This window comes from Nocardia stercoris (assembly GCF_003696265.1).
GTDB classification, from domain to species: Bacteria; Actinomycetota; Actinomycetes; order Mycobacteriales; family Mycobacteriaceae; genus Nocardia; species Nocardia stercoris.
In genome coordinates this window covers 1-57,671 of sequence record NZ_RFFH01000025.1, presented here as the reverse complement: position 1 = coordinate 57,671, position 57,671 = coordinate 1, and the positions used below count along the sequence as shown (strand labels likewise).

The following is a 57,671-nucleotide window of genomic DNA, read 5'->3' as shown; positions in this document are numbered from 1 at the left end:
GGGCATCACTTTGTGTGGGACCACGGCGGGGTCGGTGCCTTCGGCGCGGATCTCGTCGGCGGTCTTGCCGAAGGCAAGCACCTCGGACTGGGCCAGCAGGTTGCTGATCAGCAGGTCGTGCATGCTGCCTGTGCCGTCGATGGTGGGCAGATCCCCGGTGGGACGGGCGAATCCGATGAAGTCGGCCGGGATCAGGCGCGTGCCCTGGTGCAGCAGTTGGTAGAACGCGTGCTGGCCGTTGGTTCCGGGTTCGCCCCAGAAGATCTCGCCGGTCGACGTGGTGACCGGGGTGCCGTCGGCGCGCACCGACTTGCCGTTCGATTCCATGGTGAGCTGCTGCAGATAGGCCGGAAAACGGGCCAGGTCATTGGAATACGGCAGTACCGCGCGGGACTGGGCGCCGAAGAAGTTCGAATACCACACGCCCAGCAGGCCGAGCAGCACCGGCGCGTTCTCCGCCAGCGGTGCGGTCGCGAAATGCCGGTCCATGCTGTGCATTCCGGCCAGGAACTCGTCGAACCGGGTGCGGCCGATCACGGCCATCACCGACAGCCCGATCGCCGAGTCGACCGAATACCGGCCGCCGACCCAGTCCCAGAAGCCGAACATGTGGTTGGTGTCGATACCGAAGGCCTCGACCCGTTCGGCGTTCGTGGACACCGCGACGAAGTGCTTGGCCACCGCGTCCTCGCCCAGCGCGGCCACCAGCCAGCGCCGGGCGGCGGTGGCGTTGGTCAGCGTCTCCAGGGTCGAAAAGGTCTTGGACGCAACGATGAACAGCGTCCTGGCCGGGTCCAGTCCGGTGAGCTTCGCGATCAGATCCGCCGGATCGATATTGGACACGAAGCGCGCGGAGATGCCGGCGTCGGCGTAGTGGCGCAGGGCGCGGGTCACCATGTCGGGGCCCAGATCCGAACCGCCGATACCGATGTTCACCACGGTGGTGATCCGCTCGCCGGTCGCGCCGCGCCATTCCCCGGAACGGAGCTTGTCGGTGAAATCGCCCATCCGGTCGAGGACTTCGTGCACCTCGGCGACCGCGTCCGCGCCGTCGATCGTGGCGGCGGCGTCGCGGGGGAGCCGCAACGCGACATGGCCGACCGCCCGGTTCTCGGACGTATTGATGTGCGCGCCTTCGAACATGGCGTCGCGCCGCTGCGGCACACCGGCGGCTTCCGCCAATTCAACCAGCAGATCGAGAGTTTCGGCGGTGACCCGGTGCTTGCTGTAGTCGATGTACAGCTCGGCCGCGGTCAGGGTCAGCTCCCGCCCACGGGCCGGATCCGCCGCGAACAGTTCGCGCAACGTCCGGCCGGCGATCGCCGCATGATGATCCTGCAGTTTCCGCCAGGCCGTCGTCGCGGTGATGTCGCTGCTCACGTGCCGAAGATTCCCTTCCAGTCGACGGCCCCGCGGGTGTGCCGGGCGGTGCGGCGGCGGCCGAACCCGGTGAATCGGCGCCCGGCCGAAGACTACCCGCGCGCACTGCCGCTACTCCGCAATCGGCGCAGATGTCATCTGCTCGTAAGAGAATCGCCGGATTGCCCGGTGCGACTGTGCGTGCGCGCGGCCCCGACGCTCGGGCCCGCGATTCGTGGCCGCGCCGATGCTCAGACCCTACGCTGGGCTCATGGCGCGCGAAACCGAACTTCTGCAATCCATTCCCACCGGTCTGTGGATCGGCGGCCAGGTCGACGCGACCGGCGGTGGCACGTTCCCGGTCGAGAACCCGGCCACCGGCGCCACGATCGCGCAGGTCGCGGACGGTACCCCGGAGGACGCGCTGCGCGCGCTCGACCTGGCCGCCGCCGCGCAGGCCGGCTGGGCTGCCACGTCGGCGCGCGAACGCGCCGAGGTGCTGCGCGCGGTGTACGAGGCGATCCTCGCGCGAAGCGAGGACCTCGCCCTGCTCATGACCTTGGAGATGGGCAAGGCGCTGCCGGAGAGCCGCAACGAGGTCCGCTACGGCGCCGAGTTCTTCCGCTGGTTCGGTGAGGAGGCGGTGCGGGTGCACGGCCGGTACCAGACCGCGCCCGGCGGAACCGGCCGGATCCTGGTCCACCGGCAGCCGGTCGGGCCCTGCCTGGCGATCACGCCGTGGAACTTCCCGCTCGCGATGGGCACCCGCAAGATCGGCCCGGCGCTGGCGGCCGGCTGCACCATGATCGTCAAGCCGGCGTCGGCGACCCCGCTCACCATGCTGTTGCTCGCGCAGCTGTGCCACGAGGCCGGACTGCCCGCCGGCGTGCTGTCGGTGATCACGTCCAGTCACTCGGGGGCGGTCACCGCGCCGCTGCTGAGCGACCCGCGGCTGCGGAAACTGACCTTCACCGGGTCCACCGCGGTCGGAAAGAAGCTGGTCGGCGAGTCGGCGCACGGGCTGCTGCGCACCTCGATGGAACTCGGCGGCAACGCGCCGTTCGTGGTGTTCGACGACGCCGACATCGATGCCGCGGTGGCGGGTGCGGTGCTGGCCAAGCTGCGCAACGGCGGTGAGGCGTGCACGGCGGCCAACCGCTTCCACGTGCACAACAGCGTGCGCGCGGAGTTCACCGACAAGCTGGTCGCCGCGATGGCCGAATACCGGGTCGGGCCGGGCACCGACCCGGAGACCACGCTCGGGCCGCTGATCAACCAGGACCAGCTCGACACCGTCGCGAGCCTGGTCGACGACGCGGTCGCCCTGGGCGCCGAGGTGCGTCTCGGCGGGAAGGCCCTGCCCGGACCGGGGTACTACTACCCGGCGACGGTCCTGGCCGACGTGCCCGCACAGGCGCGCATCCTGCGTGAGGAGGTGTTCGGCCCGGTCGCGCCGATCGTCGGCTTCGACACCGAGGCCGAGGGGCTGGCCGCCGCCAACAACACCGAGTACGGGCTGATCGCCTACATCTACACCCGGGACCTGGACCGGGCGCTGCGCGTGTCGGAGGCGCTGGAGACCGGCATGGTCGGGGTGAACCGGGGTGTGATCTCCGACCCGGCCGCGCCCTTCGGTGGCGTCAAGGAGTCGGGCTTCGGCCGCGAGGGCGGGTTCGAGGGCATCGAAGAGTACTTGAACACCAAGTACATCGGCCTGGCTTGACGGCCACGAAGGCTGCTGGAAACGAGACAACTGATTTCGTGCGGGCCGGGTAACTCACCGGGTACGCCCGAAATCGCCGTGCCTTCGGGCGGCCGCCGAGCGTGCTCACTCCGACGGCACCCGAGCCGCGCCAAAAAACTCGGGGAGGCGGCTAATGCCCGAGGCGGCCGCGGCCGAGGCGCAGCAGCAGCATGGCGAGGGTGTGGCCTTCCTGGCCGAGTTCGCTGAAGCGTTCCAGCACCTTCATCTCGCGCGAGTGCACGAGCTTGGTGCCACCGTTGGCCATGCGGGTGCGGCCGATGATCCGGGAGACCTCGGTGCGGCGCTTGATGGCGGCCAGGATCTCGGCATCCAGGCGGTCGATCTCCTTGCGGAGTTCGTCGATCTCGGCCGCGCTGCTGGGCGCGCCGGGATCGGAGCCGGGTGCTGTCATAGAGGTGCTCATAACTGTTTCTCCTGGTACCGGCGGTTGCCGCTCGTACAAGTCTGCCATCCGCGCGGGAGCCGAGCAAAATGCTCCCCCGGGCCCCGGGCCTTGACACAAACCTTGTCGGTGCCCAGCGGTAGCGTGGGTGGGCGATGGAGACGACCTTGGCTGACACGATGCGTACGCCCGACCGATCGGCCGGGGAAGGATCTGCCTCAGGTGACCGGATCGCACCGGTCGACCGCAGTGCCGAGCGCGCGGCCCGGGCCGCGGAACGCGCGGCCGAGCGGGCCGAGCAGGTGGCCCGGCTGCTCGAGGGGCTGAACCCGCAGCAGCGTGCGGCGGTCGAGCACAGCGGTACCCCGCTGCTGATCGTGGCCGGGGCCGGCTCCGGCAAGACGGCCGTGTTGACCAGGCGCATCGCCTACCTGCTGGCCGAGCGCGGGGTCACGCCCGGGCAGATCCTCGCCATCACGTTCACCAACAAGGCCGCCGCCGAGATGCGGGAGCGGGTCGCCGGTCTGGTCGGTCCGCGGGCTGCCGTCATGTGGGTGTCGACCTTCCACTCCAGCTGTGTGCGCATCCTGCGGGCCCAGGCCGACCTGCTGGCGCAGGCCAACGTCCGCTACACCGGTTCGGCGCGGATGATGAACTCGAACTTCTCCATCTACGACGCCGACGATCAGCGTCGCCTGCTCGGCATGATCGTGCGCGACTTCGACATCGATCCGAAGAAGTACACGTCGCGGCTGCTCGCCACCGCCATCTCCAATCTGAAGAACGAGCTGATCGACCCCGAGCAGGCCGCGGCCGACGCGGCCGACGCCGCCGACGGTGAGCTGCCCCGGCTGGTGGCGCGGGTGTACGACGAATATCAGCGCCGGTTGCGCGCGGCCAATGCCCTCGACTTCGACGACCTGATCGGCGAGACGGTCGGTCTGTTGCAACGCTTCCCGCAGGTGGGTGAGTACTACCGGCGCCGGTTCCGGCACATCCTGGTCGACGAGTACCAGGACACCAATCACGCGCAGTACGTGCTGGTCCGGGAGCTGGTCGGGCACGCCGGTGACGAGGTCGAGCCCAGCGAACTGTGTGTGGTGGGTGACGCCGACCAGTCGATCTACGCCTTCCGTGGCGCCACCATCCGCAATATCGAGGAGTTCGAGCGCGACTTCCCGGATGCGGAAACCATTCTGCTGGAACAGAATTACCGTTCCACCCAGCGCATCCTGTCCGCGGCGAACGCGGTCATCTCGCGGAACGAGAACCGGCGCGACAAGAAACTGTGGACCGACTCCGGCGAGGGTGATCTGATCGTCGGCTACGTGGCCGACAACGAGCACGACGAGGCGCAGTTCGTGGCCCGCGAGATCGACCGGCTGGTCGACACGGGCGAGTACAACTACTCCGACGTCGCCGTCTTCTACCGCACCAACAACAACTCGCGGGCGCTGGAAGAGATCTTCATCCGAATGGGCTTGCCGTACAAGGTGGTCGGCGGGGTCCGCTTCTACGAGCGCAAGGAAGTCCGCGACATCGTCGCCTACCTGCGCGTGCTGGAGAACCCGGACGACGCGGTCAGCTTGCGGCGCATCCTGAACACGCCGCGGCGCGGCATCGGTGACCGTGCCGAGGCGTGCGTGGCGGTGCACGCCGAGCAGCGTGGCATCGGTTTCGCGGCCGCGCTCGAGGACGCGGCGGCCGGCGAGGTGGCGCTGCTGAACACACGCTCACAGCGCGCGATCGCCGGATTCCTGGAGTTGATGGCCGAGATCCGGGCCGCGGGTGTGCAGGAGGACCTGGACTTCCCCGACGTCGGCAATGTCGTCGAAGCGGTGCTGGATCGGACCGGCTACCGCGCCGAACTGGCCGCCTCCGACGATCCGCAGGACGGCGCCCGGCTCGACAACCTCAACGAATTGGTCAGCGTGGCACGGGAATTCAGTTCCGAGGCGCGAAACAACCTGGAGGCCGCGCGCGCCGAGGGCCTGGTGCCGGAAGCCGCTGAGGGCGAACCGGATCCGGGCTCGCTGGCGGCGTTCCTGGAGCGTGTGTCGCTGGTCGCCGACACCGACCAGATCCCGGACGAGGGTTCCGGCGTGGTCACCATGATGACGCTGCACACCGCGAAGGGCCTGGAGTTCCCGGTCGTGTTCGTCACCGGCTGGGAGGACGGCCAGTTCCCGCACATGCGGTCGCTGGGCGATCCCACTCAGCTGTCGGAGGAACGCCGCCTCGCGTACGTGGGCATCACCCGCGCCCGACGCAAGCTGTACCTGACCCGCGCGGTGGTCCGCTCCGGCTGGGGCCAGCCCACCTCCAACCCGGAATCCCGCTTCCTACAGGAGATCCCGGGCCACCTCATGGACTGGCAGCGCCTGGAACCGGCGGTCCGCCCGGTGACCCGGCGCGGCGGTGAGAGCTTCGGCGAACGCGACTGGACCCGCGGCTGGGACAACCACTCCGGCCCTCGCCCCGGCCTGTCCGACCGCCCGGCCCCCGGCCGCTCCGCCCCGAAGCGCAACAACACGGGTCTCGTTCTGGCCGTGGGTGATCGAGTCAGCGACGACAAGTACGGGCTGGGGCGCGTGATCGCCGCCGAAGGGTCGGGGCCGACCGCCTCGGTGCTCATCGACTTCGGTTCCGCGGGCAAGATCCGGTTGATTCCGTCCTTCAGCCGGACACTGACAAAGCTGTAGGCGCCGTGTACGGCCCGCGCCGCGGACCACGGCAACCGTCAGTCTGCCGGACCGGAGCGGCCGTGATACCGGCGTGTGACGGCCTTGCGGAGCGGGGAGTAGTCGACGGCGAACAGTCCCCAGACACCGGCCAGCGGGACGATCGTGGTGACGATGTGCAGGGAGGAGAAGCCGACCTGAGCGAGCGCGGGCACCAAGGCCGCGACGCTCGCCGCCGCGGAAACGGCGAACAATCCTTGGAATCGGCGTAATTCGATCTCGCCGCGATAATCGCCGAGTTGGCGGGAATAGCTTTCCAGGGCGCGAAGCCGTGCCTGTGCGGTTTCGTGATGCTTGCTGACCTCGAAGTGAGCTTCGAGATTCACGGCCACCCGGAGCATTGCCGGATCCTTGAGCATCACGTTGAGGTTGCGTGTTTCCGCCAGATACGCTGCGGCCAGCGCCAATTGGCTGGCCGACAGGATGTGCCGGTCCGGGTGCCGCCATCCGGCGCGCAGTTGCGGGTCGGTCACCTCGTGCGCGTTGATCCACATTTGGCAGGCATACCAGTGGGTGTGGACGAGATTCAGCAAGCCGAGCACGGACGCGGTGTCGTAGTCGGAGTCGAGTTCCAGCGCGCGGATCACGGTCGACCAGCCGGAGCTGGCCACCTCGACGGTGCCGGCGCGGAAGAACTCGGCAACGGCGTCTTCGCTCGCGTCGCCACTGTCGGACAGCCAGAGTAGTTGCTGTGCGGTCGTATCCGTGATGTTCGGCCGGTCGACGATCCAGCAGATGCGGAAGTCGTGGAATGCGTAGAGGAAGTGGCGTGGCTCGACGAATCGGGCGACCGCGGCGCGCAGTTCGGTGATGATGCCCGTGTGCAAGTCGAGTTCGGTACCGGGTTCGATCGCGACGTGACCGGCCAGGCTGGTGCCGAGGGCACCCATCTCGGTCAGATAGGGGATGTAGTCCCGATTCTTCCAGTCGATGATGTCGTCGTAGGCGGGCAGCGGGTCGATCACCGGCTCGTCCGGCGACAGCCGGTAATCGATCGACGCGATGCCCAGCCACGGGAACAGCTGCAGCTGGCGGGTGTAGTGCCAGCCGATTCCACCGAGGTCGACCTCGCCACCGGGCAGCGTGTGCCGGATGATCGGCGCGTGGCCGGCGAGATAGGAGAGGTTCCAGCTGCGTAGCAGGGCCGGATCAGGCGTCGGTGGACCGTGCAGCCGGGTGAGTACCCCCTCCAGCGCCTCCGCGTCGCGAATCTGTCCGCCCAGATCGTATTTGAACGTCAGAAACAGCGAAAACCCCACCTGCCCAACGGTACTCGGATGGTACCCGGTCGACAGTCGGCCGTGGGCTCACCGGATCGGTTCGAGCTTCACCGGTGATTGTGGGTGAGCCACTCCGGAGTCGCGGCGCTCGCGTGGACGGCGTCGCGGTCGGTGAGATCGATGTCCACGTCGCAGTGCGGGCAGCGGGGGACTACCGCGATGTCGTGGCCGCAGGTGTGGGTGAAGGCGACCGGTGGTTCGTCGACCACCCAGCGGTCGCCCCAGGCGCGGACCGCGTTGAGCAGCGGGAGCAGGTCGCGGCCGGCTTCGGTGAGGCGGTATTCGTAGCGCGGGGGGTGCTCGGAGTAGGGCTCGCGGTAGACGATGCCGTTGGCTTCCATGCTGCGCAGGCGGGCGGTGAGTACGTCGCGGGGGGCTCCGGTGGCGGACGCGATCCGGCCGAAGCGGGTGTTGCCCAGGCTGATCTCGCGGACCGCCAGCAGGGTCCAGCGTTCGCCGATCAGGGTCAGCGCGCTCGCGATCGAGCAGGGGCGGCCCGGTACCTCGGCGGCAGCGCGGCGCGTGGGGGACGCGGTGGTCGGCGATTCTGCGGCCATACCTATAGGTTGCCATATCCAACTCACTACCCCTACCATCCGAAGCGAGTTTGAACTTCAAACTCACTTCGACGTATCAGGGAGAACACATGAGCAGGGCTCGGAGCGCGGCGCTATCGACCGCGAATTGTGATGCGCGGGAAAGGGATCCGAGATGACCAGCGGAACCGCGGCGCAGCGGGCCGCCACCACGACGCCCACTCGGTTCGGCGTCGTCTTCGCCCTCGTCGCGGCCGGGGTGGCCATGGCCAATCTCGACCTCTTCGTGGTCAACGTGGCCGTCCCCGACATCGCGCGACACGTGCCCGGGGCGAACCTTTCGAACACCTCCTGGGTGCTGAACGGCTACACCGTCGTCTTCGCCGGGATGCTGGTCCCGATGGGCACGCTGGCCGACCGCATCGGCGCCCGGCGGGCGTACCTGGCGGGCGTCGCGGTATTCACCCTCGCGTCCCTGGCCTGCGCGATGGCACCGAACCTGTGGCTGCTCGTCGCGGCCCGGGTCGTCCAGGCCGTCGGATCGGCACTGCTGACGCCCTCGTCGCTGGGGCTGTTGCTCGCGGCCGCGGCACCGCAGCAGCGGCCCGCCGCGATCCGGAACTGGGCGGCCCTGAGCGCCCTGGCCGCGGCCGTCGGACCGGCGATCGGCGGTGCGCTCACCGAAATCGACTGGCGCTGGATCTTCGTGATCAACATTCCGGTCGGCATCTGCGTGGTCGGATTCGGGCTCCTCGCCCTGCGGCCGAGTCCGCGTGGTGCCGCCGGTGGGCGCATCGACCTGCTCGGGTCGGCCCTGCTGATCGCGGGCTGCGTCGGTGTCGTACTTGCGTTGGTGCGCGGAAACCCTTGGGGCTGGCTGTCTTTCCCGGTGCTCGCCCTGCTGATCACGTCGGCCGCCCTGCTGAGCCTCGCCGTGGTCCGCGCGGACCGGCACGACCACCCGGCGCTGCCGATCGAGCTGTTCCGGCTGCCGGGCATGCCGGGCGCCTTGGTCGCCAACGCCCTGTTCGCGGTGGCCTTCGGGGCCATGCTGCTGGCAATTCCGCTGTGGTGTCAGCAGAGTTGGGGCTGGTCCGCGATGCGGACCGGGTTCGCGTTCGCGCCCGGCCCGCTGATGGTTCCGGTGCTGACCCGTCCGGCGGGCGCCCTGGTGCAACGGCTCGGACCTGGCCGGACGGCGGCACTGGGCGCGACGATCTTCGCCGCCGGCGCGCTCTGGTGGATCGTCGCCGTCGATCAGCGGCCCGACTACACCACCCTGCTGCCGGGCTTGCTCCTCACCGGAGTCGGTGTCTGCCTGGTACTTCCGACACTCATCGGCTACGGCCTGCACGCGGTCCCGCCGCAGAATTTCTCGGCCGGTTCGGCCTTGATCACCATGGTCCGCCAGGCCGGCCTGGTGATCGGGGTCGCGGGCCTGATCGCGGTCACCGACGGCGACCTGCACACCTTCACCCGCAGTGGGGAATTCGTGCTCGGCGCCGCACTCGTCAGCCTGGCCGGCTGCCTACCGATCGCGCTGAAGCGCGGCCCCCGCACGTAATCGGGCGGGTCGCGGTTTCCGCTAGTCGCCCTGGGGCCCCAGGGCGATGCCGCGGGAGGCCAGCCACGGCTGCGGGTCGATGCGGTCGGTGCCGTTCAACCACACCTCGAAGTGGCAGTGCGGCCCGGTGGAGAAGCCACGGTTACCGACGGTGGCGATCTGGTCGCCGGCCATGACGTGGTCACCGACCGAGACGGTCGTGGTGTCGACGTGGCCGTACACGGTGACCGTGCCGTCGGCGTGCTTCAACCGGACCCACATGCCGAAGCCGTCGGCCGGACCGGCGTCGATCACGGTGCCGTCCTCGACGGCGTAGATCGGGGTGCCGATCGGGGCGGCGATGTCCACGCCGGGATGCATTGCGCCCCAGCGGCTTCCGTAGCCCGACGTGTAGGTGCCGTTGGCGAACTTGGAGTACAGCGGCCGGAACTTGGCGTCGACGGCGGCCTGCAGGTCGTTGGCGAACTTCTCGCCGTGCTGCAGGATGTCCTGGAACTGGCTGAGGTCGCCGACCGGCGCGGCGTTGAGGATCTGCGGCGCCGCGGGGCTGCTGGCGCCCGGTTCGGGCGCGGGATCGCCGACCACGCTGCTGGCGCCGGTGAGGCTCACCGTCTGCGCGGCGAGCTGCTGGTGCATGGCGGCGTCGGCCTCGGCGGTGTTGTGCTTGGCCCCGGCGACCTGGCTGCCGGCCTGGCCGGCGGCGACGACCGCACCAGCGGCCATGGCGACGACGGCGGCACGGCCCTTCAGCGCGGCGGGCGGTGCGGGCAGGCGGTGCGCGCCGCCCGAGCGGCGTTCGGTGTCCGGCTCGCCGGCGGGTTCGGCGCTGCGTTCGACGGGCAGCCGGGCGATGGTGAGCGCGGAAGCGGCTGCGGCGGAACGGGATCCACGGCGCGCCGGGCGGTCGGCCGCGGGGGTCTCGCCCTCGGCGGCGGAACTCGCGAATCCGGCCGCCTTGCCGCGGGATTCGCGGCGGGACCGGCGGGTTTCCAAGCGGGCCAGGTTGACCGGTTCCTCGACCGGGGCGGCGTACTCGTCGTACATGGGCTCGGTGTAGGCGACCTGTTCGGGCGCGGACCAGTCGAGATTCGGCTGCTGCCAACCGGATCCGGGCGCGGGTGGGGTGGCCTGGAACGCACCGGAGTCGAACGCGGATCCCGCCGCCCAGGGCTCGGCGGCCTGCCAGGCCGCGGCGGTCTGCTGCCACCGCCCGGTATCGAACTCGGGCTGCGGCTGTGCGAGGGTGGAGCGGTAGCGCGGCTGGTGCGATCCGCGCTGGGTGAAACCGTCGTTCATCGGAGGTCTTCCGCCTGGTGGAACAGAGTTGACCGGCGGAACGCGGGACGGCTCGAAACCTGTGGAGCGCTGTGCTGCCTCAAGCGTGCCGTCCTCCTCCGTCGTCGTGCGTGCCCTGGATCATGGTGGTCGGGTGTAACCGCGCTGTGACATTCGACTGCACCGACGGTAACGAACCGATTGCAACGCGGCAAGCGATCCCGGAGATCTCGAGCACATGTGAGCTTGATCACGGTAACAGATCGGAATACCTCACCGTGGAGTGGGGTCTTTGGTGCGATTTTCCAACGACAACTTGTAGTACTCGAGGCGGCGTGCGGCCCTACCTGGCCGGAATCTCGCAGCTACTCGTCAGTAGCCTTGGCCAGGCGTTTTACCGCCCCCGGAAGAACCTTCGTGACCTGCGCCACTTAGTCTGGATGCGGCTGATTTCGTCCCTCCGCGACTGTTTAGAGTCCGATCGACCCGCCCCGAACGACGGGCCGCCCACAAAGACGTTGTTACAGCAACGCAGACGAGACGGTGAGTACATGGATCTCTTCGAATATCAGGCGAAGGAGCTCTTCGTGAAGCACGGAGTGCCCTCGTCGGAAGGTCGGGTCACCGACTCGGCCGAGGAAGCCCGGGCGATCGCTACCGAAATCGGTAAGCCCGTGATGATCAAGTCGCAGGTCAAGGTCGGAGGCCGTGGTAAGGCCGGTGGCGTGAAGTACGCCGCCACCCCCGACGACGCCTACGAGCACGCGAAGAACATCCTGGGCCTCGACATCAAGGGCCACATCACCAAGAAGATCCTGGTCGCCGAGGCCAAGGACATCGCGGCCGAGTACTACATCTCGTTCCTGCTCGACCGCTCCAACCGCACCTACATGGCCATGTGCTCGGTCGAGGGCGGCATGGAGATCGAAGAGGTCGCGGTCCAGAAGCCCGAGATGCTCGCCAAGATCCCGGTCGACGCCGTCAAGGGCGTGGACCTCGCGTTCGCCCGCTCGATCGCCGAGCAGGGCCACCTCCCGGCCGACATCCTCGACGCCGCCGCGGTCACCATCCAGAAGCTGTGGGAGACCTTCATCGGCGAGGACGCCACGCTGGTCGAGGTCAACCCGCTGGTCCGCACCCCGGACAACGAGATCCTCGCCCTCGACGGCAAGGTGACCCTGGACGAGAACGCCGAGTTCCGCCACCCGCAGCACCTCGAGTTCGCCGACATCGACGCGACCGACCCGCTCGAGCTCAAGGCCAAGGAGCACGACCTCAACTACGTCAAGCTCGACGGTGAGGTCGGCATCATCGGTAACGGTGCCGGTCTGGTCATGTCGACCCTGGACGTCGTCGCCTACGCGGGCGAGAACCACGGCGGCGTGAAGCCGGCCAACTTCCTCGACATCGGCGGTGGCGCCTCGGCCACCGTGATGGCCAACGGCCTCAACGTCATTCTGGGCGACGCCCAGGTCAAGAGCGTGTTCGTCAACGTCTTCGGTGGCATCACCTCCTGCGACGCCGTCGCGAACGGCATCGTGAAGGCCCTGGAGATCCTGGGCGACGGGGCGACCAAGCCCCTGGTGGTCCGCCTCGACGGCAACAACGTCGAGCTCGGCCGCAAGATCCTCGCCGATGCCAACCACCCGCTGGTGACCATCGCGCAGACCATGGACGAAGGCGCCGACAAGGCTGCCGAACTGGCTGCGGCCAAGTAAGGAACGCGAAGAACATGTCCATCTTCCTGAACAAGGACAACAAGGTCATCGTCCAGGGCATCACCGGCGGCGAGGGCACCAAGCACACCGCGCTGATGCTGAAGGCCGGCACCAACGTCGTCGGTGGTGTCAACGCCCGCAAGGCCGGCACCACCGTGTCGCACGTCGACAAGGACGGCAACCCGGTCGAGCTGCCCGTGTTCGCGTCCGTGGCCGAGGCCATGGAGAAGACCGGCGCCGACACCTCGATCGCCTTTGTGCCCCCGGCCTTCTCGAAGGACGCCATCATCGAGGCCATCGACGCGGAGATCCCGCTGCTCGTGGTCATCACCGAGGGCATCCCGGTGCAGGACTCCGCGTACGCGTGGGCCTACAACGTCGAGAAGGGTGAGAAGACCCGGATCATCGGCCCGAACTGTCCCGGCATCATCACCCCGGGTGAGGCGCTGGTCGGCATCACGCCGAACAACATCACCGGCAAGGGCCCGGTCGGCCTGGTGTCGAAGTCGGGCACCCTGACCTACCAGATGATGTACGAGCTGCGGGACTTCGGCTTCTCCACCGCGATCGGCATCGGTGGTGACCCGATCATCGGCACCACCCACATCGACGCCATCGAGGCGTTCGAGAAGGACCCGGAGACCAAGATCATCGTCATGATCGGCGAGATCGGTGGCGACGCCGAGGAGCGGGCCGCGGCCTACATCAAGGCCAACGTCACCAAGCCGGTCGTCGGCTACGTCGCCGGTTTCACCGCGCCCGAGGGCAAGACCATGGGCCACGCCGGTGCCATCGTCTCCAGCGGCGCGGGCACCGCGCAGGGCAAGAAGGAGGCCCTCGAGGCCGCCGGCGTGAAGGTCGGCAAGACGCCGTCCGAGACCGCCGCCCTGGCGCGCGAGATCCTGGAGAAGGCTTCCATCACCGCCTGATCGGTCAGGGTCCGCAGGCGGCAGCGCAGTGTAACCACGGAGGACCTCCGAGCAGGCGCTGTGTTGCAGTCTGATCGGACTCCTGAAGGCCGCCTTTCCGATTCGGGAAGGCGGCCTTCGTGTGTCATGGCGTCAGTCGGCCGCTGTCACTGCGGGGTCATCCGCGGTGGCGGCGGGAGCAGATCGCACCAGCCCATCGCGCGTACCCAATCGCAGAACATCTGTACCGGATCCATCGTGTACCTCCCTGTTCGCCGACCGGTCGCACGGCCGGTCGCGGCTCGGAAGCGGCGGCTGCCCGGCGGTCCCGGAATTTCCGCCTCCGCTCACATCACGGTGCGGTGCGTTTACCGGTTCACGCGGGGGTGAATGTGGTAGTGCGACTTCTGCGCTGGCCGTGACCGCGAATGCCGGGTGCAGTAGCGTCGAAGACGAGACGACGAAGGACTCGAGAAGGAGACGACATGTCCTACCCGACCGGGGGCTCCGGGTACGGTGCGCCTGCCCAGACACCCGCTGCCGCGTCCGGCTACGGCCAGTCCGGCCCCGCGTCCGCGGCTCCGGCCGCCGCGAAGGGCCTGCCGTACTTCCTGACCATCGGCGTGGCCGCACTGGGCGTGCTGAACTTTCTGCTCGGGTTCACGCCCTACCACCAGTTCAGTGCGGGCGGCCTGAAGGCCACCGAAACCACGTTCAACTTCTTCGAATCCGGTTCGGGTGACCTGCTCGCGCTGCTGCTGGCCGGTGGCGTGCTGGCCGGTCTGAGCCTGCTACCCAAGCAGAACTGGATCCCGGTCGCGTTCGCCGTCTCCGTCGTGTCGTTCCTGGCCCTGCTGTTCCAGGCCTTCGACACCGGCAGCGGTGTCGAACTCGCCTGGGGTGCCTGGGTGGTGCTGTTCCTGTCGCTGATGCAGGCCGCGGCGGCCGCCGGCGCGACCCTGTTCGAGGTGGGCCTGATCGGTGGTTCGGCCGGTGGCGCGTCCACCGCGTTCGCGGGCTTCGGTCAGAGCGCGCCGCAGCAGCCCTCCCCGGCCGGGTACCAGCAGGCCGCCGCGCCGGCGCAGCCCGCGGCCGGTTACGGCCAGTACGGCCAGCAGGGCTACGGCCAGCCCCCGGCCCAGCCGCAGTACGGCCAGCAGCCCGCGCAGCCGTCCGCCTACGGCCAGTACGGTCAGCAGCAGCCGGGCTACGGCCAGCAGCCGGGCCAGCCCCAGTACGGCCAGCCGGGCTACGGTCAGGCGTCCTACGGCCAGCCGGCCGCCCCGACCACCGTCCAGCCGGGCAGCGCGCCGTCGGGCGCCGCGAGCAGCGCTTCCCCCTACGCCGCCACCCAGATGGCCCGCCCGGCGACGCCCGCGCAGCCGTCCGAGACGGAGGCCACCCAGCACATCGGCGGTTCGAACTCCGGCCAGCAGTACGGCTCGCTGAACTTCGGCTCCAACCCGTTCGGCACCGAGGCCACCGCCGACCCGGCCGCCGAGTCGACCACCCAGTTCCGCCCGGGCGTCGACGACGCGAAGTAAGCACCGATCGGCTTCCACTGCCGACCGATCGCAGCCACCCTGCGACCGGTCGGCAGTGTCGTATCCGGCGAACGTAACCCGGCCGCTCGCTCGTACGGCCTGTTGTCGAGATCCGGGCAGTCTCAGGCGGGCGACGGCGGCAGTATCCGGTCGACCAGCTGCTGTGCCGCCGCGGCGACCCGCTCGCTGTCGCCGGTGATCAGCTGATCCTGGATGAGGCCGCGGACACCCGAAATGAGCAGCGTGGCAGTCGCTTCCGGATCGGAGATCGGTGGTTCCAGGCGCTGCAGGACGCCGGTCATCGCGTCGACGAGGACCCGCACCGCGCGGTAGGCGTACGGCCGGAACGGGCTGTCGGTCACGGTTGCCGCGCCGATGACCTGCATCAGCACCCGGGTGCTCGTGACGACGGGAACGCCGGTCTGATCGGAGCCGACCGCCAGCAGCCGGGCGCGCAGTTCGGCCACGGTCGTCACTTCGGCGAACATCGCCGCCACGTCGGGCCGTTGCGTTTCCAGCGCCGCGATCAGCATCTGTTCCTTGGTGCCGAAGTAGTGGATCAGCATCCGGGAGCTGGTGCCCAGGTACGCGGCGAGCGGCCGAAGCGACAGTTCGGCGAGACCGTAGGTGGCGATGTAGTCGACGACTCCGGCCAGTAGTTCGACGCGCCGCTGTTCGTCGGGTGGGCGAGGCATTCCTTGACTGTAACGGATGGTACAGGTATCCATGGGAGCCATGACTGTAGCGACCGATACACAAATGCGGGATGTCGTCGTCACCGCAACCGCGGCGACCACCGCGCTCGCACCCGACCTGGACGGCACCTGGTCCGCCCTCGTCGCCGGAGAGAGCGGGATCCGTGCCCTCGACGACGATTTCGTGGTCCGCTACAACCTCCCGGTCCGGATCGGCGGCAAGTTGCGGGAACATCCCGCTGCGCACCTGAGCCGGATCGAGCAGCGTCGGCACTCGTATGTCCAGCAGCTCGCGCTGGTTCTGGCGCGGCAGGTCTGGCAGTCGGCCGGTGCGCCCGAGGTGGATCCGCAGCGGCTGGCGGTGAGTATCGGCACCGGCCTCGGCGGCGGCGACGCGCTCGTCTCGGCGCTGGAAGCGCTGAACACCGGTGGGTATCGCACGGTCTCGCCGCTCACGGTCCCGATGGTGATGCCCAACGGCCCCGCTGCCCGGGTGGGACTCGAAATCGGCGCCAAGGCGGGAGTTTTCGCGCCGACCTCGGCCTGCGCCTCGGGCGCCGAGGCAATCGCGCACGCCTGGCGGCTGATTGCCACCGGCGCGGCCGACATCGTGGTCGCCGGCGGCGTCGAAGGCTACATCGAGGCACTGCCGATCGCGGGGTTCGCCATGATGCGCGCGCTGAGTACCCGCAACGACGATCCCCGCGGTGCGTGCCGCCCGTTCGACCGCAACCGGGACGGATTCGTCTTCGGTGAAGCGGGAGCTCTGCTCGTGCTGGAATCGGCCGAATTCGCCGCTGCCCGCGGCGCCCGCGTCCACGGCCGGGTCCTCGGCGCGGGCATCACCTCCGACGGCTACCACATCACCGGAACCGACCCGGACGGTGACGGGTCGGCCCGGGCCATGCGCGCGGCGATCGCCGCCGCGGGACTGACACCGGCCGACATCCAGCACGTGAACGCGCACGCCACCGGCACGCCGGTCGGCGACAGCTCCGAAGCGCGCGCCATCGCGGAGGTGACCCCGCACGCCGCGGTCTATGCCCCGAAGGGCGCGTTGGGCCACTCGGTCGGCGCGGTCGGCGCACTGGAGGCACTGCTCGCGCTGAACGCTCTCCGGGACGGAATCATCCCGCCCACATTGAATTTCGAGCAGCACGACGGTGCCGTGGACATCGACGTGGTGCACGGGACCGCGCGCCGGGAGCCACTGACATACGGCCTGAGCAACTCCTTCGGATTCGGCGGACACAACGTCTCGTTGGCTCTGGGCCGGCCGTGAGCCGTGCATAGATCCCCGCCCGTCGGGGGTGACCGCCGAAACAGGTGATGTTCGCATCGGCGTGGACGTGGTTGACTCGGTCCATGATTCATACGGTCGAGGGCGACGTGTTCGAGGCGGCGCGGCCTCGGCTGGAGGCGATCGCGTACCGGATGCTCGGGTCGGCCAGTGATGCCGAGGACGCGGTGCAGGACACCTACCTGCGGTGGCAGGCGGCGGATCGGGAATATGTCGAGACGCCGGAGGCGTGGCTGACGACCGTGCTCACCAACCTGTGCCGCAATCAGCTCGGTTCGGCGCGGGCGCGGCGCGAGACCTACGTGGGGTATTGGCTGCCCGAGCCGGTGTTCGCGGGCGACTCGATGCTGGGTCCGGCCGATACCGCCGAGCAGCGGGAGTCGGTGTCGCTGGCGATGTTGACGCTGATGGAACGGCTTTCGCCGAACGAGCGGGTGGTGTACGTGCTGCGGGAGGCGTTCGGGTATCAGCACGCCGAGATCGCCGACATGCTCGAACTCACCGAGGCGAACTGTCAGCAGATCTACCGGCGGGCCAAACAGCATGTGGCGTCGGCGCGGACGCGGCAGCAGGTCGACGACGCCGCGGCCCGCCGGATCGTCGAGGAGTTCCTGGCGGCGGCCATGAGCGGGAAGACCGACGATCTCGTCCGGCTGCTCACCGACGACGCGTTCACCGTCGGCGACGGCGGCGGGTACGTGTACACGCGCAAGGAGCCGCTGGTCGGGGCGCTCGTGGTGGCCCGGTTCCTGCGCGGGCTGTTCAAGCCGAGCCAAGCCAAGCGGGACCAGTTCGGTGGTACGCCGGTGCTGTTCGCGTCGATCGTCAACGGTGCGCCGGCGGTGGTGGTGGAGGTGAACGGTCAGCTGGCCGGGGTGATCGTGCTCGACGTGACCACCGACGGTCTCGCCGCGGTGTTCTCGCCGGTCAACCCCGACAAACTGGGACGCGCGGCCCGCGGCTGGGCGGCGCTCGACCACGGGAAACCCGTGCTCGACGCCTGGTGACCCAGATCACACTCGAGATCTGTCAGGGTTTCGTGCCCTGTCCGGTTCAGGTAGCGAACCACACCCGGACAGGAGTGAAACCATGGAGCAGCACAACACTTCCGCACACCGCGTCGTCGTCCTCGGCGCCGGGTACGCCGGTGCCAACGCCGCCGGCCGGCTGGCCCGCCGGGTCCGCCGCGACGAGGTCGAGATCACGGTGGTGAACGCCGACTCGGAGTTCGTGGAGCGGGTGCGCATGCACCAGCTGGCCACCGGGCAGCAGCTGAAGGCCCGCCCGCTGACCGCCGCGTTCGCCGGCACCGGCGTGGTCCTGCGCGCGGCCCGCGTCACCGCGGTCGACGTGGACCGTCGGACCGTGGCGGTCACCGACGACCTAGGCGACCACGAAATCGGTTACGACACACTGATCTACGCACTCGGCAGCACGGTCGCCGACCACGGTGTCCCGGGTGTGCGCGAGTACGCCCAGGAGCTGACCGGCAAGGCGTCCGCCCAGCGACTCGGTGAGCGGCTGCGCGCGCTGCCGGCCGGCGCGACCGTGCTGGTCGCCGGCGGCGGACTGACCGGGATCGAGGCGGCCACCGAAATCGCCGAGGCGCGAACCGATCTCGTGGTCGCGCTCGCGGTGCGGTCGGAACTCGGCGACTGGCTGGGGGAGAAAGCACGCACCCACCTGCGCAAGACCTTCACCCGCCTCGGCATCACCGTCCACGAGCACACCGACATCACCCGGGTCGAATCCGACGGTGTGGTGACCGCGGCCGGCGCCCGGATCGCGGCGGACACCACGGTGTGGACGGCGGGCTTCGCCGTGCACCCGATCGCCGCCGCGACCACGCTCGCGGTCGCCGCGGACGGCCGCATCGAGGTGGACGGCTCGATGCGCTCGGTCTCGCACCCGGACGTGTACGCGGTCGGCGACGCCGCGCTCGCGGAAGGCGCGGGCGGCCGCCCGCTGCGCATGTCCTGCGCCTCGGGCATCCCGATGGCGTGGGCCGCCGCCGACGCTGTCGCCGCCCGCCTCACCGGCCGCGAACCGGAGGTGAAGCCGATCGGCTACACCGTCCAGTGCGTCAGCCTCGGCCGCCACGACGCGATCATCCAGACCGTCACCCCCGACGACCGGGCCAAGCCGGCCGCCCTCATCGGCCGCTCGGCTGCGCGAGTCAAGGAGATGATCTGCTCGGGCGCCGCCTGGTCGGTGAGCCACCCGACCGTGCTGATGCCGACCCGTCGGCGGCGAATCGTGCGGGCGGACAACATGATCGACACCGCAACCGTGTGATCGGAGGCCGACGACCGACCGACGTCCCGTAATCGGTTGCATCTGGTGCGATCCCACTCGCCGACTCCGCCGCCCGACGGGCGGCGGAGTCCTGCCGTGCCTCGAGGACGTCTGTGTCGGCCCGAGCATCCTCCGAACTTCGCCGCCGATCAATATTCGAGCACAACGTATTTCGGCGTGCGTGCCAGGCGATCTGCCGGACCGGGCAACAATTCCGCATTACCGGATTGTGCAATGGCGGTTTGGATCGAGACGCACCGGCGACACGTCGATGTCCAGTGTCGATGGACGTGTGTCCGTTGAAAATCGCCGATTGTGAATGGCAAAGTGACTGGGCTGCAAATATTTTGAGCACATGCCTGGCTACCTACACGAGGGACTGCTGGAGTTGTTCCGAACCGATGTGACGCTCGCCGCATCGCTACTCACCGAGATCTGCGGGCTGACGCTGCCGCCATACGTCGAAGCCGCCACTGAATCATGCGATTTCACCGACAATCGGGCCGAAGGAGTTTCGCGGCGACTTGGCCCTGTGCCTGCGTGATGCCGACGGTAATCCGGTACTCGGTATCTGTCTCGAGGTGCAACTGACGCCAGATGAAAGCAAGCGGTGGAGTTGGCCGGTCTACGCGACGACTTTCCGGGCCCGGCTGCGGTGCCCGGTGGTCCTGCTGGTGGTCGTCCCGGACGACACAACGGCAGCGTGGGCGGCGCAGCCGATCGAAATTGCCACGCCCGGATGCTTCTTGCGGCCGGTGGTCATCGCACCGGCGCAGTTGCCGATGATCTCCGACCGCGCCGAAGCACAGGCAGCCCCGGAACGCGCTGTCTTGTCGGCGATGGCGCACGGCGGCGGGCCGGACCGCAAGCCGGTCCTCGAAGCCCTGCTCGCGGGGCTGATGAAGGCCGACGAAGACCACTCCCGAATGTACTATGACCTGGTCAACGAAGTGTTGCCAAAGGATGCACGCGAACTCTTGGAGGCGTTGATGACTATGACGTACGAGTACCGGAGCCGCATCGCAGGCAAGTACGTAGCCGAGGGCCGGCGGGAAGGCATTCAGGAAGGCATTCGACAGGGCGAGGACTCGGCGCTCGCGAAGTTTTGCGCCGACCTGTCCGAGCGTCTGCTCGCCCTGCTGAATGACCACCGAGTGCCGGTAACTGCCGCGGACCGCGAACGAATCATGCAGTGCCGCGACCATTCCCAGCTCTCGGACTGGCTGATTCGCGCAGTCACCGCGGGATCCTGCGCCGAGATCTTCGAATGACGGCGGTGTCGACTCCCGAGACCGACGAGACCGGCTTCTGGATGACCCGCGAGGCCATCCGGCGCAACGCATGCCGCTGCAGGCCGCGGAACTGCGTCGAATCGTGGAATGCCACGACCTCGCTGAGCTGAGCGAGTGGGTGATTCGTGCCGGGACCGCGGAGTCGGCCGCGGAGCTCTTCGCCGCCTGTCGCTGAGGCGACACCCGACCGCCAGTGGCTCATCCGGCCCGGTCGGCGCGCCTGAAGTGCAAGACTGTCGAGACCTGGCAGGCTGGGGGCGGCCGGTGCTCGGGTGTGTTTCGCACGATTGTCCTGGGGGACCGGTCAATCCATGCACTGGCCGTTCGGGGCGGGCACCGACCGCGGCGGACGAGGCACGAAATCCGTTCGCGGCCATGGTCGCGTACGTGGTGAGGCGGCGATGAGACCAACACGTTCGGAGCGAGCGGACGGGCGACGGAACCGGCCGGCGGGCGGGCGGCCGCCCACCGGGACGACCCTGACCCGCGAGGCGCGGGAGGCGGCGGCCCGGCGCACCGGAGAACCCGACGCGGGACCGGCCGTCGCGGCGCTCGACGCCTTGTTCGCGGCCCTGACGCCCGAACGGGCGAAGGTACTGCTCATCGTGGCCGCGCGGACCTCCAGTTTCACCATGGTCACGGTGGTCACGGTGGTGATCGGCGCGCTGCTCTGCGCGCACAGCCCGATGACCGGCGCGTCGGGCGCGATCGCGGCGGGCTGGCTTGCCGTGCACCAGGTTCCGGTCACCATCGGCACCACCACGATCAGCATGCTGCCGCTGGTACCGACCGCGCTGGTCGTCTGGTTGACCGGCCGCGACTGTGCCCGGGCGGTGACACCGGACGCGATGCGCAGCGATCTGGCCTGGATCGTGGGCGCCGCGCTGTTCGGCCCGCTGCTCATCACCTCGGTGTGCTTGGCCGTGGCGCAGGACGCCGCAACCGTGCTGCCGTTGCAGCCGCCGACCACGCTGCTCGCTTTCGCCTGGGTCGGTGGCCTGCATTTCGCGGGTGCTGCGGTCGGGATCGCGGCCCGGCTGGCGGCGATCGGACGCCGGCCCCCGGCCTGGCGGCAGCTGACGGCGGGTGTGCCACCGTGGGTGGAATCCGGTGCGCGGATCGGGGTTACCGCGGTCGGACGGCTGCTGCTGGCCGGTGTGGTGGTGACGATCGGTTCGCTGGTGTGGCACTGCACCCGGCTCGGCGACGCCTACGCGGCGGCCGGGAACGTCGGCGGTGTGATCGGCCTGACCCTGCTGTCGATCGGCTATCTGCCGAACCTGATGATCGCCGCGACCGGCGTGCTGGTCGGTTCCGAGGTCCGCATCGGTGACGGTGGATTGAGCCTGTTCGCGGTGACGGACGCGCGGCTGCCGGCGGTACCGGTGACGGTGGCCGTGCCGTCGGGCCCGGCGCCGACCTGGTGGGCGGTGCTGCTGCTGATTCCGGTCCTGGTGGCCGGTGCGGCGGGCGTCGAGTGCGCCCGCGCGGGTGACGACATCCGTTCCCCGCGCACCCTGCTCACCGCGACCGCGGTGGCCTCGGTGGTGTTGCTGGTGCTCGGCTCGCTCGCCGGCGGCGAACTGGGTGCCTTCGGCTCGAACGGACCCGAGATCCCGCTGTTCCCGGTCGTCACCGTCGCGTGGCTGCTGATCGGCGGCGGGGTGGGCCTGTTCGCGGCCCGCCGGCTCGCACCGCGATTCGGCCGCCGGGCGCCGGGATCGGCGGACGGCTACGACGACGAGGACTACGCCGACTACGACGACGAGCGGTACGAGGACTACGACGAGTACGACGCCGCCGGCGAGTACGAGACCGCCGGCGAACCCTTCGGTGACGACGAATACGAGGTCGAACGTGACGGTTACCGGGCGCCCCGCTATCGCGACTACGCGGACCCGGCGACCCGGCCCGCCGGCGAGGGTGTGATGGACGGCGAACTCCTCGACGACGAGTCCGCGGCAACCGGCCGGTCCCGCGACGGATATCCCGATGCCGACGGCGGCGATATCGTCGATGCCGAGGTCGTGGAAGCGGACCTGCCGGACAGAGGCGAACGGGACGGTCGTTAGGCTTGACGTCAGCGGTCGTTCGGCCGCTGTTCGCTCGCCCCGCCGCACAGGAGTAGACCGGTGACCGCTCCGTCCGCCCAGTTGTTGCCGCCGACCGCACCCGCGACGGTCGTGGTGCTCGCGTCGGGTACCGGTTCGCTGTTGCAGTCGCTGATCGCGGCCACCCGTGCTCCCGGCTATCCCGCGCAGGTCGTGGCCGTCGGTGTCGACCGCCCGTGCGCGGCCACCGATCACGCGCAGGCCGCGGGGATCCCGTCGGTGCTGGTGCAGCTCGGTGACCATCGCGACCGCGCGACCTGGGACCGGGCGCTGACCGACGCGGTCGCCGCGTACACCCCGGATCTGGTGGTGTCGGCGGGCTTCATGAAGCTCCTCGGTCCGGTTTTCCTGGACCGCTTCGGCGGCCGGATCATCAACACCCATCCCGCGCTGCTGCCGGCCTTCCCGGGCGCGCACGGGGTACGCGACGCCCTGGCGTACGGGGCGAAGGTGACCGGCTCCACCGTGCACCTCGTCGACGGTGGTATCGACACCGGGCCGATCCTCGCGCAGGAAGCGGTCACGGTGCTCCCCGATGACGACGAGGCCACGTTGCACGAGCGGATCAAGGTGGTCGAGCGGCGGTTGCTGGCCGATACGGTCGCCGCGGTCGCGTTGCGCGGCATTGTCTCCGACGGACGAAAGGCAGAAATTCCCAATGAGCGAGTACGCCAGTGAGTGAGGTAACGATGGACGCCGTGGCCCGCAAACCGATTCAGCGGGCGCTGGTCAGCGTCTACGACAAGACCGGTCTGATCGAGCTGGCCACCGGCCTGCACGCGGCCGGTGTCGAGCTGGTGTCGACCGGGTCCACCGCGGCCCGGATCGCCGACGCCGGCATCCCGGTCACCCCCGTGGAGGACCTGACCGGTTTCCCCGAGACGCTGGACGGCCGGGTCAAGACCCTGCACCCGCGGGTGCACGCCGGCATCCTGGCCGATCTGCGCAAGCCCGAGCACGCCGACCAGCTGGTCGAGCTGGGTGTGGCGGCGTTCGAGCTGGTGGTGGTGAACCTGTACCCGTTCAGCGAGACCGTCGCGAGCGGCGCCACCCCGGACGAGTGCGTGGAGCAGATCGACATCGGCGGGCCGTCGATGGTGCGGGCCGCGGCGAAGAACCATCCGTCGGTGGCCGTGGTCGTCGACACCGGTGACTACGACGAGGTGCTGGCCGCGGTGAAGTCCGGCGGGTTCACTCTCGCCGAGCGGACCACGTTGGCGGCCAAGGCTTTCCAGCACACCGCGAGCTACGATGTCGCGGTCGCGAGCTGGATGACCAATGTGCTGGTCCCGGGAGCGCCTGCGGCGCAGGAGTTCCCGGCCTGGCTGGGTGGCACCTGGACCCGGTCGGCGGTGCTGCGTTACGGCGAGAACCCGCATCAGTCCGCGGCGCTGTACACCGCGGTGGGCGCGAATCCCGGTCTGGCGCAGGCGGAGCAGTTGCACGGCAAGGAGATGTCGTACAACAACTACACCGATGCCGACGCCGCCTGGCGGGCCGCCTGGGACCACGAGGCTCCCGCGGTCGCGGTCATCAAGCACGCCAACCCCTGCGGCATCGCGGTGGGCGCGGACATCGCCGAGGCGCACCGCAAGGCGCACGCCTGCGACCCGGTCAGCGCCTACGGTGGCGTGATCGCGGCCAACCGTGAGGTGTCGGTCGAGATGGCCGAGCAGGTCGCCGAGATCTTCACCGAGGTGATCGTGGCCCCCGGCTACGCCGACGGCGCGGTGGAGGTGCTGCAGCGCAAGAAGAACGTGCGAATTCTGGTCGCGCAGAACCCGGTTCGCCCGGGCGGCGAGCTGCGCCCGATCAGCGGCGGTGCGCTGCTGCAGGAGCGCGACATCATCGACGCGCCCGGTGACGACCCGGCGAACTGGACGCTGGCCGCGGGTGAGCCGGCCGACGCCGCGACCCTGGCCGACCTCGAGTTCGCTTGGCGCGCTTGCCGTGCCGTGAAATCGAACGCGATCCTGCTGGCGCACGACGGCGCTTCGGTGGGGGTCGGTATGGGCCAGGTGAACCGGGTGGATTCGGCGCGGCTGGCGGTGGACCGGGCCGGTGACCGGGCGGCGGGTTCGGTGGCCGCCTCGGACGCGTTCTTCCCGTTCTCCGACGGCCCGCAGCAGCTGATCGCGGCGGGTGTGAAGGCGATCGTGCAGCCGGGTGGTTCGGTGCGGGACCAGGACACCGTGGACGCGTGCAAGGCGGCTGGGGTGACCATGTACTTCACCGGTGCCCGGCACTTCGCCCACTGACCTGTCACATCGTTTTATCGGAGCCCTGTGCGAGCTGCGGATCTCGCACAGGGCTTCGATCATCCGATCCCCGGGCCCACAAACATCCCGGATCTCGGGTTCCGCATCCGCGCCTCTCGACGCGAATGCAAGCTGATTCGGTTGCGTCGCAAGATCTTTCGTAACCCCTGCTCGATCTCGCGGTCCGCATCCCCTGGACCCGGTGAACGTACCACCGCACTCTGGCCAGAGTGTCATGGGTGATGCCTATAACACCTGAACGGAAGAATCGTGTGACCGAGATCACTCACCGATTCGGGGTCTGTTCGGTGAATTCCATACTGCACGTATGAATTCCGGCCGCGGCAGGTGTATCGGTCACTGCACCTTGCGGCTGCCCAGCGGGTGTTGCAGGTCGATCTCCATGCTGCCGAATACCGCGATCATGCTGCACATGCGGCCCACCGCCTGGGGCAGCGTCCCGGTGCGCAGCGCGACCGTCACCGCGGAATCGGTTTCCGTGGTCTCGACGTCGACTCCGTAACAATCCGGCGAACCCAGCTGGAAGTTCACCGCGATCTTGTCGTCCGCGATCTTGTACCAACTGTCGAAGCGCAGCGGCCGCGGGTTCACGATCGCCGGATCGGCGGTGAACGTCCGGCCCGGCCGCGGCTGCGCCAGCGAGCTCGGCGGCGCCGGCGTCGTGGTCGTCGAATTCTTTTGTGGTGCAGCGTTGCCGGTGTGACCGCAGGCGGCGACGGTCAGGACGGCGAGAGCGGTCGCGGCTGCGGCGGCCAGGCGGCGCGCTCCCCGGAGGGCGTTCATGCGCACGACCCTACTGTGGTGGGTGCCACCGCCGGATCCGGCCCCGGACCTCGCCACGGTGACGATTCGACCGCCGGTCCGGGTAACTGCTGCGCCGCGCAGGGCACCACACTAGAGTTGGCAAACGATTGGCGAATCTAGTTCTGTGGCACGGATCGACTCCCGGTAGTAGCAGCCTCTACGAAAGGACTTCCAGTGGGCGACACACTGAACCTCGGTCAAGAGCTCGGCCTCGGACAGAGCCTGCAGGGTGGGGCGTACGCCCTGACGCTGCAGGAAGACGGCAACCTGGTCCTCACCGAGCCCGGTGGCAACGTGGTCTGGGCGGCCATGACCCACGGCCAGAACGTGAACCGCGCCGTACTGCAGGACGACGGCAACTTCGTGGTGTACCGCTCCGACGGCACCAGCGCCTGGTCCACCGACACCGACGGCCGCGCAGTGGACCGCCTGGTCGTGCAGTCCGACCGTAACGTGGTGCTCTACGACCGCGACGGCAATCCGATCTGGGCCACCGACACCGTCACCGACAACCCGATGCCCGCCCCCGACGACATCGCCCAGGAGATGGCTGCCACGGCCGCCGCCGACCAGGCCGGTGCCCGCACCTACACCGTCGAGCCCGGCGACACACTGTGGGCGATCGCGGAGCGTTTCTACGGTGACGGCAACCGCTACGAGGAGATCGCCGTGGCGAGCGGGATCGACAACCCCGACCTGGTGAATGTCGGTCAGGTGCTGACCATCCCCTGATCCCCGACAGACCACTACGGGCGAAGCGGCTGCGGCTCCGATCATCGGGGCCGCAGCCTCGTACGGCTACCGGTTGGTGAACGGCAGCAACGCCATCTCGCGGGCGTTCTTGATCGCGGTGGCGACCTGCCGCTGTTGCTGCGGGGTGAGGCCGGTGACCCGGCGGCCGCGGATCTTGCCGCGGTCGGAGATGAACGTGCGCAGCAGGTTCACGTCCTTGTAGTCGACGACTTCGACGCCGGCGGCGATGAGCGGGTTCTTCTTCGGTCGCCGGGCTTGCTCGGCGCGGATCTTCTTCGACGGTGCACGCTTCACTGCCATATCAGCGGTCCCTTCTCGCTTCCGAGTGCCGCGTGGCCGCGGCGGTGTGACCGGGCCCCCCGAGGCCTTCCCGATGGCGCCATGGTACCGGGCGGTCGCCCGGGCCCGGCCGGGCGCGGTGGTGATCCTCCGGCGAGACCCGCCGCGGCGGCGAAAGTTGTTCTGTTTGCCGGATTTCGGTGTGTGGGTTGATGAAAAAGTCCGTACGAAGTGATGTTTTCGTGCTCTGGCGCCGGTACTCTCGTGCGAGAGGGCGGGTTCTCCGGTTACCGGAGAACCCGCTCATCGCCACTTCCGGGCCGGGTGCCGTTTCCCCGCCGCTTCCTCCTCGCCCGCGAGCGCCCGCTTTTCGGTCGTTTGTCCAGCGCATGGCCCAAACAAGCAAGTGCCGAACTGGTCAAACTTGTCGTACCGGGCTGGTTGACTAGGGGCGGCCGTACCTCCGGCGTCATCGTCGTACGGCCACCGGCGGCAGGCCGCTGTAGGGCCGGTCGGCGGTTCCCCTTCAACAGGCAACCAACCAGGAACGGAGAATCCGATGCCTGTTCGTAGCACTCCCTGGCCGCAGGGAACCCCGTGTTGGGTCGACTGTCAGGCCGACGATGCGGTGAAGGAAGCCCAGTTCTACGCCGACCTCTTCGGCTGGACCGTCGATCAGCAGGGTCCGGAGGCCGGCGGCTACATCATGGCCATGCGCAACGGCAGATCCGCCGCGGGTATCGGCCCCAAGCCCATGGCCGGCACGCCGTCGGCCTGGACCACCTATTTCGCCGTCGACAGCGCCGACGAGACGGCAAAGAAGGTGACCGAAGCAGGCGGCCAGGTCGTCGTGGCGCCCATGGACGTCATGAGTGTCGGCCGCATGTTCGTCGCCATGGACACCGTCGGCGCGATCTTCGCCGGCTGGGAGGCGCGCGACCACAGCGGCGCCCAGATCTTCAACGAGCACGGCAGCTACAGCTGGAACGAACTGCACACCCGCGAACTGGACCGGGCCGAGGAGTTCTACGCCCAGGTCTTCGGCTTCGACTACACCGAGGTCGGCGACGGTAAGACCATGCGCTACGCCATGTTCACGCCGCCGGGAGCGGACGAGGCCGTCGGCGGCATGAACGACGACACCAAGATGCCCGGCGAGCCCGGCCCGAGCTACTGGCTCACCTGGTTCCAGTACGACAACGTCGACGAGGGCGTCGCGCGGGCGATGGAACTGCGATCCGAGGTGATGATGCCCGCCACCGACTCACCGGTCGGGCGGATGGCCATCCTGGCCGCCCCGCAGGGCGAGATGTTCGGGATCATCGACACCAATGTGCGCGTGGGCGACATGCCGCAGTAGCGGGTGCGGGAGCCGGGCCGGTGCCCGGCTCCCGGCTCGGTTCAGCGCGCAAAGTCGGCGACCGGTACCGATGCCGACGCCTGGCTCGCCTTGCGGTCCGGGGCCACCAGCACCGCCGTGATCGGCACCGCGAGGGTGAGCGTGCCCAGCACGAACAGCGGCACGAACATGCTGAACAGGTCGGAACCGGTGGGCATCGCGGCCGTGTGGTCCAGCCGCACGCTGACCCCGGCCAGGCCGAGGTAGTGCACGCCGGCGTTGGCCACCGCGAAGGCCACCGCCACCGCGGTGAGGCCCGGCAGTGTCCGGGTCCGCAGCGTGCCCGCCAGCGTGGCCGCGACCAGCACCAAGGACAGGACCGCCACCGCGGCGATCGCGAACGGTGAGGTACGCACCGAACCCTGCACGGTGAGATCGGAAACCATCAGCACGTGCATGACCGCGACCCCGGCACCGGCGACGGCACAGGCCAGCGCCAGCTGCGGCAGCGTCGCCCGGGCACCCAGCAACAGCAGCGCGGCCAGCGTCACGGCCACCACGATCGCCATCGACAGGGTCAGCCGGGGCAGATCGAAGCGGATCACGCCCGGGCCGTCCGGCCCCAACCCCAGCATGGTGATGAAGATCGGCAACCAGGTTCCGGTGCCCGCGAACGACACCGCGGCCGCGGTCCGCCAGATCATCCGGAACCAGCTGGTCGCCGACAACATCGATTGCCGCAGGCAAGCCAGTCCTACCACCGCTCCCGCGACCGACACCACGATCGCAAGTCCGACGACCCAGGTGCCGAGGGTGAAGTAGGACATCGCGGTGGTTACCTCTTTCCGGAGGGCGCCCCCTGTTGCAGGGCGGTGAGACGTTGAATCGCGTACTCGGTGACAGCAGCCAGGGCACGCCGCACTTCGAGCGGGTTACGGGCATCGAGGTCGACGATCGGTACACCCTCGCGCACCGACAGCGCCTCCCGCAACTCGGCTACGGGGAACCGTGGTGCATCAGGGAATCTGTTGACCGCCAACAGGAACGGCAAACCTCGCGCCTCGAAGAAATCGACCGCGGCGAAGCTGTCCTCGATCCGGCGGGTGTCCACCAGCACGACCGCGCCGATCGCGCCCCGGATCAGGTCGTCCCACATGAACCAGAAGCGGCGCTGCCCCGGCGTGCCGAACAGGTACAGGGTGAGGTTTCCCGGCAGCACGATGCGTCCGAAATCCATGGCCACCGTGGTGGTTTCCTTGCCCGGCGTGGCCGACAGATCGTCGACACCGTCGGACACACCGGTCACCAGTGCCTCGGTGCGCAGCGGCATGATCTCCGAGACCGCGCCGACGAACGTGGTCTTGCCCACGCCGAAACCACCGGCCACCACGATCTTGGTCGATGCGACGTTGCGGCTGTCGGCCGCGAACGACCGGCCCGCGGCCCCGGCGTCAGAGCGCGCGAAGTCCATGCAAGGTCCTCTCCATCAGCGAGCGACGTTCGTCGTAGGTCGCGTTCTCGGTCAGCGTGGCATGGACGCCGATGGTGCCGGCGACCACCAGGTCACCGATCACCACCCGGACCATGCCCAGCGGGCGCTGCAGGTGCGCGGCTACCTCGGCGACCGAGGGTCGGGTGGTGCCGAGCTTGAGGATCTCCGTGCGGATGTCACCGACCGGCCAGTCGAATTGGCTGGCGTACGGCAAGGTTTCGACGACTGCCTCGAGGGGTAGATCTACTGCGGGCTCGGTGCGCCCGGAAGTCAAGGCATAGGGGCGAACACGTGTGGTCGGTCGGCCCGAACCGGTATCGAAAGGGCTCGACATCTCAACCTCAGACAGCCTGGCGGGCGGTCGCCTGCACGACCGATCCGACTCGATCGACCAGCAGCGCCATCTCGTAGCCGATTCGGCCGATGTCGTGCTGCTTGTTTGCCAGGACGGCCAGGTGCGAGCCGTTGCCGACGCTCATGACCAGCAGGTAGCCCCGCTGCATGTCGACGATCGACTGCATCACCTTGCCGCCGTTGAACAATTGGGCAGCGCCGGCCGAGAGGCTGGCCAGGCCGGCGGTCACCGCCGACAGCTGCTCGGCGCGGTCGGAGGGCAGGTGCGGGCTGGTCGCCTGCAGCAGGCCGTCCGCCGAGACCAGTACGGCGTGCGAGACGCCGGGAACTTCCCGGGTGAACCGGGTGACCAGCCAGTTGAGGTTCTCGTCGGTCGATTGTTTCTGGCTCACTCGGTGCCTCCGTCGGTGTACTGGGCGTCGGCTCGTCCACTGCGGACGCCACTGAGATGCCTGGACAAGCTGCTCCGGATCTCTTCCGGGTCACGGTTGTTGGAGTCGTCGGCCACGGTCAGGCCGCCGGGTACCAGCTGTGCGCCGGGGCGCCGGATCGGCAGACCACCGGAGGTCTTGCCTTCGCTGGCGGGTTCGATCGATTCTGCTGCTGCGGCCCACCCTGCGTCGGCCGGTGATGACCACATTTCGGCTTCCCCATCTGCGGCCGGTTCGACCAGCCATTCCGAGACCATGCGTTGATAGATCGGCGGTGTCGACCCTTCGGGTCGGGTCGGCGCCGCCTGCGGGGCGGGTCGGCCGTTGCCGTTGCCGTTGCCGCCGTTGGTGAGTGGCCACTGCTGGTCGCGCATCGGCGGCTCGACCGGCGCGAAGGCCGCCTCGGCCGGTGCGTACTGCTCGGCCGGTGCGTACTGCTCAGCCGGTGCGTACTGCTCGGTGGCCAGGTACTGCGAGTCGGCCGCCGTGGGCTGCGGCTGGGCGGGCGCGTATTCCGCTTCCACCACCGCGAATTGCGGCTCGGCCGTGGCGAACTGCGCCTCTGCCGCGCGGGTGTCGTCTCCGGTCGCGAAGTCGGGCTCCACCGGGGTGAAGTCGGACTCGACCGGGGTGAACCGGGACTGCATCGGCACGAACTGGCTCTGCGCGGCGAGCCGCGAGTCCGTCACCGGACCGAAAGCCGAAGTGGCGGGCCCGGTCTGCTGCGGCTCCACGGGGGCGTCGACCACCGGGGAGAGCGGCTTCGGCGCCTGGTAGCGGCCCGACGGGCGCGGGTCGCGGAACGCGGCCGCGTCCTCCTCGGGAGCCGGTGACGCGAACAGGTCGATCGGACCGGAAGCCGGCTTGTTCACCGCGGGCCACGGGTTCGGCGGCGTCGCGTCGGTGTTGTGCCCCGCGACCGGCGGCAGCTGCAGGCCGGTACCGGTGGCCGGGCCGTCGGCGGCCGAACTGAGCCGGGTGACCGGCGCGGAACTGCCGAAGTCGGCCGCCGCGCCCGGGCGACGCTGCGGCAGACCGGTACTGGTGACACCGGAGGCGCCGGAATCCACCGGACCGGGCGCGGCGGCGGGACTCGGCAGGGCCGGAACAGACGACAGCGCGGGAGTCGACACGGTACCGGGCAGTGCCTCCAGTGCCGGGCGGGAGAAGGTCGCGGTGACCTGCTGGCCGTTGGTGGTGTTCTCGCTGACCGGCGCGACCAGGGTGCCGGGCAGGTGGACGCTGGCGGTGATACCCGGCTGCTGGGCCATCATCGACGTGCGGCGCAGGTTGACCGTGATGGCGTGTCGCTGTGCGAGCCGGCCGACCACGAAAAGACCCATGCGGCGGGCGGTTTCGAGGTTGACCTCACCACCTGAGGCGAGCCGTTCGTTGATCTTGGTGACGTCGTCGGCGGACATGCCGAGGCCGCGGTCGGTGATCTCGATCAGATAGCCGCCGTCGATCGCCCGGCCGACCGACACCGCCACCGGAGTGGACGGCGGCGAGTAGCGCAGCGCGTTGTCGATCATCTCCGCGAGCAGGTGCTCGACGTCGACCGCCGGCTCACCGGCGACGATGCCGTCCGGCACCGCGCCGATCTCGACGCGCTGGTAGTCCTCGACCTGGGAAACCGCACTCCAGAGCATGTCGGACAACGGAACCGGGGGCAGGTGGCCACGGCGCAACGCCGTACCGGCCAGGACCAGCAGGTTGTCACCGTTACGGCGCATGCGGGTCGCGAGGTGGTCCAACCGGAACAGGCTCTGCAGCCGGGTCGGGTTCTCCTCGTCGCGCTCGAGTTCCTCGATGAGCGTCAGCTGCTGCTCGACGAGGGATTGGCTACGGCGGGAGAGGGTCTCGAACATGTTGCCGATCTGCAGGCGCAACCGCGCCTGGTCGGCCGCCAGGTGGAGCGCCTGGCGGTGCATGTCGTCGACCGCGCGCGCCAGCTGGCCGATCTCCTCGGAGGTGTGCACGTCGATCGGGGCGATCTCGGGCGTCGGGTGGCCCTCACGCACCACTTCGAGCTCGGCGGGCAGGTCCACCGTCGCGACCTGTAGCGCGCCACGCCGCAGGCGGCGCACCGGCACGACCAGCGACCGGGCCACCGCCAGGGCGAGGGCAAGGCCGAGGAGCAAGGTGGAGACGACGATCGCGACGTCACGCAGGACGGCGCCGCGGGCCTCGGAGGTCTTGGTGGACAGGCCGGCGGTGAGCAGGTCCGTCATGTTCATGGTGGCCTGGGCGTAGGCGTCCTCGCCGACGCGCAGGGATTCGGGCACGCCGGGGACATTGACCGGCTCGATCGTGTTCTGGCTCAGGGCGCCGATTCGGGTCTGCAGCGAGTTGAGCATCAGGTCCGACTTGATCGCGGACTCGGCGTTGGTGCCCGCGTACTGGGCGACGGTGACCATCTCACCGCCACCCGCGCTGAGCACCCGGGCCATACCGACCGGGTTGTTGCTCAGCTCGCCGCTGGTGATCGCGAGGTCCTGCTGGATGAACAGCTGGTGACCGGTCGTCAGCGTAACCAGCTGAACCTTGTAGCGGCTCAACAGATCGTCCTTGGCCGAGGCCAGGGAGACGAGGACGCCGACGATGTGGGTCGAGACGTCGTCGGCCTGCTTCCCGATGGCCGCCGGGTCGCCGCTGTGCAGGCTGTTGCGCAGGGTCTGGCCCCGGTTGAGCGCCTCGGTCAGCGCGGCGACGGTCTTCTTGTCCACGCTCGCCACCTGGATGGCGGACTGCAGATTGACCGCAGCCTGATCGTATTTGGCCGCGGCCTGATCGATCGCCGGGTTCGCGGAGCCGCCGACCCCGCCGCCGGATGCGGCGATCGCGAGGGTGTCGGAGGCGAGGTTGTACTCGATCATCGGGCGGATGATCTGTGACTGGTCGGCTGCGGTGGTCAACTGTGCCGTCGTGGCCAGCTCGTCCCGGATGCGCAGCACGGCGAACGCCGACGCGAGGAGGACGGGGAGCAGCAGTACGATGCCGACCTTGCTGGTAACCGACAGATTGGACAAGACCCTCTGCCAAGGCCGCGGTGCTTTGTCCATCCTGGTGCTGTCGCCTCCTCGCGCGATTGCCTCATCGTTCGGTGGCAAGCCCGATGTTGTTACATCGTCTACCGGGACTCCGCGCGGTCACCAAAATCGTAGTCGATATTCGAGTTCAGGCTACCGGCTGGGAACAAACTAGAGGTCTTCTTTTACCGCAGGCAACATACCGTGAGATTTACAGGTCGGCAATTCGATCGTTCCCTGTATAGACATGCTGCGGGCTTCTCATGCGACTCTCAGTCGTTCCGGTCAGACTGTGCCCATGCGGATTCTGGTAGTCGATGACGACCGTGCGGTTCGGGAATCGCTGCGCCGGTCCCTCACCTTCAACGGCTACACCGTCGAACTCGCCGGTGACGGCGTCGAAGCGCTCGACAAGGTCGGCGCGGCGCGGCCCGATGCCCTGGTGCTGGACGTCATGATGCCCCGGCTCGACGGCCTCGAAGTGTGCCGCCGCCTGCGCAGTACCGGCGACGACCTGCCGATCCTGGTGCTGACTGCGCGCGATTCGGTATCCGAGCGGGTCGCGGGCCTCGACGCCGGCGCCGACGACTACCTGCCCAAACCGTTCGCCCTGGAAGAGCTGCTGGCCAGGCTGCGCGCCCTGCTGCGGCGGACCGCGACGGAATCAGCCGCTGACGCATCCGAGACAATGCAGTTCGCGGACCTCTCGCTGGATCCGGTGACCCGCGAGGTGTCCCGTGGCGAGCGATCGATCAGCCTCACTCGGACCGAGTTCTCGCTGTTGGAAATGTTGATGGCGAACCCGCGCCGAGTGCTCACTCGGGGTCGCATTCTCGAGGAAGTTTGGGGATACGACTTCCCTACCTCGGGTAATGCGCTCGAGGTATATATCGGTTATTTGCGTCGGAAGACAGAATCGGAGGGCGAGCCACGTCTGATCCACACGGTGCGCGGCGTCGGGTACGTGCTGCGCGAGACCCCGCCATAGGCCCGCCAGTGGACGCGCAGCAGTATCGACACCAGTGGCCAGAACAGTGATCCGTCCCGGACGTGGAGCCGAGAACGGCTCCACCGTGCCGCCGTGGCCGGAGTCGCCGGACATGCGCCCACCGACGCCGTTGACGCAGTCGGTCTCGCTGCGCATGCGGGTGACCCTGCTGGCCGCCACCGTGGTGCTGGTCGCGGTGGCCGTCATCTCCATCGCCGCGTATGCCATGGTGTCGCGGGCGCTGTACGCCGACGTCGACAAGCAGCTGCGGGCCCGCGCCACGGTGATGATCAACAACAACCTGGACAGCTTCGGCATCCTCCCGGTCCTGCAGATCGGCAGCCTGTACTCCAACGACATCGGTATCGCGCTGATCTATCCGAACGAGCAGGCCTACGTGCCGCCGCAGCCCACCAACCCGCCCATCGGGGCGCAGGAGCTCGCCGTCGCGCACGGCGCCGCCGACTCCTCGCTGCGCACCGCGAGCAACCAACGGGTCCTCGCCGAACGGATGAAAACCGGTGCGACACTAGTTATTTCGCAGCGACTCCAGCCGACCCGGGATGTGCTCGACCGGCTGGCGTGGCTGCTGTTCGTCGTCGGCGGCTGTGGCGTGGTGGGCGCGGCCGCATGCGGAGCCGCGGTGGGGCGCACCGGATTACGGCCCATCGCCCGGCTCAGCGCGGCCACCGAACGCATCGCCCGCACCGACGATCTGACCCCGATCCCGGTGACCGGTGACGACGAATTAGCCCGTCTCACAGTCAGTTTCAACACGATGCTGCGCTCGCTGGCCGAGTCGCGGGAACGCCAACAGCGTCTTGTCGCCGACGCCGGACACGAGCTACGCACGCCGCTGACCTCTTTGCGCACCAATACCGAACTACTGATCGCCGCGGCACGCCCCGGCGCACCCGCGGTGCCCGAACAGGACATGGCCGAATTGCGCGCCGACGTGATGGCGCAGATCGAGGAATTGTCGACCCTCGTGGGCGATCTGGTGGACCTGGCCCGCGAGGACGCGCCCGAAGCGGTGTACGACGTCGTCGACCTCGGCGAAGTCGCCGAGCGGGCGCTGGAACGCGCGCGGCGCCGCCGCAGCGGGATCGAGTTCGTCGCGCAGTTGTGCCCGTGGTTCGTCTACGGGCACGAGGCCGCATTGGAACGCGCGATCCTGAACGTCCTCGACAATGCTGCCAAATGGAGCCCGACCGGAGCACAGGTCCGGGTTACTATGCGCGAATCTGCCGAGGGACTGCTGGAATTCGTCGTCGACGACGCCGGCCCCGGGATTCCCCAGGCGGAACGGGAGCTGGTGTTCGAACGGTTCTATCGCACTACCGCGTCGCGGTCGATGCCCGGATCCGGACTCGGTTTGGCGATTGTCAAACAGGTAGTTACCAAACATGGGGGCACCATCTCCATAGACACATCCGAACGTTCCGGAGCGCTGATCCGAATCGTGTTGCCGGGTGCTGGTATTCCACCGCCGGTTCCCGATATCTCGGAGAACTGATAGTGCCGTCTCAGTGCGTTCTCAGATGAGGTCGCCATGATGATCGCCAGACTCGAGGAGAAACGAGAGATATGACCCAGGACTCGAACACCACGCGGGGCGACGACGACCGCGCGGACGGGCCCGACGCCCCCTCCGCTGGTCCGGCGAACTCGACGGCAGCCGGAGGTTCGGCAGCCGCCCAGCCCGCGGGTGCCGATCCTCAGGGTTCCGCCTCGGCCGGTGCCGAACCACCGGCCACCGGGAAGCCCGCCAGCGTGGCGTGGCAGCGTGGCGGGCGCATGAAGCCCGTCCGCCCGGGCACCTTCTCGACTCCGGCAGCAGCCCCGGCCCGACCGGCGGGAGCCGCGCCGAACGGGACCGGCGGCCAGACGTCGGGTGGACCGGCCGCGAACAGCCAGACACCGGCTGAACCGGCGCCGACGGGTCAGGCGCAAGGCGGTCAGGCATCGGGTAATCCGGCATCGAGTGCTCAGGGCGCAGGTAGCCAGGGTGCAGGTGGCCAGGCCGCGAGTAGCCAGGGCGCAGGTAGCCAGGGTGCAGGTGGCCAGGCCGCGAGTAGCCAGGGTGCAGGTGGCCAGGGTGCAGGTGGCCAGGCCGCGAGTAGCCAGGGTGCAGGTGGCCAGGCCGTGAGTGGCCAGGGCGCAGGTAGTCAGGGCGCGAGCGGCCAGGCCGCGAGTGGCCGGGGCGTAGGTGGCCAGGGCGCGAGTGGTCCGGGTGCAGGTGGCCAGGGGATAAGTGGCCAGGGGATAAGTGGCCAGGCAGGTGGCCAGGCCGCGAGTAGCGAGGGCGCAGGTAGTCAGGGCGCGACTGGCCCGGGCGTAGGTGGCCAGGGCGCGAGTGGTCCGGGTGCAGGTGGCCAGGGGATAAGTGGCCCGGCAGGTGGCCAGGCCGCGAGTAGCCAGGGCGCAGGTAGTCAGGGCGTGAGTGGCCAGGGTGCAGGTGGCCAGGGCGCGAGTGGTCCGGGTGCGGGTGGCCAGGGGATAAGCGGCCAGACCGCTGCGGATAGCCAGGCGTCCGCAGGCCGGTCGTCGGCTCCGCAGGGCGTGGCCGGGCAGAGTCCGGCTCCTCGAGGCGTGGCGGACGACCGCAGAGCAGCAGCTCAGAACGGCGGCGCCCAAGGGACGGCTGCGCAGAACGCCGGTGGGCAAGGGGCGGCCGTCCAGAATGCGGGCGCGCAGGGTTCGGCGGCCCAGAACCGGCCCGCGCCGGAGCCCGCACGAACCTCCCCGCCGCAGTACGCCGCAACGCAATCGCAGACACCGCAGGTGAGCGCTGCCCAGCCGGCCGCAAGCGGGCGCGGAACCACGCCGAATTCGCCTGCATCCGAAGGCCGAGCGGCCTCGACCACGCCGCCCCCGGCCGACGACGAATCATCGCACCCCACGGTCGTGGTTCCGGCAGTTACTACGTCGAAGGCGCCGGGAGCCGCTGCGCAAGCGGCAAATTCGCAGCCGTCGGCCGCGACTCCGGCAACCCCGGCCCGCCAGACGTCGGCAGCCGCCTCGGCATCAGCTGGGCAATCCCCGGCGAATTCGAATGCGGCCCAGGACGCCACCGTGAAGTCCCCGGCCGCAGGGGCCGGACGGTCCACCGCGGCAGCGGGTTCGGCGGCCGCGCCGACCGGTTCGGTCGGCGCTGAGGCGAATTCGCAGGGTTCCGCACCCCAGACTTCGGCCGCGCAGACTCCGGACTCCGGAACCCGGGCGCCGCAGGCTCCGGCCACGCCGCCGCACCCGGCTGCGGGCTGGGTGCAGGCGGGATCCGCAGCCGCGGCCCGGTCGGCGCAAAGCGCTGTCGCACAGCAGGCTCCGGCCGCCCAGGCACAACCGGCAGGGGGCGCCCAGGCGCAGTCGGCAGCGAGCGGGCAGGCGCAGTCCGCGGTGGGCGGGCAGGCGCAGTCCGCGGTGGGCGGGCACCTGCAGTCGGCAGCGAGCGGGCACGTGCAGTCCGCAGCGGGCGGGCAGGGACAGTCCGCAGCGGGCGCCCAGGCCCAGCCGGCGGCGGGCGGGCAGGCTGCGGCCGACGCGGCGCACAGCGGCTGGCAGCGTCCTGGTACCGACCAGCCGACCACCCAGATGGGCGGACCCGGCGGATACGCCGGCTGGGGGAACAGCCCCATGGATTCGGCCGCCACCGCGGGCGATTCGGCTGCGGGCGGGGCGAATTCGAACGCGATGGCGCAGACCACGCAGCTGCCGTTGTTTCCCGGTGCCCCGGCCGGGCCGGGACACCCGGGTCAGCCGGAGGCGGCGCCGGTCAAGCGGCGGGGCCGGGCCGGCCTGGCGGCCGCCGCGGTGGTGATCGCGCTGATCGGCGGTGCTGCCGGCGGTGCGGTGGATCACCTGGCCACCGACCACTCCGGCGGTTCGTCCGGCAGTAATGCGCTGAGCGCGCCGCCGGGCAAGACCGGCCCGCTGCCCAATGCTCCGGCCGGCACGGTCACGGCCGTGGCGCAGAAGGTGCTGCCCAGCGTGGTGATGATCCAGGTGCAGGGCCAGCGCGGTGCCGAGGCCGGATCCGGGGTGATCCTCTCGGCGGACGGCCTCATCCTGACCAACAACCACGTCGCCAGCGGCATGGGCGCCAACGCCAAGATGCAGGTCCAGTACAAGGACGGCACCACGACCTCGGCGAGCGTCGTCGGTGTCGACCCCGTCTCGGACCTCGCGGTGATCAAGGCGGACAACAAGTCCGGCCTCACCCCGATCGACCTGGGCACTTCGCAGAACCTGCAGGTCGGCCAGGGCGTGGTGGCGGTCGGCGCCCCGCTGGGCCTGGCCGGCACCGTCACCACCGGTATCGTGTCCGCCCTGAACCGGCCGGTCTCGACCAGCAACGACGCCTCGAACAGCCAGGGCACGGTGATCTCCGCGGTGCAGACCGACGCGCCGATCAACCCGGGTAACTCCGGTGGCGCGCTGGTCGACATGGACGGCAAACTGATCGGGATCAACACTGCCATCGCGACCATGGGCGCCGGTGACACCTCGGGCCAGCAGAGCGGCTCGATCGGGCTCGGTTTCGCGATCCCGATCGACCAGGCTCGCCGGGTCGCCGACCAGCTGATCAAGACCGGGCACGCCACGTACGCCCAGATCGGGATCTCGGTGCGGCAGACCGACGACGTCAACGGCGCGCGAGTGCTCGACGTGATCGCGGACGGTCCGGCGGCGAAGGCCGGCATCCCGGCCGGGTCGATCGTGACCCGGATCGACGATTTCGTCGTGGATTCCGGCAACGGGCTGATCGCCGCCGTGCGATCACACCAGCCGGGTGACAAGGTAACGGTGACCTACACCGACGACAAGGGCCAGAACCCGACCAAGGTCGACGTCGTTCTGGCCGAAGCCGCAGCGGACGGAACGAGATGACACAGAACAAACCTCGCACCCTGACCCTGATGCCCCAGCACACCGGGGGAGCGGCGCCGATGTCAGCGGAGGACGCTACGGTTGGCGGCATGGACATGGATGCCCCCGTCGCGGGCCGAGCACTTGTCGTGGTTGTCGACGACCGGACCGCCCACGGCGGTGTCGACTCGCTGGGCCCGCTCGTGACAGAGCTGCTGACCGAGGCCGGTTTCCTGGTGGATGCCACGGTCTCGGTGTCCAACGACGAGGTCGAGATCCGCAACGCGCTCAACACCGCGGTCATCGGCGGCGTCGACCTGGTGATCTCGGTCGGCGGTACCGGCACGTCGCCGCGTGATGTCACTCCCGAGGCCACCTCGGAGGTCCTGGACCGGGAACTGCCGGGCATCAGCGAGGCCCTGCGCGCCTCGGGCCTGGCGGCCGGCCAGCTGGACGCGGGCCTGTCCCGTGGTCTGGCCGGGGTCTCGGGCAGCACCCTGGTCGTCAATCTGCCGGGCAGCCGCGCCGCAGTCCGCGACGGTATGGCCACCCTCGGCCCGCTCGCCGGTCACGTCATCGACGAGCTGTCCGGTCTCATGGAGTGAGGACCGCTCACTCGTGACTCCCACCGATCCGGCCGCAACCCCCCGCCCCGACGAGGCGGGGGAGCGGTCGGCCGCGGAGAAACCGGCCGCGCGCAAGTCGCCGCGACCGCTGTCGGCCGCCGATGCCGCCCGGCTGGCCGCGGTATTCGGTGATGTCATGCCCAGCACCACCAGCGACGAGCGCGGTCCGGACGGCAGTGCGGGACAATCGGATTCCGACGACTGGCTGCGCCGCCAGGTCCCGCCGCATCACGGCTGACCGACCCGGTTCACCGCCGCATAGACGCGGGTGGTTCCGAACTTCCGTTCCGTTCCAGTAGATCGCGGATCTCGGCGAGGAGTTCGAGCTCGGTCTTCGTCGCCTCGGATACCTTGCCCCACCGGTTTTTCGCGTGGGTATAAGGCATCACCAGGACGAAATACAGCACCGCCGCGATCAGGGCGAAATTGATACAGGCGGTGATGATGTCACCGACCTCCACATAGGTGGCCGGCTTGTCCGACACCAGCCGGAATCCGAGACTGCGATCACCGTTGCCGCCGAATATCGCCAGAAGCGGGTTGACGATGCCGTTGGTGAATGCCGTAACGATCGCGACGAACGCGGTACCCATCACGACCGCGACGGCCAGATCGATGACATTTCCTCGCATGAGGAAGTCCTTGAAACCCTTCAGCATTCATTTCTCCTGTCTCGCGGGCTCGACTGGAACTCGATGAATTACCTGACTGTGGGGCATTGTTCGCCGCGTATGTGAACTATTCCGGATCGTAGTCCAGCTCTCCGCTAACAGTGGGCGAATGTGACGGGATCGGCCCGTCGCCGGATCACCGCAGGGTGACCGTCAGCGCGCTGCGCAACGACCCCGCCGCGACCACCGCCGCCCGGCCGGCGTCGAGCGCCACGAGCACGATCCGATCGCCGGTACCGCGGCTGCCGCCGGGCGGAGTGACCAGCAGGACCACCGCATCGGTCGCCAAAATCCGGGCCGACGCGGCCGGGTCGCCTCGGGACGACGTCCCGGGATCGTCCGCGGCGATGACGTCGACGCGATCACCCGCCCGCAGGACTTCGGCGACCGCACTGTCGGCCGGCCTGATCGGCACGATCCGAGCGTCGGGACCGGCCGCGGCGGCCGCGAGCCGCGGGCCGAGGACACGCAGGTCGGTGAGGATCTCGCCACCACGCACCGGCCCCGACAGCGTCGCGCCCCGGATCGGACCGGGGTCGCGCAGCGCGCCGCCCGGTATCGAGGCCGCGGGCCGGGTGACCGCCCGCACATCGGCGGTGCTCAGCACCGTGCCCGGGGCGAGATCGTGTGCGGCGACCAGCACGCCGGTCGCGTCGGCGCCCGGATCGCCGCGCAGGGCCAGCGTGGCGGCGAAGACCGCCAGTAGCACCGCGGCGATTCGGCGGGCGAAGACGCTGTCGGCCCAGGACGGTCTGCGGTGCAGTAGTGCGGTCCAGCGTGGCTCGCGGCCCAGCCGTGGCCCGCGACCGCCGCTCGCCAGTGCGCGGGAGGAAGTCATGCCCGAAGGCTAGGCGCGCGGAACCGGCCGGCTCGCACGAAAGCCCAGCTCGATTTCGCCCTGTGGACAAGCGAATATCTGTGGATAACCGCTGGCCGCAGGCCTGCGTCGAGCCGGGCGCGAACGGGCCGGAATCAGGCCGCGCTGGTGCTGGAGGTAGTCGACGTGCTCTTGTCGGAGGAGGTGGCGGCCGGAGTCGACGCCGGTGTGCTCGCGGCGGCGGGCTTGGCCGGGTCGCTGGACGTGCTGGAGCCGTTGCGGCTGTCGGTGCGGTAGAAGCCGCTGCCCTTGAACACGATGCCGACCGAGTTGAACAGCTTGCGCAGCTTGCCTTGGCACTTCTCGCAGGTGGTGAGCGCATCGTCCGCGAAGGACTGGACAATGTCGAACTTGTCGCCGCACTGGGTGCACTGATACGAGTAAGTAGGCACAGGAACCTCCACAGTCTCCGTCTGTTAGCACTCTACAGGCGACAGTGCCAGCGGTCCTAATTCCGCCGCAGCGGTATTTCTCACATGTCGGGAACGCGGCGGCCACGCGCACGATTCCCGCCCCGCCTGATCAGGGGTCCGCGGTCGTGCCCGTGCAGTCACGACGCGTCGGCGCCGAATCCGCCGATCGATCCGGCAGTCTCCGGTTACGCCGGTCGGTCCGGTCCCGCCGCCAGCCTCGACAGCCCGCGCCCGGGCGTCAGCGCCCAGCCCATCCGCCGGTCGTGGGCCTCTTCGGGCAGCCGACGCACCACTTCCGCGTCCCGCACGACCGCGACCAAAGGCACCCCGGCTCCCACCGACGGCAGCGTGCGGTCGTAGTACCCGGCGCCCCGCCCGAGCCGGACACCCCGCTCGTCGACCGCCAGCGCCGGAACCAGGATCGCCGCGGCCGTCGCGAGCACGGTCGGCGGCAACTCCGGCCCGTCCGGTTCCAGCAGTCCGTACCGGGCCCGGCGCAGCTCCCGCGGCCCGGTGAACTCGGCCCATCGCAGCGGCCCGGGTGGCCCGGTGACCGGCAGCACCACCCGGGTCCCGGCGGCGAGCAACGCGGTCAGCATGTCGAGTGAACCCGGCTCGCCACCGACCGGCACGTACGCGGCAATTACCGGAGATTCGCCCGATTCACCGGACCGTTGGACGTCGAGCGCGTCGAGGACCCTTGGCATCGCCGCCGCCAGCGCGCTCGCCTCCGCCGCACGGGTCGCGGCGTCCACCGCGGCCCGTGCCGCCAGCAACTCCGCGCGCCACCGCGCCTTGTCCCACGTCGCGAAATCCGTGTCGCTCCCCATCGCCACACGGTAACCAGCCCGTCGATCGAAGCCGTGACCGCCGCATAACCGCCGGTCCGATGGGCACCCAGGTTGGGACGAAGGTGGCGGACGGCGACCGGGACGCTGTGTCGCGACTGTCGTGCGACGGCCGTTGTCGTCGGTTCGGCGCGCTCGATACGGAGGTGACCTCTAGGCTCTCGGGTGGCCGTCCGGCAACGGCGCCGGACCGGCCACAGTAGATCTACGAATAGGGTGTGCCTTCATGACAGCTGACGCCGGAGCGGCCGAGTCGTCCTGCTTCCGTACCGCGGTGGTGCCGGCGGCCGGCTTGGGAACGCGATTTCTGCCCGCGACCAAGACCGTGCCGAAGGAGCTGTTGCCCGTAGTGGACACGCCCGGTATCGAATTGGTGGCCGCGGAGGCCGCCGCGTCGGGCGCCGACCGGCTGATCATCGTGACCTCCCCCGGCAAGGATGGTGTCGTCGCGCACTTCGTCGAGGACCTGGTGCTGGAGGGCACGCTCGAGGAGCGCGGCAAACTGCACCTGCTCGAAAAGGTCCGCAAGGCACCGGCTCTGCTGGACGTCACCTCGGTCGTGCAGGAGGAGCCGCTGGGCCTGGGCCACGCGGTCGCGCAGGCCGAACAGGCGCTCGACGACGACGAGGACGCGATCGCGGTCCTGCTGCCCGACGACCTGGTGCTGCCCAACGGTGTGCTCGAGGTGATGAACCGGGTGCGCCGCAAGCGCGGTGGCTCGGTGCTGTGCGCGATCGACGTGCCCAAGGAGCAGGTCAGCGCCTACGGCGTCTTCGATGTGGAGACCGTGCCGGATGCCGTGAACCCCAACGTGATGAAGGTTCGCGGCATGGTGGAGAAGCCGGATCTGGCCGACGCGCCCTCGACCTACGCCGCCGCCGGCCGCTACCTGCTGGACCGCGCGATCTTCGACGCGCTGCGCCGGATCGAGCCGGGCCAGGGTGGCGAACTGCAGCTCACCGACGCCATCGCACTGCTCATCGACGAGGGACATCCGGTTCATGTTGTCGTCCACCGTGGGTCGCGCCACGATCTGGGCAACCCGGGCGGTTATCTTCGAGCAGCGGTCGATTTCGCGTTGGAGCGGGAAGAGTACGGCCCGGCACTGCGCGAGTGGCTGGAGCAGCGTCTTGCTCCGGACTGGAATCCGCAGCTGACCGCGACGGTGTGACCGTGAGGTCGCGATCCGCCACGCGGATCCGACCGATCGGTGAGGACAGAAGGGGATTGGCCGCATGCGCTCGGTGGAGGATCAGCAGATCAAGGTGACCGCCGCGGCGGTCGCCCCGCGCCCGGTTCGCGTCGCGATCGCCGAGGCGCAAGGTCTGCTCTGTGCCGAGGACGTCGTCACCGAGCTGCCGCTGCCCGGCTTCGATCAGGCGGCGATCGACGGATACGCCGTGCGCAGTGTCGATGTGGCCGCGGCCGGCACCGATCTGCGCGACGGTGAAGGCAAGCTCGTCGACCTGACGCTGCCGGTGGTAGGTGAGGTCGCCGCGGGTTCCCGGCAGCCGATCCGCTTGCAGCCCAGGCAGACCGTTCGGGTGGACACCGGCGCGCCGCTGCCCACGCTCGCGGACGCGGTGCTGCCGCTGGAGTTCACCGACGGCGGCCGCGCCCGGATCAAGGTGTACGAGCCGGTGCGTTCCGGCGACTATGTGCGCCGGATCGGCGACGACGTGCAACCCGGCGACATCGCGGTGCGGGCGGGCACCATCATCGGCGCCGCCCAGGTCGGCCTGCTGGCGGCGGTCGGCCGGGACAAGGTGCTGGTGCATCCGCGGCCGCGGCTGTCGGTGATCTCCATCGGCGGTGAGCTGGTGGACATCGACCGCAAGCCGGGTCCGGGCCAGGTCTTCGACGTCAATTCCTACGCGCTGGCCGCCGCCGCCCGCGACGCGGGCGCCGATGTGAACCGGGTCGGCATCGTGAGCGGTGACCCGAAGGCGCTGCGGGATGTGGTGGAGGGCCAGCTGGTTCGCTCCGAAGTGGTCGTGATCGCCGGTGCCGCCGGTGGTGCGGCCTGTGAGCAGATCAAGGAGGCGCTGTCGGGCCTGGGCGAACTCGAGGTCGACCGGATCGCCATGCATCCCGGATCGGTGCAGGGTTTCGGCCGGCTCGGCCGTGACGAGGTGCCGACCTTCCTGCTGCCCTCGAATCCGGTGGGCGCCCTGGTGGTCTTCGAGGTCATGGTGCGGCCGCTGATCCGGATCGCACTGGGCCGCCGGCATCCGATGCGCCGGATCGTGCAGGCCCGCACCATCATGCCGGTGGTATCCATGCCCGGCCGCCGCGGATATCTACGCGCGCAACTGATGCGTGACGAGCAGACCGGTGAGCTGCTGGTGCAGCCGCTGGGCGCCAACGGTTCCGCGCACCTGCTGTCCACGCTCGCGGAGGCGAACAGCCTGATCGTGGTGGATCCGGAGGTCACCGAGGTGCGCACGGGCGACGAGGTCCAGGTCGCCTTCCTGGCCCAGCGCGGCTGAGGGTCGGCTCGAATACATGGATATGAACGTCTTTCGCGCTGCGCAACACCCGGGCTGGCCGGCGCATCTGGGTCCGGTGCGGGTCCCGGCGGGCCGGGTCTCGTTACGTCCCATCCGGTTACGGGACGCTTCGGTGTGGTCCCGGATCCGGATCCGCGACCGTGCGCATCTGGAACCGTGGGAGCCGACCGGCCGCGGGTCGTGGGAGGCGCGTAACCACACCTCGAACTGGCCGGCGCTGTGGTCGTCGCTCAAGGCCGAGGCGCGCCGGGGCGCGATGATTCCGCTGGTGATCGAGCTGGACGGGAATTTCGCCGGCCAGTTGACGATCGGCAATATCGTGCGGGGCGCACTGCGTTCGGGCTGGATCGGGTATTGGGTGGCCAAGGACGCGGGCGGGCAGGGCGTCGCGACGGCGGCGCTCGCGCTCGGGCTCGACCACTGTTTCGGCGCGGTGGGTCTGCACCGGGTGGAGGCCACGGTGCGGCCGGAGAATCTGGCCAGCCGGGCGGTGCTCGCCAAGGTCGGTTTCCGGGAGGAAGGCCTGTTGCGTCGCTATCTGGATGTGGACGGCGGGTGGCGTGACCACCAGCTCGTCGCACTCACCACCGAGGATCTCCAAAGCTCGGTAGTGGAGCGCTTGATTCGGGCGGGCCGCGTAACATTGCCCTGAACCAGAACGGTTTTGGAGTAGACGGAGCAGACCCCAGCGCCGTTCTGCAGTGCCGGTGGCAGTGTCGCGCTGTGACAGATGTTTCCGGTGTGTCTTCGGGTTATTCCTGTGACCGAGGGTTAGCCTGTGGGGGACGGTGGTATCTCGTGGTATCGCCGGAGAGGAGGCGGGGACGGAGGTGCGAGCACAATGCCCAATTCGGTCTTGTGGATCGGTCTGGTCGTGTTGTGGATCTTCGTTCTCTTCCCCATGCTCACGAATCGGCATCCGCGCGTGCGGCGTACGACCGATGCCGCGCAGGCAACCCGGGTGTTGCACCGTGGCGGTACCGGAAGACGTACCAGGACAGGGCCCGCGGCAGGCCACGACACCGATCCGGATTGGGTGCCGACCCGCACGCGACGACCAACTCAGCACGGCGAGGATGCGGAGGTCGCGATGACCACGACGGCTGGTGAGTCCGTCACGGCGGAGGACCGGACCGACACCGAGGCGAACGAGGCGGCGGGCGAAGCGGATCGGCGGGCGTTGACGACCGGTCGCTCCCGGGTTGCCGCGGCTGATACCACCGCCGAATCGGCCGTCCTCGCCGCGGATCCCGCGTCGGTGGCCCTCGCGGACGACGCGACCGAAGCCGAAGCATCCGGCGGCGCAACGGATCCGGAGACCGCCGAGTCCGATATCGAGGCCGGGTCCGACGACGAGACCGCCGCGGCCGAACTCGACGCCGAAGCCGAAGGTGAGCTCGAGGACGACGCTCCCGACGAGCTCGAGGACAGCGAACTCGACTCGGCCGAAGACGAATTCGACGACGAGGCAGCCGAGGACGACGATCTCGAAGCCGGTGAGGAACGCGACTACGCCGAATCCGATGCCGCGGCCGAGGAGCAGTCGGCCGCCGAGACCGGTGGCGGGCGGTTCCGGCGGAACCGTAAGCGCCGCTTGCCGGTACGCGCTTCCGATGCCGCAGTCGAGGACGAAACCGCCTCCGAGGAAGACGATTTCGTGCCGAGCCGGCGCGGCCGCGGCGGCTTCGACCCGCAGGCCGACGCGGTGGCGCGCGCGGCCCGGTACGAGCACCGGCAGCGCGCGGCGCTCGGCCTGCTGCTGAGCTCGCTGCTGTTGGGTGCCGGTGGTGTGGTGTTCACGCCGATGCTGTGGTCGGCCTGTGCGCTGAGCGTGCTCGCCCTGATCGTCTACATGGTGCATCTGCGCCGGCAGGTCCGGATCGAGGCCGAGATCCGGCGGCGACGCGCGGCGCGCCTGTCGCGGAACCGCGTGGGCGACACCGACGCCGAGGGCCGCGATCGCCGTCGTGAGCCGCTGGACCCGGATTCCGCTCGGGCGCTGCGCCGCCGGGCCGTGGTCCTGGACACCGACGACGAGGACCCCGTGTTCGAGCAGCTCGAGCCCTTCGCGGCGGCGACCGCGCGTGCGGTCCGCAACCGGGCCGCGGGTCGCGAAGTGCGGCGGGCCGCCGGCGAGTAGTCGAACGGCCCGCCGATCGGCGAAAACCCGCTGCCCCCAAGCGGTATCGCGGACTTCGCCGTGCGCACCGGCCGAATCCCCTGTTAGGGTCGAGCTCGACGTTTCGAGTCGGGTGGGCACCGTGGGACCACTGCGCGCGGGCCGGATGCACCGGTTGTCGAGACCCGTACAGGCGTGGCCGGCACGGTCCGGCGGTTCGCGTCGTACCCGGGGAGCCCGCAGCGCTCGGCAGGCCACCGACAAGGACTCCGATGACCCGTGATGTGCCCTCCAGCTCCGACCGATACAGCCCGGCCGGGGAGCCCGACGCGGTAGCGATCGTCGGAATGTCGTGCCGGGTTCCCGGGGTGGGCTCGCCCGCGGAACTCTGGGAACTCGTGCTCGCCGGCCGCGACACGATCGCCGAGATCCCGCCGAGCCGGTTCACCATGCCGGGTGCGGCATCGGCCGCGGAACGGTACGACCTGCCGCCGGGCTCCTACTTCGCCGAGCCGCACGCCTTCGACCACGACTTCTTCGGGATCGAGGCCGCCGAGGCAGCGGCGATGGATCCCCATCAGCGGCTCACCCTGGAGTTGGCCTGGGAAGCGTTCGAAGCGGCCGACATCCGGGTGTCGACCGTGGCGGACAGCGCGACCGGGGTATTCGTCGGGGCGATCAGCAACGATTTCCCGATCGCCGCGGCCCGGCTGGACGAGGCGTCGTCCGGTCAAGCCCTGACCGGCCTGAACCGCGGCCTGATCGCCAACCGGGTCTCCCATCTGCTGGGCCTGCGCGGTCCCAGTTTCGTCGTGGATTCCGGCCAGTCCTCCTCGCTGGTCGCGGTGCACCTGGCCTGCCGCAGCCTGCTCTCGGGCGAGAGCGAGCTGGCGTTGGCGGGCGGCGTCCACCTCAATCTCGCTCTCGACTCCACGCTGGGCATCCAGCGGCTGGGCGCGCTGTCGCCGGAGGGGCGCTGCTACGCCTTCGACGCGCGGGCGGACGGATTCGCCCGCGGGGAGGGCGGCGGGCTGGTGCTGCTGAAACCGCTGTCCCGGGCGGTGGCGGACGGCAACCGGATCCACGCGATCATCCGTGGCAGCGGCGTCAACAGCGATGGCCGGACCGGCACCCTGACCACGCCGAGCGCCGTGGCACAGGCGGCGCTGGTGCGCGACACCCAGGCTCGGGCGGGGGTGACGCCGGCCGAGATCGGCTACGTCGAATTGCACGGCACCGGTACCCGGGTCGGCGACCCGGTCGAGGCCGCGGCACTGGCCGAGGTGTTCGGGCCCGGCCGGACGGCGGGACGGCCGGTGCCGGTCGGGTCGGTGAAGACCAACATCGGTCATCTCGAGGGCGCCGCCGGCATCCTGGGGTTGATCAAGGCCGTGCTGTCGGTCGAGCGGAACGTGCTCGCGCCCAGCCGGAACTTCCACGAGCTCAATCCGGACCTGGCCGCCGCGGCGGACGTGCTGCGCGTGGGGGTCGAGGCGGCGCCCTGGCCCGCCGGCGGCCCCAGGGTCGCGGGAGTGAGCAGTTTCGGCATCGGCGGCACGAATTGTCATGTGGTCGTGGGGGAGTTCGCCGGAACCGCCGGATCCGAGCCCGCTGAGCCGGTTCCGAACGAGTCGCCGGCCGTGTGGGTGGTGTCCGCCCGGTCGGACACCGTGCTGCGGGATCAGGCGGCGCGGCTGTACGACCGGCTGCGTGATCGGCCCGACGCGTCGCTGGGCGATGTCGCGCAGAGTTTGCTCCAGGCCCGCGACGTGCACCCACACCGGGCGGTGATCATCGGGTCCTCGTTCGAGGAGAACCTCGACGGCCTGCGCAGCATCGCGCGCGGAATCCCGGTCGACAACGTCGAATTCGGTACCGCCGCCGCGTTCGAGTCCGGCCCGGTCTTCGTGTTCCCCGGTCAGGGTGGGCAGTGGGCCGCGATGGGCCGCGACCTCTGGGAGACCGAACCGGTGTTTCGCGAGGTGATCACCGACTGTGACCGGGAACTGCGCCCGTACGTGGACTGGTCGCTGGTCGAGGTGCTGTGCGGGCCGGAGGCGGACTCCGAGCGGGTCGACATCGTGCAGCCGGCCCTGTTCGCCATGATGGTGGGACTGGCCCGGGTCTGGATGTCGTGGGGTGTGCGGCCGGCCGCGGTGATCGGGCACTCGCAGGGCGAGGTGGCCGCGGCACACGTCGCGGGTCATCTGAGTCTCGCGGATGCGGTGCGGGTCATCTGTGCGCGCGCGTCCCGCCTGGGGGGCTTGCGGCCGGGACAGATGGTCTGGGTGGAGGCTCCCGCGGAGACTGCGACCGAGTATCTGGCCGGGACCGCGGTCGCGGTGGCCGCGATCAACGGGCCCCGCCAGACCGTGATCAGTGGTGAGATCGCCGAGTTGGAACCGGTTTTGGCGCGCTTGCGGGCCGACGGCTTCCGGGTCCGCCCGGTCCGGGTGTCCCGGGCCTCGCACAGTCCGGTCCTCGACGAGATCGAGGACGCGCTGCGGTCGGATATGCGTCCGGTGGTGCCGCGCCGCGGTGCCGTCCCGATGTTCTCGACCCTGCTGGGTGCGTGGGTGGACGGTGCCGAGCTCGACGGCGACTACTGGTACCGGAATATCCGGCAGCCGGTGCTGTTCGGCCCGAGCATCGTGGAGCTGGTGCGGGTGGGGCACGGTCAATTCGTCGAGGTCGCACCGCATCCGGTGCTGGGTGCCGCGATCTCCGATGTGCTGGCGGGCACCGACCGGCCGACGGTGCTGGCCGGTTCGCTGTCCCGTGACCACGGTGATCGGCGGGAGCTGCTGACCTCGGCCGCACGATTCTTCGCCGGAGGCGGTGCCGTCGACTGGCTGCACGGCCCGCTGCGCGGTCCGGCCGCGCGCCGAATCGAGTTGCCCACCTACGCTTTCCGGCACCACCTGCTGTGGCCGCACACCGTGGGTGGCGCGGACGGTGACGCGGCGGAGTGGACCGTGGACGAACTCGAACGGCTGATCGTCTCCTATGCGGTCGCGGTGCTGGGGGATGCGGACGCGGCAGGGTTCTCCGCGACCGACACCTTCAAGGCCATGGGTCTGGGCTCGGCGCAGACGGTGAACCTGCTGGCGCGGCTCGGTGCGGTGGTCGGCGTGAAACTGGCCGCTAGTGACGCTTTCGATCACCCCACCCCGGCCGAACTCGCCATCCATATCCGGACGCGATTCCGGGCCGTGCCGACGCCGGCCGACAGTCTGGATACCGAGCTGGCGGATCTGACCCGTCGGATTCGGAATGCGGCAGGTGACCGCGGCGCCCGGACGCGAATTACCGGATGGTTGCGGGCATTGGCGTCGGAATACGGCGCGGGGGACGATTCGACCGCGAATTTCGACGTGGTTGCGGCTTCGGAGGACGAACTGCTGGATTTCATCGACAGCGAACTGCGCGGCGACGCACCCGGAGCCCGCTTCGATTGATCGTCGGCGAGACGATGCCGCCGCGCCGGCATCACACGGGGTCGGAGTGGGCGCGGGTACCACCAGTCCGGGCTTCGATTCGTGATGTCCGCAATCGGACCGGAGCTGCATGTGCGACAACGACTTCGGTGTGACATGTCTCGAGTTCGACACCGGCGCAAGGCCTTCGGGACCTGGCGGTTCGGTGGTATACCGACCGGCCGGTCGACCGTCCGGGGCGGCGGTGTGGTGTCTCACCTGCGCCCTTCTGGTTTAGACATGATCTTGTTGTCGGTTGAAGTGACAGCTGCCGGTTGTTGGACTAGCCTCCCATTCGGGAGGATTTACGAGGAGGCTGGATCACTGTGAGGCAACGCCATTCACCTGACGATCGAGTCCTCGTGCCGTCCGGGCGTATCACCGCCGTCGGGCCTCCCTGTTTCAGTGACGGCGCAGCCGCCGGAGTGCCGCTGGCCGAGTAATCGGCGATAGCGCCCACGTAAATCCTGTGCGTATCCGTCCGGCCGGCGAGCATCCTGCAGCCGGTCGTGATCTGTCGTGTCTTCGTACACCCCGGATTTGCCTGTGGCCCGAATCTTCTGCGGTTGTTCACGAAAGTTTGTAGCGGGGTTTCCATGACGACGAGCAATGCCAGATCTCTCGAGACACTGCGGTGGATGACGGGCGAACTGCAGCGGTCCCGGTCGAGAGTCAAGGAACTCGAGAGTCGCTGGAACGAGCCGATCGCCATCGTGGGCATGAGCTGCCGCCTCCCGGGCGAGGTGAACTCGCCGGACGACCTCTGGTCGAAGGTCGTCGAGGGTGCGAATCTCGTGGTCGACTTCCCCGTCGATCGCGGCTGGAACCTCGACGAGCTGCCGGGGCCCGACGACCCGGAACCGAGCCCCCGGCGGGGCGGATTCCTCTCTGGAGCAGCGCAATTCGACGCGGACTTCTTCGGGATCTCGCCGCGGGAAGCCCTCGCGACCGACCCCCAGCAGCGACTCCTGCTGGAAGGAGTCTGGGAGGCGCTGGAGCGGGCGCAGCTGGACCCGAAGGCCCTGCGCGGCAGCCGGACCGGGGTATTCGCCGGTCTCTACGACCAATCCTACGGTGGCGGGCTCGGGGGCCGTGACCGCAGCCTGGACGGATTCCGGCTGACCGGAACCACCAACAGTGTCGCCTCGGGGCGGATCGCCTACACCTTCGGCTGGACCGGTCCCGCGATCTCGATCGACACCGCGTGCTCGTCCAGCCTGGTCGCCCTGCACCTGGCCTGCCGGTCGCTGCGCGCGGACGAATGCGATCTGGCCGTCGTCGGTGGCGTCACGGTGATGGCGACGCCCGCGATGTTCGTGGAGTTCGCCCGGCAACAGGGCCTGGCCCCGGACGGGTTGTGCAAACCGTTCGCCGAGGCCGCCGACGGGACCGGGTGGTCCGAGGGTGTCGGTGTCCTGGTGGTCGAAACCCTCTCGCGGGCAGAGCGTCTCGGTCACCAGGTGCTGGCGGTCGTGCGCGGGTCGGCCGTGAACCAGGACGGTGCCTCCAACGGCCTCACCGCCCCGAACGGCCTCGCGCAGCAGCGGGTGATCCGAGCCGCGCTGGCCGATGCCGGACTGGCTGCCACCGAGATCGATGCCGTGGAGGCCCACGGCACGGGCACCACGCTGGGCGATCCGATCGAGGCGCAGGCGCTGCTGGCGACCTACGGCCAGGATCGGCCGGCGGACCGGCCGCTGTGGCTGGGTTCGCTGAAGTCGAATATCGGGCATACCCAGGCCGCCGCGGGTGTGGCGGGTGTGATCAAGATGGTGCAGGCGATGCGCCACGGTGTCATGCCGCGGACGCTGCACGTGGACGAGCCGTCCTCCCATGTGGATTGGGACAGCGGCGCGGTGGAGCTGCTCACCGAGCAACGCGCCTGGGACACCGACGGAGACCGCCCCCGCCGGGCCGGTGTGTCCTCCTTCGGTATCAGCGGTACCAACGCGCACGTGATCCTCGAAGCGGCCCCGGTGCCGCCGGTACCCGAGACACCGCCCGCCGCGGCCGGACCCGCCGACGGCGGGTCGATCGCGCACCTGCCGCTGCTGGTGTCGGCCCGCAGCGAGAGCGCGGTGCGGGCGCAGGCCGCGGTGCTGCGGCAGTGGCTGATCGAGCGCCCGGACACCGACCCGCGGGACGTCGCCTATTCGCTGCTCACCACCCGCACCCGGCACGAATGGTCGGCCTGGGTTCCCAGCGGTGATCGCGACGCGGTGATCGCGGGGCTGGATGGTCTGGCCACGGGCCGCGAGCCGGGTGCGCCCGCTCGGAGTTCGATGCGGACGGCCGGCCGGCTCGCGCTGGTGTTCCCCGGTCAGGGGGCGCAGTACGCGGGCATGGGTCATGAACTGTCCGAGGCGTTTCCGGCGTTCGCGGCAGCGTTCGACGAGGCATTGTCCCTGCTGGACGGCCATTTCGGCCAGTCGGTGCGGGAGGTGTTGTGGGGCAGTGACGATGCGTCGGCCGACAACACGATGTTCGCGCAGGCGGGGCTGTTTGCGGTCGGTGTCGGTGTGTATCACCTGTTGGAGTCGTGGGGTGTGACTCCGGATGTGGTGGCGGGGCATTCGATCGGTGAGATCGGCGCCGCCTACGCGGCCGGTGTGCTGTCGCTCGCTGATGCCGCCGCACTGGTGGCGGCGCGCGGGCGGTTGATGGCGGCGTTGCCGGCGGGTGGCGCGATGGTTGCGGTCGCGGCGGACGAGGAAGCTGTCCGGGAGGTGCTGCGCGACCTCGGATCCGACGTTGCCGTCGCCGCGGTGAACGGGCCACGGGCGGTGGTGATCTCGGGTGCGCAGGAGGCGGTCGAGGCGGCCGCGGAGCGGCTCCGGTCCGAAGGGCACCGCGCGAGCCGGCTCCGGGTGTCCCACGCCTTCCATTCGCCGGCCATGGAGCCGATGCTGGCCGAGTTCGGCGCGATCGCCGGCGGGCTCACCTTCGGTGAGCCACGGATTCCGTTGGTATCGAACCTGACCGGTGAACTCGCCGGGCCCGAGGTACGCACGGCCGAGTACTGGGTCCGGCACGTCCGGGAGACGGTCCGCTTCTCCGCCGGTGTGCGGTCGCTGCGGGCCGCCGGTGCGGGCACCTTCGTGGTGGCGGGTCCCGACGGTGGTATGAGTGCGCTGATCGCGGAGAACCTGGACGCGGGAACGGAATCCACTGCGGCGCTGGTGGTTTCGATGCTCCGGAAGCCCCGGGCGGCCGGTCCCGCGCGCAGCGAGGCCGAGACGGCCTTGCGGGCCGCGGGCGAGTTGTCCGCCGGCGTGCCGGTGGATTGGTCCGCGCTGTGGCCCACCGGCACACCGCGCCGGGTGGAACTGCCGACCTACGCCTTCCAGCACCGCCGCTACTGGGTGAACAGCGTGGCCGACGCGGCGGACGCCGAGTCGGCACCGAGCCGCCTGCACGCCGTGCGCTGGTCGCCGGTGCCGCCCGTCGCGGAACCCGGCGCGGTCGAGATCGGGGACTGGGCAACGCTCGCCGAGCGGGAGCCGGCACCGGAGGCCGTGGTCCTGGACTGCCGCGATCACGAATCCGCACCGGACGTGCCCGCGGTGCTGCGTACCGCGACGCATCGGGTGCTCGAGGTGCTGCAACAGTTCTCGGCGCAGGAGCGGTACGCGGGCAGCCGGCTCGTGGTGGCGACCCGCGGTGCCGTCGCGGTGCCCGGTGAGACGATCGCCGACGCGCCGGGCGCGGCGCTGTGGGGTCTGGTGCGGTCGGCCCAGCTCGAGGCGCCCGGCCGGATCGTCCTGCTGGACACCGATATCGAGGGCGATCTCACCGCCGAGCACCTGGCCGTGGTGCTGGGGACCGGCGAATCGCAGCTGGCGCAGCGCGGTGGCGAGCTGTACCACCCGCGGGTGACCCGGCTGCCGGAGACCGCGGCCGACGCCACCCTTTGGACACGGGTGGCGGCGGGGACCGTGGTGCTCACCGGCGGCACCGGCGGCCTGGGTGCGCTGCTGGCCCGCCATCTGGCCGGTACGCACCGCGTCCGGTCCCTGGTGCTGGGCAGCCGGAGCGGACTCGCCGCGCCGGGCGCCGCGGCATTGGTCGCGGACCTGGCCGCACTCGGTGCTCGAGCGCACGTGGTGGCCTGCGACGTCTCGACGCGGGAAGGTGTCGCGCGGCTGCTGGCGGCAGTGCCCGCCGAGTACCCGGTCTCGGGGATCGTGCACGCCGCCGGTGTCCTGGACGACGGCGTGTTCACCGAGCTCACCCCGGCGCGACTGGACGGTGTGCTGGCCGCGAAGGCGGACGCGGCCTGGTATCTGCACGAGGCCGCCGCGGAGCTGGATCCGGCCGTCTTCGTGCTCTTCTCGTCGATCACCGGCACGCTGGGAGCCGCCGGTCAGGCCAATTATGCCGCGGCCAACGGATTCCTCGACGGGCTGGCCGGGCAACGCCGGGCCGCCGGCCTGCCCGCGACCTCGATCGCCTGGGGGATCTGGGCGGCATCGACCGGGATGACCAGCCACCTGGGTGCGGCCGACGCGGCCCGGTGGCGGCGTCTCGGCCTGCCGGGGCTGGCGAGCGAGCAGGGCTTGGCCCTGCTGGATCTCGCGGTCGCGTCCGACCGTGCCGCGGTGCTGGGGGTGCGCTTCGACACCGCGGCGCTGGCCGTCCAGGCGCGACTGGGCACCCTGGCGCCGATGCTGCGCGAGCTGACACCCGCGGTCGTACCGGACGCGGTCACCGGCGTTGTGGCCGAACGGGTTCCGCCCGTACGACAGCTGGAACCGCTGCTCGAGCTGGTGCGCGCGCAGATCGCCGCTGTGCTGGGACACGACGACACCGAGGCAGTCGCCGCGGACCGGAACTTCGCGGAGCTCGGGTTCGACTCGCTGCTCGCGGTCGAGGTGCGCAATCGGTTGAGCGCCGCGACCGGCCTCGTCGTGCCCACCACGCTGATCTACGACCGGCCCACCCCGCGGGCAGTCGCGGAGTACCTGCTGGTGCAACTCGGCGGCGACGTGGCCGAGAAGTCCACGGTCGCAGCGGTTCGCACCGATCTCGACGACCCGGTGGTGATCGTCGGAATGGGCTGCCGGTATCCCGGTGGCGTCTCGTCGCCCGGCGAACTGTGGGATCTGGTGCGCGACGGCCGCGACGGCATCGTGGACTTCCCGGCCGACCGCGGCTGGGATCTGGATACGCTGTTCGACCCGGATCCCGCGGCCGCCGGCAAGTCGTACGTCCGTCGCGGTGGATTCCTGCCGGACGCAGGCGATTTCGATGCCGCGTTCTTCGGGATCAGCCCGCGCGAGGCGTCGGCCACCGACCCGCAGCAGCGACTGCTGCTCGAAACGGTCTGGGAGGCACTGGAGGACGCGGGCATCGACCCGATGACGCTGCGCGGCAGCGACACCGGTGTGTACCTGGGCATCTCGGATCAACACTACAGCGGGGCAGCCGGTTTCGAGATCACCGGAACCAGCACCGCGGTCGCCTCCGGCCGGGTGTCGTATGTGCTCGGACTGGAAGGCCCAGCGGTATCGGTGGATACCGCGTGTTCGTCGAGTCTGGTGGCACTGCACCAGGCTGCGGCCGCGGTGCGCGGCGGTGAGTGTGGACTGGCGCTGGTCGGCGGTGTCACGGTGTTGACGACGCCCGCGAATTTCGTCGCCTTCTCCCGGCAGCGTGGGCTCGCGCCCGACGGGCGATGCAAGGCGTTCGCGGCCGCGGCCGACGGTACCGGCTGGTCCGAGGGCGTCGGGGTGCTGGCGATCGAACGGCTCTCGCGCGCACGGCAGCTGGGCCATCGGGTGCTGGCTGTCGTGCGTGGGAGCGCGATCAATCAGGACGGCGCGTCGAACGGGCTGAGCGCGCCGAACGGTCCGTCGCAGGAGCGGGTGATCCGGCAGGCCCTGGCCAACGCCGGACTGACGGGCTCCGAGGTCGATGTCGTCGAAGCCCACGGCACGGGAACGGCGTTGGGCGATCCGATCGAGGCGCAGGCGCTGCTGGCGACCTACGGCCAGGATCGGCCGGCGGACCGGCCGCTGTGGCTGGGTTCGCTGAAGTCGAATATCGGGCATACCCAGGCCGCCGCGGGTGTGGCGGGTGTGATCAAGATGGTGCAGGCGATGCGCCACGGTGTCATGCCGCGGACGCTGCTCGTCGACGAGCCCTCCACGCATGTCGATTGGGACAGCGGCGCGGTGGAGCTGCTCACCGAGCAGCGCACCTGGGAGAGCCCGGGTCATCCACGGCGCGCGGGTATTTCGGCCTTCGGCATCTCGGGGACGAATGCCCACGTCATCGTCGAGGAGGCGCCGGAGCCGGCCGCCGAACCCGCGGCCGGTCCCGGCGACGGGATCGCCGCGGTGCCGTGGGTGCTGTCCGCGCGGAGCCCGGAAGCGTTGCTGGCGCAGGCTTCCCGGCTGGCGGCAGTCGTGTCCCAGCAGCCCGGCATCGACATCTCGGCTGTGGCCTGGTCCCTCGTGTCGAGCCGGGCGCGACTCGAGCACCGTGCGGTGGTCGTCGGCGGTGACCGGGACGCACTGCTGGCGGGTGTGAACGCACTGGCCGCAGGCCGCGACGCCACCTCGCTGGTGCGCGGTACGGCGCGCGCCGGAGGCCGGGTCGCCCTGGTGTTCCCGGGGCAGGGTGCGCAGTGGGCCGGGATGGGCCGCGAATTGCACAGGGAGTTCCCGGTGTTCGCGGCGGCGTTCGACGAGGCCGTGGACCTGCTGGAGCGGGCGTTGGATCGTCCGGTGCGGGATGTGTTGTGGGGC

General features: G+C 69.7%; 43 protein-coding genes (1 of these 43 running past the window's edge). 26 read left to right on the top strand and 17 right to left on the bottom strand.

The window, feature by feature from the left end:
• Positions 1-1,380, bottom strand: the 5' portion of a protein-coding gene (gene pgi, locus EBN03_RS31615) for a glucose-6-phosphate isomerase (RefSeq protein ID WP_122191836.1). It extends 258 nt beyond the left edge of the window; only the first 1,380 of its 1,638 coding nucleotides appear in the window; the start codon lies at positions 1,378-1,380; the stop codon falls past the left edge of the window.
• A gap of 250 nt (positions 1,381-1,630) precedes the next feature.
• Here pgi and EBN03_RS31610 point away from each other — a divergent pair, with 250 nt between their 5' ends.
• Complete coding sequence (locus EBN03_RS31610; protein WP_122191835.1) at positions 1,631-3,082, top strand: NAD-dependent succinate-semialdehyde dehydrogenase; 1,452 nt, start codon at positions 1,631-1,633, stop codon at positions 3,080-3,082.
• 151 nt (positions 3,083-3,233) lie between these two features.
• On the opposite strand, the gene EBN03_RS31605 is transcribed toward EBN03_RS31610, so the two are convergent.
• Positions 3,234-3,527: a chorismate mutase gene (locus tag EBN03_RS31605; RefSeq protein ID WP_122191834.1), complete on the bottom strand. Its 294-nt coding sequence runs from the start codon at positions 3,525-3,527 to the stop codon at positions 3,234-3,236.
• Positions 3,528-3,685: 158 nt separating this feature from the next.
• On the opposite strand from EBN03_RS31605, the gene pcrA reads away from it, so the two are divergent.
• The gene (pcrA, locus tag EBN03_RS31600; RefSeq protein ID WP_122191848.1) at positions 3,686-6,208 is read left to right on the top strand and encodes a DNA helicase PcrA; all 2,523 of its coding nucleotides are present in this window, start codon (positions 3,686-3,688) and stop codon (positions 6,206-6,208) included.
• Between the two features lie 38 nt (positions 6,209-6,246).
• Here the strand turns inward: pcrA and EBN03_RS31595 are convergent, their stop codons facing one another.
• Both EBN03_RS31595 and EBN03_RS31590 read right to left on the bottom strand, forming a co-directional pair.
• A complete protein-coding gene (locus EBN03_RS31595) occupies positions 6,247-7,506 on the bottom strand; it encodes a hypothetical protein (RefSeq protein WP_122191833.1) in 1,260 nt (419 codons plus the stop codon).
• Positions 7,507-7,574: 68 nt separating this feature from the next.
• The gene (locus EBN03_RS31590; protein ID WP_122191832.1) at positions 7,575-8,084 is read right to left on the bottom strand and encodes a winged helix-turn-helix transcriptional regulator; all 510 of its coding nucleotides are present in this window, start codon (positions 8,082-8,084) and stop codon (positions 7,575-7,577) included.
• A gap of 154 nt (positions 8,085-8,238) precedes the next feature.
• Between EBN03_RS31590 and EBN03_RS31585 the strand changes: the two genes are divergently transcribed.
• Positions 8,239-9,627: an MFS transporter gene (locus EBN03_RS31585; protein ID WP_122191831.1), complete on the top strand. Its 1,389-nt coding sequence runs from the start codon at positions 8,239-8,241 to the stop codon at positions 9,625-9,627.
• A 21-nt stretch (positions 9,628-9,648) separates the two neighbouring features.
• On the opposite strand, the gene EBN03_RS31580 is transcribed toward EBN03_RS31585, so the two are convergent.
• The gene (locus EBN03_RS31580; RefSeq protein WP_233608768.1) at positions 9,649-10,923 is read right to left on the bottom strand and encodes a M23 family metallopeptidase; all 1,275 of its coding nucleotides are present in this window, start codon (positions 10,921-10,923) and stop codon (positions 9,649-9,651) included.
• A gap of 530 nt (positions 10,924-11,453) precedes the next feature.
• Between EBN03_RS31580 and sucC the strand changes: the two genes are divergently transcribed.
• The 3 genes from sucC to EBN03_RS31565 all read left to right on the top strand — a co-directional run bounded on the left by sucC (position 11,454) and on the right by EBN03_RS31565 (position 15,072).
• The gene (gene sucC / locus EBN03_RS31575; RefSeq protein ID WP_122191830.1) at positions 11,454-12,620 is read left to right on the top strand and encodes an ADP-forming succinate--CoA ligase subunit beta; all 1,167 of its coding nucleotides are present in this window, start codon (positions 11,454-11,456) and stop codon (positions 12,618-12,620) included.
• A 14-nt stretch (positions 12,621-12,634) separates the two neighbouring features.
• Positions 12,635-13,549 carry a succinate--CoA ligase subunit alpha gene (gene sucD / locus EBN03_RS31570; RefSeq protein WP_122191829.1) on the top strand — a complete coding sequence of 305 codons (915 nt, stop codon included), beginning with the start codon at positions 12,635-12,637 and terminating at the stop codon, positions 13,547-13,549.
• Positions 13,550-14,013: 464 nt separating this feature from the next.
• A complete protein-coding gene (locus tag EBN03_RS31565) occupies positions 14,014-15,072 on the top strand; it encodes a DUF5336 domain-containing protein (protein WP_122191828.1) in 1,059 nt (352 codons plus the stop codon).
• A 122-nt stretch (positions 15,073-15,194) separates the two neighbouring features.
• On the opposite strand, the gene EBN03_RS31560 is transcribed toward EBN03_RS31565, so the two are convergent.
• Entirely contained in the window at positions 15,195-15,767 is a 573-nt protein-coding gene (locus tag EBN03_RS31560) for a TetR/AcrR family transcriptional regulator (RefSeq protein ID WP_122191827.1), read from the bottom strand.
• Positions 15,768-15,807: 40 nt separating this feature from the next.
• Here EBN03_RS31560 and EBN03_RS31555 point away from each other — a divergent pair, with 40 nt between their 5' ends.
• The 7 genes from EBN03_RS31555 to purH all read left to right on the top strand — a co-directional run bounded on the left by EBN03_RS31555 (position 15,808) and on the right by purH (position 25,023).
• The gene (locus tag EBN03_RS31555; RefSeq protein WP_122191826.1) at positions 15,808-17,049 is read left to right on the top strand and encodes a KasA/KasB family beta-ketoacyl-ACP synthase; all 1,242 of its coding nucleotides are present in this window, start codon (positions 15,808-15,810) and stop codon (positions 17,047-17,049) included.
• A gap of 83 nt (positions 17,050-17,132) precedes the next feature.
• Positions 17,133-18,074: an RNA polymerase sigma-70 factor gene (locus EBN03_RS31550; RefSeq protein ID WP_122191825.1), complete on the top strand. Its 942-nt coding sequence runs from the start codon at positions 17,133-17,135 to the stop codon at positions 18,072-18,074.
• Between the two features lie 82 nt (positions 18,075-18,156).
• A complete protein-coding gene (locus EBN03_RS31545) occupies positions 18,157-19,362 on the top strand; it encodes an NAD(P)/FAD-dependent oxidoreductase (RefSeq protein ID WP_122191824.1) in 1,206 nt (401 codons plus the stop codon).
• A 524-nt stretch (positions 19,363-19,886) separates the two neighbouring features.
• Positions 19,887-20,633, top strand: coding sequence for a hypothetical protein (locus tag EBN03_RS31540; RefSeq protein WP_122191823.1), 747 nt, complete (start codon positions 19,887-19,889; stop codon positions 20,631-20,633).
• Positions 20,634-21,055: 422 nt separating this feature from the next.
• Positions 21,056-22,726 (top strand): cell division protein PerM, encoded by a 1,671-nt coding sequence (locus EBN03_RS31535; protein ID WP_122191822.1) that lies wholly within the window; start codon positions 21,056-21,058, stop codon positions 22,724-22,726.
• 60 nt (positions 22,727-22,786) lie between these two features.
• Positions 22,787-23,443: a phosphoribosylglycinamide formyltransferase gene (purN, locus tag EBN03_RS31530; RefSeq protein ID WP_233608767.1), complete on the top strand. Its 657-nt coding sequence runs from the start codon at positions 22,787-22,789 to the stop codon at positions 23,441-23,443.
• Positions 23,444-23,454: 11 nt separating this feature from the next.
• Complete coding sequence (purH, locus tag EBN03_RS31525; protein WP_122191821.1) at positions 23,455-25,023, top strand: bifunctional phosphoribosylaminoimidazolecarboxamide formyltransferase/IMP cyclohydrolase; 1,569 nt, start codon at positions 23,455-23,457, stop codon at positions 25,021-25,023.
• A gap of 357 nt (positions 25,024-25,380) precedes the next feature.
• Here the strand turns inward: purH and EBN03_RS31520 are convergent, their stop codons facing one another.
• The gene (locus EBN03_RS31520; RefSeq protein ID WP_122191820.1) at positions 25,381-25,827 is read right to left on the bottom strand and encodes a hypothetical protein; all 447 of its coding nucleotides are present in this window, start codon (positions 25,825-25,827) and stop codon (positions 25,381-25,383) included.
• A 195-nt stretch (positions 25,828-26,022) separates the two neighbouring features.
• Here EBN03_RS31520 and EBN03_RS31515 point away from each other — a divergent pair, with 195 nt between their 5' ends.
• A complete protein-coding gene (locus tag EBN03_RS31515) occupies positions 26,023-26,580 on the top strand; it encodes a LysM peptidoglycan-binding domain-containing protein (protein ID WP_122191819.1) in 558 nt (185 codons plus the stop codon).
• A gap of 66 nt (positions 26,581-26,646) precedes the next feature.
• Here EBN03_RS31515 and rpsR read toward each other — a convergent pair whose 3' ends face one another.
• On the bottom strand, positions 26,647-26,901 hold the full coding sequence (rpsR, locus tag EBN03_RS31510) for a 30S ribosomal protein S18 (protein ID WP_122191818.1): 255 nt from the start codon (positions 26,899-26,901) through the stop codon (positions 26,647-26,649).
• Positions 26,902-27,439: 538 nt separating this feature from the next.
• On the opposite strand from rpsR, the gene EBN03_RS31505 reads away from it, so the two are divergent.
• Complete coding sequence (locus tag EBN03_RS31505; RefSeq protein WP_122191817.1) at positions 27,440-28,240, top strand: VOC family protein; 801 nt, start codon at positions 27,440-27,442, stop codon at positions 28,238-28,240.
• A gap of 41 nt (positions 28,241-28,281) precedes the next feature.
• Here the strand turns inward: EBN03_RS31505 and EBN03_RS31500 are convergent, their stop codons facing one another.
• Genes EBN03_RS31500 through EBN03_RS31480 form a run of 5 tightly spaced genes read right to left on the bottom strand, consistent with a single transcriptional unit; the run spans position 28,282 to position 33,525 of the window.
• Positions 28,282-29,046 (bottom strand): MHYT domain-containing protein, encoded by a 765-nt coding sequence (locus tag EBN03_RS31500; RefSeq protein ID WP_122191816.1) that lies wholly within the window; start codon positions 29,044-29,046, stop codon positions 28,282-28,284.
• A gap of 8 nt (positions 29,047-29,054) precedes the next feature.
• Complete coding sequence (locus tag EBN03_RS31495; RefSeq protein WP_122191815.1) at positions 29,055-29,690, bottom strand: GTP-binding protein; 636 nt, start codon at positions 29,688-29,690, stop codon at positions 29,055-29,057.
• The gene (locus EBN03_RS31490) at positions 29,671-30,045 is read right to left on the bottom strand and encodes a DUF742 domain-containing protein (protein WP_122191814.1); all 375 of its coding nucleotides are present in this window, start codon (positions 30,043-30,045) and stop codon (positions 29,671-29,673) included. The genes EBN03_RS31495 and EBN03_RS31490 overlap by 20 nt, the downstream gene beginning before the upstream one ends.
• 7 nt (positions 30,046-30,052) lie before the next feature.
• The gene (locus tag EBN03_RS31485; protein WP_122191813.1) at positions 30,053-30,457 is read right to left on the bottom strand and encodes a roadblock/LC7 domain-containing protein; all 405 of its coding nucleotides are present in this window, start codon (positions 30,455-30,457) and stop codon (positions 30,053-30,055) included.
• Positions 30,454-33,525 carry a HAMP domain-containing sensor histidine kinase gene (locus EBN03_RS31480; protein WP_233608766.1) on the bottom strand — a complete coding sequence of 1,024 codons (3,072 nt, stop codon included), beginning with the start codon at positions 33,523-33,525 and terminating at the stop codon, positions 30,454-30,456. Before EBN03_RS31480 ends, EBN03_RS31485 begins: the two co-directional genes overlap by 4 nt.
• 298 nt (positions 33,526-33,823) lie before the next feature.
• Here EBN03_RS31480 and EBN03_RS31475 point away from each other — a divergent pair, with 298 nt between their 5' ends.
• The 5 genes from EBN03_RS31475 (at position 33,824) to EBN03_RS31455 (ending at position 40,246) form a co-directional block, all read left to right on the top strand.
• Positions 33,824-34,513, top strand: coding sequence for a response regulator transcription factor (locus EBN03_RS31475; protein WP_122191811.1), 690 nt, complete (start codon positions 33,824-33,826; stop codon positions 34,511-34,513).
• A gap of 112 nt (positions 34,514-34,625) precedes the next feature.
• On the top strand, positions 34,626-36,029 hold the full coding sequence (locus EBN03_RS31470) for a sensor histidine kinase (RefSeq protein WP_122191845.1): 1,404 nt from the start codon (positions 34,626-34,628) through the stop codon (positions 36,027-36,029).
• Positions 36,030-38,206: 2,177 nt separating this feature from the next.
• Positions 38,207-39,403, top strand: a complete 1,197-nt coding sequence (locus EBN03_RS31465) for a S1C family serine protease (protein WP_407671282.1) — start codon at positions 38,207-38,209, stop codon at positions 39,401-39,403.
• A gap of 89 nt (positions 39,404-39,492) precedes the next feature.
• Positions 39,493-39,987 carry a MogA/MoaB family molybdenum cofactor biosynthesis protein gene (locus EBN03_RS31460; RefSeq protein WP_407671280.1) on the top strand — a complete coding sequence of 165 codons (495 nt, stop codon included), beginning with the start codon at positions 39,493-39,495 and terminating at the stop codon, positions 39,985-39,987.
• Between the two features lie 13 nt (positions 39,988-40,000).
• Positions 40,001-40,246 carry a hypothetical protein gene (locus tag EBN03_RS31455; RefSeq protein ID WP_122191810.1) on the top strand — a complete coding sequence of 82 codons (246 nt, stop codon included), beginning with the start codon at positions 40,001-40,003 and terminating at the stop codon, positions 40,244-40,246.
• 10 nt (positions 40,247-40,256) lie between these two features.
• Here the strand turns inward: EBN03_RS31455 and mscL are convergent, their stop codons facing one another.
• The 4 genes from mscL to EBN03_RS31435 all read right to left on the bottom strand — a co-directional run bounded on the left by mscL (position 40,257) and on the right by EBN03_RS31435 (position 42,799).
• Positions 40,257-40,667, bottom strand: coding sequence for a large conductance mechanosensitive channel protein MscL (gene mscL, locus EBN03_RS31450; protein WP_122191809.1), 411 nt, complete (start codon positions 40,665-40,667; stop codon positions 40,257-40,259).
• Between the two features lie 148 nt (positions 40,668-40,815).
• Positions 40,816-41,517 (bottom strand): SAF domain-containing protein, encoded by a 702-nt coding sequence (locus tag EBN03_RS31445; RefSeq protein WP_122191808.1) that lies wholly within the window; start codon positions 41,515-41,517, stop codon positions 40,816-40,818.
• Between the two features lie 134 nt (positions 41,518-41,651).
• Complete coding sequence (locus EBN03_RS31440; protein ID WP_122191807.1) at positions 41,652-41,948, bottom strand: FmdB family zinc ribbon protein; 297 nt, start codon at positions 41,946-41,948, stop codon at positions 41,652-41,654.
• 206 nt (positions 41,949-42,154) lie between these two features.
• Positions 42,155-42,799 carry a 5-formyltetrahydrofolate cyclo-ligase gene (locus tag EBN03_RS31435; protein ID WP_122191806.1) on the bottom strand — a complete coding sequence of 215 codons (645 nt, stop codon included), beginning with the start codon at positions 42,797-42,799 and terminating at the stop codon, positions 42,155-42,157.
• Positions 42,800-43,043: 244 nt separating this feature from the next.
• Between EBN03_RS31435 and EBN03_RS31430 the strand changes: the two genes are divergently transcribed.
• The 6 genes from EBN03_RS31430 to EBN03_RS35365 form a co-directional block, all read left to right on the top strand.
• Positions 43,044-43,988 (top strand): UTP--glucose-1-phosphate uridylyltransferase, encoded by a 945-nt coding sequence (locus EBN03_RS31430; RefSeq protein WP_122191805.1) that lies wholly within the window; start codon positions 43,044-43,046, stop codon positions 43,986-43,988.
• A gap of 64 nt (positions 43,989-44,052) precedes the next feature.
• Positions 44,053-45,306 carry a molybdotransferase-like divisome protein Glp gene (glp, locus tag EBN03_RS31425; RefSeq protein WP_122191804.1) on the top strand — a complete coding sequence of 418 codons (1,254 nt, stop codon included), beginning with the start codon at positions 44,053-44,055 and terminating at the stop codon, positions 45,304-45,306.
• 22 nt (positions 45,307-45,328) lie between these two features.
• Entirely contained in the window at positions 45,329-45,979 is a 651-nt protein-coding gene (locus EBN03_RS31420; RefSeq protein ID WP_122191842.1) for a GNAT family N-acetyltransferase, read from the top strand.
• 438 nt (positions 45,980-46,417) lie between these two features.
• Positions 46,418-47,467, top strand: coding sequence for a divisome protein SepX/GlpR (gene sepX, locus EBN03_RS31415; protein ID WP_147471780.1), 1,050 nt, complete (start codon positions 46,418-46,420; stop codon positions 47,465-47,467).
• Between the two features lie 251 nt (positions 47,468-47,718).
• Positions 47,719-50,904, top strand: coding sequence for a type I polyketide synthase (locus EBN03_RS31410; protein WP_122191802.1), 3,186 nt, complete (start codon positions 47,719-47,721; stop codon positions 50,902-50,904).
• A gap of 614 nt (positions 50,905-51,518) precedes the next feature.
• Positions 51,519-57,671: type I polyketide synthase (locus EBN03_RS35365; protein ID WP_147471779.1), on the top strand; the 6,153-nt coding region annotated here is incomplete at its 3' end.

Bases quoted from the DNA above. Each gene is read 5' to 3' on its own strand.
- EBN03_RS31610 (WP_122191835.1), top strand. From the start codon at position 1,631: ATGGCGCGCGAAACCGAACTTCTGCAATCCATTCCCACCGGTCTGTGG.
- EBN03_RS31605 (WP_122191834.1), bottom strand. From the start codon at position 3,527: ATGAGCACCTCTATGACAGCACCCGGCTCCGATCCCGGCGCGCCCAGC.
- pcrA (WP_122191848.1), top strand. From the start codon at position 3,686: ATGCGTACGCCCGACCGATCGGCCGGGGAAGGATCTGCCTCAGGTGAC.
- EBN03_RS31590 (WP_122191832.1), bottom strand. From the start codon at position 8,084: ATGGCCGCAGAATCGCCGACCACCGCGTCCCCCACGCGCCGCGCTGCC.
- EBN03_RS31585 (WP_122191831.1), top strand. From the start codon at position 8,239: ATGACCAGCGGAACCGCGGCGCAGCGGGCCGCCACCACGACGCCCACT.
- EBN03_RS31580 (WP_233608768.1), bottom strand. From the start codon at position 10,923: ATGAACGACGGTTTCACCCAGCGCGGATCGCACCAGCCGCGCTACCGC.
- sucC (WP_122191830.1), top strand. From the start codon at position 11,454: ATGGATCTCTTCGAATATCAGGCGAAGGAGCTCTTCGTGAAGCACGGA.
- sucD (WP_122191829.1), top strand. From the start codon at position 12,635: ATGTCCATCTTCCTGAACAAGGACAACAAGGTCATCGTCCAGGGCATC.
- EBN03_RS31565 (WP_122191828.1), top strand. From the start codon at position 14,014: ATGTCCTACCCGACCGGGGGCTCCGGGTACGGTGCGCCTGCCCAGACA.
- EBN03_RS31560 (WP_122191827.1), bottom strand. From the start codon at position 15,767: ATGCCTCGCCCACCCGACGAACAGCGGCGCGTCGAACTACTGGCCGGA.
- EBN03_RS31555 (WP_122191826.1), top strand. From the start codon at position 15,808: ATGACTGTAGCGACCGATACACAAATGCGGGATGTCGTCGTCACCGCA.
- EBN03_RS31550 (WP_122191825.1), top strand. From the start codon at position 17,133: ATGATTCATACGGTCGAGGGCGACGTGTTCGAGGCGGCGCGGCCTCGG.
- EBN03_RS31545 (WP_122191824.1), top strand. From the start codon at position 18,157: ATGGAGCAGCACAACACTTCCGCACACCGCGTCGTCGTCCTCGGCGCC.
- EBN03_RS31535 (WP_122191822.1), top strand. From the start codon at position 21,056: ATGAGACCAACACGTTCGGAGCGAGCGGACGGGCGACGGAACCGGCCG.
- purH (WP_122191821.1), top strand. From the start codon at position 23,455: ATGGACGCCGTGGCCCGCAAACCGATTCAGCGGGCGCTGGTCAGCGTC.
- EBN03_RS31520 (WP_122191820.1), bottom strand. From the start codon at position 25,827: ATGAACGCCCTCCGGGGAGCGCGCCGCCTGGCCGCCGCAGCCGCGACC.
- rpsR (WP_122191818.1), bottom strand. From the start codon at position 26,901: ATGGCAGTGAAGCGTGCACCGTCGAAGAAGATCCGCGCCGAGCAAGCC.
- EBN03_RS31505 (WP_122191817.1), top strand. From the start codon at position 27,440: ATGCCTGTTCGTAGCACTCCCTGGCCGCAGGGAACCCCGTGTTGGGTC.
- EBN03_RS31500 (WP_122191816.1), bottom strand. From the start codon at position 29,046: ATGTCCTACTTCACCCTCGGCACCTGGGTCGTCGGACTTGCGATCGTG.
- EBN03_RS31495 (WP_122191815.1), bottom strand. From the start codon at position 29,690: ATGGACTTCGCGCGCTCTGACGCCGGGGCCGCGGGCCGGTCGTTCGCG.
- EBN03_RS31490 (WP_122191814.1), bottom strand. From the start codon at position 30,045: ATGTCGAGCCCTTTCGATACCGGTTCGGGCCGACCGACCACACGTGTT.
- EBN03_RS31475 (WP_122191811.1), top strand. From the start codon at position 33,824: ATGCGGATTCTGGTAGTCGATGACGACCGTGCGGTTCGGGAATCGCTG.
- EBN03_RS31470 (WP_122191845.1), top strand. From the start codon at position 34,626: ATGCGCCCACCGACGCCGTTGACGCAGTCGGTCTCGCTGCGCATGCGG.
- EBN03_RS31465 (WP_407671282.1), top strand. From the start codon at position 38,207: ATGGCGCAGACCACGCAGCTGCCGTTGTTTCCCGGTGCCCCGGCCGGG.
- EBN03_RS31460 (WP_407671280.1), top strand. From the start codon at position 39,493: ATGGACATGGATGCCCCCGTCGCGGGCCGAGCACTTGTCGTGGTTGTC.
- mscL (WP_122191809.1), bottom strand. From the start codon at position 40,667: ATGCTGAAGGGTTTCAAGGACTTCCTCATGCGAGGAAATGTCATCGAT.
- EBN03_RS31445 (WP_122191808.1), bottom strand. From the start codon at position 41,517: ATGACTTCCTCCCGCGCACTGGCGAGCGGCGGTCGCGGGCCACGGCTG.
- EBN03_RS31435 (WP_122191806.1), bottom strand. From the start codon at position 42,799: ATGGGGAGCGACACGGATTTCGCGACGTGGGACAAGGCGCGGTGGCGC.
- EBN03_RS31430 (WP_122191805.1), top strand. From the start codon at position 43,044: ATGACAGCTGACGCCGGAGCGGCCGAGTCGTCCTGCTTCCGTACCGCG.
- glp (WP_122191804.1), top strand. From the start codon at position 44,053: ATGCGCTCGGTGGAGGATCAGCAGATCAAGGTGACCGCCGCGGCGGTC.
- EBN03_RS31420 (WP_122191842.1), top strand. From the start codon at position 45,329: ATGAACGTCTTTCGCGCTGCGCAACACCCGGGCTGGCCGGCGCATCTG.
- sepX (WP_147471780.1), top strand. From the start codon at position 46,418: ATGACCACGACGGCTGGTGAGTCCGTCACGGCGGAGGACCGGACCGAC.
- EBN03_RS31410 (WP_122191802.1), top strand. From the start codon at position 47,719: ATGACCCGTGATGTGCCCTCCAGCTCCGACCGATACAGCCCGGCCGGG.